At 47.6% G+C, this 57,671-nt stretch carries 27 protein-coding genes (2 of these 27 running past the window's edge); 13 read left to right on the top strand and 14 right to left on the bottom strand.

What is annotated here, in order from left to right; all coding sequences use genetic code 11:
• Positions 1-1,247 carry the 3' portion of a bifunctional serine/threonine-protein kinase/ABC transporter substrate-binding protein gene (locus tag D0A37_RS28115; protein ID WP_242719580.1) on the top strand. Its footprint begins 1,207 nt before the window's first position, so 1,247 of the gene's 2,454 nt are visible here — the last part of the coding sequence; its start codon lies off the left edge, out of view; its stop codon occupies positions 1,245-1,247.
• A 397-nt stretch (positions 1,248-1,644) separates the two neighbouring features.
• Positions 1,645-2,364 (top strand): PHP domain-containing protein, encoded by a 720-nt coding sequence (locus D0A37_RS28120; protein ID WP_242719582.1) that lies wholly within the window; start codon positions 1,645-1,647, stop codon positions 2,362-2,364.
• A 348-nt stretch (positions 2,365-2,712) separates the two neighbouring features.
• Here the strand turns inward: D0A37_RS28120 and D0A37_RS28125 are convergent, their stop codons facing one another.
• Together D0A37_RS28125 and D0A37_RS28130 are read right to left on the bottom strand one after the other, a co-directional pair.
• On the bottom strand, positions 2,713-3,879 hold the full coding sequence (locus D0A37_RS28125) for a CO2 hydration protein (protein WP_242719584.1): 1,167 nt from the start codon (positions 3,877-3,879) through the stop codon (positions 2,713-2,715).
• Positions 3,880-4,161: 282 nt separating this feature from the next.
• Positions 4,162-5,673 carry an NADH-quinone oxidoreductase subunit M gene (locus D0A37_RS28130; RefSeq protein WP_242725802.1) on the bottom strand — a complete coding sequence of 504 codons (1,512 nt, stop codon included), beginning with the start codon at positions 5,671-5,673 and terminating at the stop codon, positions 4,162-4,164.
• Positions 5,674-5,801: 128 nt separating this feature from the next.
• Between D0A37_RS28130 and D0A37_RS28135 the strand changes: the two genes are divergently transcribed.
• The gene (locus D0A37_RS28135; protein WP_242719586.1) at positions 5,802-6,413 is read left to right on the top strand and encodes a Uma2 family endonuclease; all 612 of its coding nucleotides are present in this window, start codon (positions 5,802-5,804) and stop codon (positions 6,411-6,413) included.
• 143 nt (positions 6,414-6,556) lie between these two features.
• On the opposite strand, the gene D0A37_RS28140 is transcribed toward D0A37_RS28135, so the two are convergent.
• Positions 6,557-8,431, bottom strand: coding sequence for an NAD(P)H-quinone oxidoreductase subunit F (locus D0A37_RS28140; RefSeq protein ID WP_242719588.1), 1,875 nt, complete (start codon positions 8,429-8,431; stop codon positions 6,557-6,559).
• A 622-nt stretch (positions 8,432-9,053) separates the two neighbouring features.
• On the opposite strand from D0A37_RS28140, the gene D0A37_RS28145 reads away from it, so the two are divergent.
• From D0A37_RS28145 to D0A37_RS28175, 7 genes are all read left to right on the top strand, one after another.
• A complete protein-coding gene (locus tag D0A37_RS28145) occupies positions 9,054-9,365 on the top strand; it encodes a carbon dioxide-concentrating mechanism protein CcmK (protein WP_006635059.1) in 312 nt (103 codons plus the stop codon).
• A 95-nt stretch (positions 9,366-9,460) separates the two neighbouring features.
• Positions 9,461-9,802, top strand: a complete 342-nt coding sequence (locus tag D0A37_RS28150; RefSeq protein WP_242719590.1) for a carbon dioxide-concentrating mechanism protein CcmK — start codon at positions 9,461-9,463, stop codon at positions 9,800-9,802.
• 280 nt (positions 9,803-10,082) lie between these two features.
• Complete coding sequence (ccmL, locus tag D0A37_RS28155) at positions 10,083-10,388, top strand: beta-carboxysome shell vertex protein CcmL (protein ID WP_006635057.1); 306 nt, start codon at positions 10,083-10,085, stop codon at positions 10,386-10,388.
• A 118-nt stretch (positions 10,389-10,506) separates the two neighbouring features.
• Positions 10,507-12,168, top strand: a complete 1,662-nt coding sequence (ccmM, locus tag D0A37_RS28160) for a beta-carboxysome scaffolding protein CcmM (RefSeq protein WP_242719593.1) — start codon at positions 10,507-10,509, stop codon at positions 12,166-12,168.
• A gap of 289 nt (positions 12,169-12,457) precedes the next feature.
• Positions 12,458-13,138: a beta-carboxysome scaffolding protein CcmN gene (gene ccmN / locus D0A37_RS28165; RefSeq protein WP_242719594.1), complete on the top strand. Its 681-nt coding sequence runs from the start codon at positions 12,458-12,460 to the stop codon at positions 13,136-13,138.
• Positions 13,139-13,343: 205 nt separating this feature from the next.
• A complete protein-coding gene (gene ccmO, locus D0A37_RS28170) occupies positions 13,344-14,117 on the top strand; it encodes a beta-carboxysome assembly protein CcmO (protein WP_242719596.1) in 774 nt (257 codons plus the stop codon).
• 453 nt (positions 14,118-14,570) lie between these two features.
• Positions 14,571-15,611, top strand: coding sequence for a tetratricopeptide repeat protein (locus tag D0A37_RS28175; RefSeq protein WP_242719598.1), 1,041 nt, complete (start codon positions 14,571-14,573; stop codon positions 15,609-15,611).
• Positions 15,612-15,901: 290 nt separating this feature from the next.
• Here D0A37_RS28175 and D0A37_RS28180 read toward each other — a convergent pair whose 3' ends face one another.
• The 10 genes from D0A37_RS28180 to D0A37_RS28225 form a co-directional block, all read right to left on the bottom strand.
• Positions 15,902-17,257 carry an aspartate aminotransferase family protein gene (locus D0A37_RS28180; protein WP_242719600.1) on the bottom strand — a complete coding sequence of 452 codons (1,356 nt, stop codon included), beginning with the start codon at positions 17,255-17,257 and terminating at the stop codon, positions 15,902-15,904.
• A gap of 59 nt (positions 17,258-17,316) precedes the next feature.
• A complete protein-coding gene (locus D0A37_RS28185) occupies positions 17,317-21,657 on the bottom strand; it encodes a non-ribosomal peptide synthetase family protein (protein WP_242719602.1) in 4,341 nt (1,446 codons plus the stop codon).
• A 184-nt stretch (positions 21,658-21,841) separates the two neighbouring features.
• On the bottom strand, positions 21,842-27,598 hold the full coding sequence (locus tag D0A37_RS28190) for a non-ribosomal peptide synthetase (protein ID WP_242719605.1): 5,757 nt from the start codon (positions 27,596-27,598) through the stop codon (positions 21,842-21,844).
• Positions 27,595-30,834 carry a non-ribosomal peptide synthetase gene (locus tag D0A37_RS28195; RefSeq protein ID WP_242719607.1) on the bottom strand — a complete coding sequence of 1,080 codons (3,240 nt, stop codon included), beginning with the start codon at positions 30,832-30,834 and terminating at the stop codon, positions 27,595-27,597. Before D0A37_RS28195 ends, D0A37_RS28190 begins: the two co-directional genes overlap by 4 nt.
• 22 nt (positions 30,835-30,856) lie before the next feature.
• Entirely contained in the window at positions 30,857-31,906 is a 1,050-nt protein-coding gene (locus tag D0A37_RS28200; protein WP_242719609.1) for a TauD/TfdA family dioxygenase, read from the bottom strand.
• A 70-nt stretch (positions 31,907-31,976) separates the two neighbouring features.
• Complete coding sequence (locus tag D0A37_RS28205; RefSeq protein WP_242719611.1) at positions 31,977-33,524, bottom strand: condensation domain-containing protein; 1,548 nt, start codon at positions 33,522-33,524, stop codon at positions 31,977-31,979.
• On the bottom strand, positions 33,514-35,202 hold the full coding sequence (gene panP, locus D0A37_RS28210) for a pyridoxal-dependent aspartate 1-decarboxylase PanP (protein ID WP_242719613.1): 1,689 nt from the start codon (positions 35,200-35,202) through the stop codon (positions 33,514-33,516). The genes D0A37_RS28205 and panP overlap by 11 nt, the downstream gene beginning before the upstream one ends.
• Before the next feature lie 97 nt (positions 35,203-35,299).
• Positions 35,300-38,572, bottom strand: coding sequence for a non-ribosomal peptide synthetase (locus tag D0A37_RS28215; RefSeq protein WP_242719616.1), 3,273 nt, complete (start codon positions 38,570-38,572; stop codon positions 35,300-35,302).
• Between the two features lies 1 nt (position 38,573).
• Positions 38,574-44,504 carry a non-ribosomal peptide synthetase gene (locus D0A37_RS28220; RefSeq protein WP_242719618.1) on the bottom strand — a complete coding sequence of 1,977 codons (5,931 nt, stop codon included), beginning with the start codon at positions 44,502-44,504 and terminating at the stop codon, positions 38,574-38,576.
• A 67-nt stretch (positions 44,505-44,571) separates the two neighbouring features.
• Positions 44,572-53,169, bottom strand: coding sequence for a non-ribosomal peptide synthetase (locus tag D0A37_RS28225; RefSeq protein WP_242719620.1), 8,598 nt, complete (start codon positions 53,167-53,169; stop codon positions 44,572-44,574).
• 22 nt (positions 53,170-53,191) lie between these two features.
• Here D0A37_RS28225 and D0A37_RS28230 point away from each other — a divergent pair, with 22 nt between their 5' ends.
• Positions 53,192-53,437: a hypothetical protein gene (locus D0A37_RS28230; protein ID WP_242719622.1), complete on the top strand. Its 246-nt coding sequence runs from the start codon at positions 53,192-53,194 to the stop codon at positions 53,435-53,437.
• A gap of 230 nt (positions 53,438-53,667) precedes the next feature.
• On the opposite strand, the gene D0A37_RS28235 is transcribed toward D0A37_RS28230, so the two are convergent.
• Complete coding sequence (locus tag D0A37_RS28235; protein WP_242719624.1) at positions 53,668-53,934, bottom strand: hypothetical protein; 267 nt, start codon at positions 53,932-53,934, stop codon at positions 53,668-53,670.
• 34 nt (positions 53,935-53,968) lie between these two features.
• Between D0A37_RS28235 and D0A37_RS28240 the strand changes: the two genes are divergently transcribed.
• Entirely contained in the window at positions 53,969-56,800 is a 2,832-nt protein-coding gene (locus D0A37_RS28240; RefSeq protein WP_242719626.1) for a TonB-dependent receptor domain-containing protein, read from the top strand.
• A 263-nt stretch (positions 56,801-57,063) separates the two neighbouring features.
• Positions 57,064-57,671 carry the 5' portion of a PepSY-associated TM helix domain-containing protein gene (locus tag D0A37_RS28245; RefSeq protein WP_242719628.1) on the top strand. The gene runs 574 nt beyond the window's last position, so only the first 608 of its 1,182 coding nucleotides appear in the window; it begins with the start codon at positions 57,064-57,066; its stop codon lies beyond the right edge, outside the window.

The following is a 57,671-nucleotide window of genomic DNA, read 5'->3' on the forward strand; positions in this document are numbered from 1 at the left end:
AAACTTTAATTTACATAAACAATGCCCTGCTGGAAGCGAGCGGTGCAGAGTATTATACCATCGCCATTGTTGTTCCCATCCGCAGAAATCAAGACGGTAGCATCGCCAACGCCAACTTAGCCGAAGAACTGCTGCGCGGCATTGCTCAAGCTCAAACCGAAGTTAATTTAAGTCTCATCTCCAATGAGAGCAAGCGAGATTTTCCCGGTCAAGGATTTCTCCAACCAAAAGCTATTAACGGAAAAGGTCTTAAAGTCATCATTGCTGATGACGGAAACATTAAATCCTACGCAGTTCAAAGAGCAAATTACCTAGTCGAGCAGCCAGATATTCTGGCACTCATCGGACATTATACGAGCGACATGACTGTGGAAACAGTAGATATTTACAATCGCCATAAATTAGTCGCCCTTTCTCCGGGAAGCACCACAGAAGAACTGACCCGAAAACCCCGAAAATTTTTCTTTCGGACGGCTCCGACAACTAGCGTAGAAGCTGAAGGCTTAGTAAATCAATTGCTGAGCGTAGGGCGAAAAAAAGTAGCAGTTTTTTACAATCCAGACAGTCCGTTTAGCTATTCTTTGTGGGAACAATTTACCGAGCAATTTGAAGCCAAAGGAGGTAAAACTTATAGACTCAGAAATTATGAGAACTTATCCAAAAATGATTTCAACGCAGAAGCAGCGATCAAAGAAGTTGAGAAAGCCGGAATAAAAGCCATAGCACTCTTTCCAGACGGTCAAGTAACTAATTCCGTAGAAAATGCGATCGAAATGATAAAAACTAACGGCGATCGCAATTGGATTGTCGGGCCCTGGACTCTGTACGAGCCGAGAACGCTAGAAGTAGCAAAAGAGCTAAAGTCTATTGAAAAACTGGGAATATCTCTGTTTTGGCATCCGCTAGCAAGCTTTGACAAAAAATTTCCTGTAAACGCGGAAAAATTGTGGGGAGGCCCGGTGAATACTCGATCGGCCTTAACCTACGATGCCGCCCGGACGCTGATTAAAGCCCTAGAAATGCAGCCAGAACCCAGCCGCGAAGGAATGCAAAAAACTTTAGCCGATCCCAACTTTAAAGCCGAAGGAGCCACGGGTATAATTGAGTTTGACTCGAAGACTGGCAATCGGAAAAATCCTCCCAAACGAGTAGCGCATATTGTACCCTGTTCTACAGCAATATATGGCGTTACCTTTGTGCCGATCGAATTTCCCACCGCCGCAGATGCAGGTTTAAAGTGCGATTGAATTGATATCTTGTGGCCTTGTCCACAAACCTTTCAATGGCGGGCAGGATGCCCACCCCACAAAAAAATTTACTCTTTGTGGAACAGGCCGGAAAGCGTTTTTAAGAATGATGCAATATGTGGGAGTAATTGATATCTTGTGCCATTGTCAACCAACCGTCCGGGAAGAGTTTTAGCAAATATAATTGCCTAAAATCAATAATCTCATAAACCCGCCCCCACCCGACGATAAAATTCTGGGTAAAGAATTGTGCAAGATGTGCGAGTGAATTGATATCTTGTGCCGAACCCAACAATCCGCCCGATGTTTCAATCCTACAGCCGACTATTGCCACAGGTGCAACATATCAATTTATTAGATATATTAAACAAAGCTAGTTTTTTCTATAATAACGTTTATGGCTGTCAATTTCGCTTCCCCAACAAGTTCTAGTCTCAAACCAGAAGCCCAGAATATCTCAGCACTCAAACAAGTCTTTCAGACAATTGATGCCGATAGCTGTCCGGGTTCCTATAACTTTCATATGCACACAGTCTACTCCGACGGGCGATTGCAGCCAGAGAAATTGATGGAACAAGCCATAGCCGGAGGTCTCAAAGGCTTCGCTATCACCGACCACCACAGCACCCAAGGCTACGTTAAAGCTCAACTTTGGCTGGATAATTGGAAATTAAACCATCCCGACAAAAATAGCGAAGCACCTAGTCTCTGGACAGGCGCTGAAATTAATGCCGAATTGCTCAACAATGAGGTACACATTCTCGGTTACGCCTTTGATCCGCAACATCCCAGTCTCAAACTATACCTACGAGGTAAAAGTACAGAAGGCACTTATGGTTATTCAGCAGCCAAGGTAATTGAAGCTATTCATGAAGCAGGAGGTTTAGCAGTTCTCGCACATCCTTGTCGGTATCGATCGACTGCAGATAAACTAATCCCAGAAGCAGCCCGTTTAGGCATTGACGGTGTAGAAACCTACTATGCTTACGCTAATCCCAATCCTTGGAAACCCAGTCCCATACAAACTGCTTTAGTCAAAGATTTAGCAGAAACGTATGGTTTGCTGGGAACTTGCGGCACGGACTCTCACGGCCTGAGTCTTCTAGTCCGAATATAGAGAGTTCGGAAATAAGAAGTGCTTTATCCTGTCATTACCAGTCTAAGCGTTAGCGGATATATCTCTTATGAAAGCAATCACAATGACCCGAAAACAAACAGTTTATCAGGTCATATTATGTCCGCTAAAATGACCCCTATAAAATTGTTTGGTAGTGAGGACTTCAGTCCTCATAAAAGTTTGAGGACTGAAGTTTTCACTACTTGCCTTATAACGGCTATTTGACGGGACGTGATATCCTTTCGATCGCCAGGATGAGCTTTCGCACTCCAAAAGAAAGCAATTGCCAAAGCAGGTAATATTGTTGTAACTCCGAGAGACCTTGCACCCTCAAAACCAGTCGCCCTTCTACCGTTCGGGGAACAACTGACAGGCCCGGTTAGTTGGCTGATTTGCCCAATCCAAGCGAGAAGTCCCAAATCGATCCATCCAACCTTCCAAATAAGCTCGATTAGCCTTTTTTTCCTCTGGATCGGAGGTATTCATTGGATGAGGTGCTAAACCCAAAATAGTCGCCGTCGTCACGCAAAACATCGACTTTTGAAAACTCTGACAAATTTGCACCCGCACATCGTCTTCACCGCGACAGCTAGTGCGATAAACTTCGTGCAAATACTCCGGCAAATAATGCCGCATATCTTGCATCAATTGAGTGGGCGGAATCCCTGCACCTCCAATTGGTAAAGGGTCAGCAAACAAAGCACCGTAGGTAAAATCTCTTTGTTCTTCGGGGATTTGATGGGCTTGAGCGTTGTAGGAAACTGTGCCAAAAAAAGCTGTGCCCCGAAAGAAAATAGACTCTACATAAGGCACTGCTACATCTGGTAAAAATGTCAACTTAGCCGAGGCCGGAATGATATCGTAGACTTGACCGTGAATCTTGACGCTGTAGGTAATTGGTAAACTGGCGGCGCTAACCAAACCTGCTAAGACAAAATCAACTACGTCCGCGATCGACTTAATTTTACCGGCTTCGTAAGAATCAGATAAATCAATAAACAAATCGCTCATTACCCGCCAAAACTGACCGAGACCGGTGTAATAAGCCAGCATCCGCACTTGTTCCGGCAAAAAATCAGGAAATGCTTTATGGAGTCCCTGCATGAAAAAATTGCCTTTCAGCTTAGCCGCGATCGCCTTTTCGGCCAAACTACTAAATTCCGGGGAATCCAAATAACTATCCAAACCGCCGCCGCCGTGCCAAAGCATTGTTTTCATGCAATACTCAGCATACTCAAAATTAATCCTGTCGTGCCACAAATAGCGAATTAATTTGGGCAGAGTCACATCTCCATTGAAATATTTAAAAAACGGGAAAAGCACTAAAAACTGTTCTTCGGCAATATAATTTAGATTGCGAGAATAGGCATCTAAAACAATACCATAACTTTTCAGCACGCCGACAACTTCAACTACATTTTCCGTAGATTCAGGCAGTAAAGCTTTGCCTGATTCCAAGAGGTCAATGTATGCGGCTAGGGGATGGGCAGACGGTTTTAATACGGTACTTTTCATCTGGATTTAGCCTGAATTTAAAACTATTTTTTTGCTCTTTATAACTCTGCTATTATATCATTTTTGGTAATGTTTGCTACATAAAAACACAAACATTTACTTTTTTTTGATATAAAAATATCTCCCCTCTAGGAAGCACTCTATCTCGACGAAACCGGAGTTTTTACGGTTTATGCAGGGTGCGTTTGTTTGTAGTGAGTAGGGCCGTCCTCACAATTGTAGGATCACTTGCATTCCTCACTACAAACGAATTAGATTGCGATCGCTCGACCGGACATCCTATCAGTCTAAGTTTTGAGAAACTTTAACTTGGGGTGGCACATTAGCTACCATTCCGATCGCAGTTTTTTCGCTCAAAGCAACTAACACTCCCGGCTGCACTCCCATGATTGCGATAATTATTGCTAAAACCAGCGAAGGAATGCGATCGCGCCAGCGGACTTGCGGCAAATTTACCACCACATCCGAAAGGCGGCCGAAAAAGGCGCGGTTGACCATAATTAAAAAGTAAACTGAAGTTAAACCAGTGCCGATCATGCAGAGGAAAGTTTGCACCGGAAACACTGGCAAACTGCCCCGAAATATCAAAAATTCAGCAATAAATCCCGCCAAACCCGGAATACCGGCACTTGCCATCACGCCGAGGATCATTAAACTGCCAATCATCGGCAAACCGCGATCGGGATTGAACAAACCTTTGAGCACATCGATGTTGCGAGTGCCGGATTTTTTGTAAACAATGCCGACGGTTAAGAATAGTAGCGCCGAAATTAAGCCGTGGCTAACCATTTGTAAAACAGTTCCCAGCAGACTAATCGGAGTAGCTGCGGCGCTAGCTAACAAAATGTAGCCCATGTGAGCGATCGAACTGTAAGCTACAATTTTTTTCATATCTTTTTGGGCGATCGCGCAACTAGCCCCGTAAAGCACGCTTACCACAGCCCAACTCGCCAGCCAAGGTGCCGCCACCGCCCACGCATCGGGAAACAAACCCAAACCAAAGCGCAGCATCCCATAAGTCCCCAGCTTCAAAAGCACCCCCGCCAGCAGCACCGAAACCGGCGTCGAAGCTTCTACGTGAGCATCCGGCAGCCAAGTATGAAAAGGCACCAAAGGCATCTTAATTCCAAAAGCCAGCAACACCCCTGCCAGCAAAACAATTTGCCTTACCAAAGGCAATGGCAATCCTCCTTGCAAATGCGATGCGCCCGCTGCACCAACCATATCGAAACTCGAAGCACCGCTAAGCCAAGCAGTCCCCAAGAAAGCAGCCAGCAGCACAATTCCCGAAAATGCAGTATAGATTAAAAACTTAGTAGCAGCATAACCCCGACGCTCGCCTCCCCAAATCGCAATTAACAGGTAAAGCGGAATCAATTCTACCTCAAAAAACAGGAAAAATAGCAGCAAATTTTGAGATAAAAAAGCCCCTGTTACGCCGCCAGTAATTAACAGAATCAAAGAATAATAAAGTCGAGGTCTGCGGATCGACTCATCCGTAGCGTAAATAGCTATTCCTGTCAGTAGAGTATTTAAAATTACCAAAGGCAGAGCCAAACCATCAACGCCGAGATTGTAATTCAATCCCAAAACATCTATCCAAGGAATAAATTCCGAAAACTGCAACTGACTGGTACTGGCATCAAACTGAATTGCCAAAATCACCGATAGAATAAAAGTTATACCCGCAATGGCGATCGCCACATTCCGAACTATTTTAGAACTCACTGAACCGGGCCAGAGCCCAATTAGGGCAGCAGCCAACATTGGTATCCAGATTAAAGCACTGAGCATCAATTAAAACTTTCCTTTGTTACACAGTATTTAGAGCTATATTTAACATTAACGCAAAGCAACTACATATAAAAGCGATCGGCTGATTTTCTTGTTAACATAGATTCCAATGTCTCTGGAATCCTCCTATGACCTCAAGTCTTACAGATCGAGAAGATTTGCAAATTAAATCCGGTTCTCCTTCCACCCGCCTCACCGTTGCCGACTTGGAAGAACTGCAAGCTATACTCTCGGAAGCAAATCTAGACTACCAACTCGAACTGGTAGACGGGAAGATTATCGTTATGGGCCCATCAGACATTGTATCGAGCGAAATTGGGGCAGAGTTAGTCAGACTTTTACTAAACTGGGTCAAACCGCGCAAACTCGGACGAGTGTTTGACTCCAGTGGCGGGTTTATCCTTCCCAATTCCGATCTCAGAGCACCGGATGTTTCGTTTGTGGTAGCCGATCGCCTCAAACAAAGTAAAAGGTATTTTGCCGAACTTGTTCCCGACTTAGTTGTAGAAATCAAATCTCAATCGGATCGCCTCAAACCCCTGCGAGAAAAAATTTTATCATTTATCGAACTCGGAGCAAAAGTAGGAATATTAATCGACCCGGACAAGCGCACAATAACAATTTACACTCCCCAAGCAGAGCCAGTTATATTGAGAGACGGCGACATGATTTCAATTCCCGAACTTTTGCCCGGTTGGGAAGTTGCGGTGACAGAATTGTGGCCGATCGATTTTGAATAAAACTCGATAAAAAAGCAGACAAACCCAGAATAAAATTATCTGCGTTCATCTGCCTTCATCTGCCTTCATCTGCGGTTAAAAATTAAATAACATCAGACAAAAAGCAGACAAACCCGAAAAATTTATCTGCCAACCTCTGCGGTTTAAAACTGCCAAATAACCAACGCCAGCAACACAGCAACCCCCCCCGCAATAGTCAACACATAAAACTGCGACTGGCCGGTGCCGGTGTATTTCAATCCTTCACCGCTGAAAATTGTGGCAAAACCGAACAAATTCACTGCCCCATCCACCACATACTTATCAGTCCAAGCGCTGATTTTAGAAATAAAAGCCACAGCCCAAACGACAGTCAAGCGGTAAACTCGATCGATATAAAAATCGTAAGCAAACAAATCCTGCACCGCCGGCATCGGCAGTCGTACCGGTCGAGGTAAAACCCCGTACCAATAAATCGCCACCCCAACCCCAACGCCAATCAACCCAGATAAGATTAACAGCGGAATATGCAGAGTCTTCAACAGCAAATTTAAAGTATCAAAATCCCCCGTTTCCGCCCAAGGCCCAGTCCAACTAATTAAAAGTTGCCACTCCTGCAACATCCAAGGCACCAACAGCCCCATTACGGTCAAAATTACCATCGGCAAAGCCATTGGCCAACCGACTTCTGGAGCTCTGCGAGTTTTCGGCTGCGCTTTTCCAGCAAACACTAAACCGAATATGCGAGTTAAATTTAGCGCCGTCAAACCATTAACCAAAAGCAACACAATTACCAGCCACAAAGGCAGAGTCCAAAAACCGTTGAGCCAGCGCCGCATCGCCCAAAAGTTGCCTAGAGGCAACAGCGCCACCATCCCCGCAGCGCCTACTAAATAAGCCGTAGTCGTGGCAGGCATCTTCGACCACAACCCACCCATTTCTGTTAAATCTTGAGTGTTAGTTGTGGTAATAACTGACCCTACGCTCATGAATAATAGGCCTTTGGCGATCGAGTGGGCGAACAACAACAGCAAAGCAATGTCAACTTGATTTAGCCCCACGGCGATAAACACCAAACCCAAAGAAGCGCTGGTAGAATGCGATAGTGCTCTTTTGATGTCGATTTGGGCGATCGCCACCAAGGAAGCGCCAACAGCAGTCACCGCACCCAACACCACCAGCACCGCATCAGTCACGGGCGACAGCGCCAAAACAGGCTGAAGTTTAATCAACACATAAGCCCCAGCGCCCACAACTACCGTATTCCGCATAATCGAAGCCGGGTTGGGCCCTTCCATCGCCTCGTCGAGCCACAAATGGAAGGGAAATTGAGCACACTTGGCCGTAGGTGCGGAGATTAAAGCCAAACCTAAAAGAGTCGCCACTACAGGAGACAAAGTTGCAGTTTCAGCCCATATTTCCAAATCGGAAAAATTCAAACTTCCCGCTAAAGTTGAAAGCGTCACTACTCCCATCAACAGTGGCACGTCTCCTACACGCTTTGTTAAAAACGCATCACGAGCTGCTGTTACTACCAGCGGTTGAGCGTACCAAAACCCGACTAGCAAGTAAGTTGAAAGCGTCAGCAGTTCCAACAAACCGTAAGTTAGAAGCAGCGAGTCGCTAATGGCAATGCCGCTAATTGCCCCTTCAAAAAAACCGAGCAGCCCAAAAAATCGAGCTAGCGCCCAGTCTTTTTCCATGTAGCCGAGAGCGTAAATTTGTGCTAGCAAACTCAGAACACTAACTAACTCCATTGCTCCGACGCTGACGGTGGAGATTTCTATTGCAAAAGACAAATCTAAATCTGCTGCTTGCACCCAGTGCACTAGCAATTGTTGGGGCGGTTGATCCCAAGTCGCTGTAAAAATAACTGACCCGTGTATGAAAGCCAACACAGTCATCAGCAAATTGAAGTAAGCTGCAGGTCTCGGGCCTGTTCTGCGAACGGTTCCCGTAGACCACGGCAAAGTTAAAATTGCGCCTATCAAGCCATATAAAGGTACCCACCAACAGGCTTGGAGGAGAAATTGAGTCATTTAATTTATCCCTGAAACTTGAAATTACTGGCTGCCTTTATACAAAAACAGTCGCGGGCGATCGCGCGACACCCTAAAACTTTGACTAAACCCGATCATATAGTTGTGGCAAAATAATTTGCACTCCTGATTAACTATACATTAAAGCATCAAAAATGATAATTATCTCACCACAAAATTACTGGCTGAGCACAAGAGGCACTCAAAGAAAAAATGCCTGCCGATGGGCCAAGACTGCCTTTTTTGCCGATTTCCCTGCGATCCCCCTTTTGAAATCCCCCATTTTCCAGGCACTGATCAGCTCCGGCTTCACATACCGAACTCTACTTTATGAGTATTCTTACTTACTTTAATCCCCCCTGGCTCTCTGTATCTACCCCTCTAAATATTAAGATTATTAAATAAATATTAAATTATTTTAAGTAACATAAAAAATTTTAATTTTTGTTATTAAACATTATGATGTTAGTTTATATTGTCAAGGTGGACAGATTCCCCTATTCTTATAGGATAGGAAGCTTTACACTGCATTACTAGAAAATGTGGGCCTCCCCGTCCAAATTTTTAGATTTCTCAAAGATTTGTAACGGTAATTTCGCTCATCCTCAAAGGAGATTCAAAAATGTCAATTGCCGTGGGAATGATTGAGACAAAAGGTTTTCCCGCTGTTGTGGAAGCTGCCGATGCTATGGTCAAAGCTGCCCGCGTTACCCTCGTGGGCTATGAAAAAATCGGCAGCGCCCGCGTCACCGTAATTGTGCGCGGCAACGTGTCGGAAGTCCAAGCCTCAGTCGCAGCAGGAGTGGAATCCGTTAAGCGGGTCAACGGCGGAGAAGTCGTCTCTACCCACATCATCGCTCGCCCCCACGAAAACCTAGAATACGTTCTGCCGATTCGATATACAGAAGCAGTAGAACAGTTCCGAGGCTACTAAGTTCTTAGCGCACAAAAATTTCGTTTAACGAAAATTTGTGCGATCGTCAAAAATTAACTGTTTAGTTCCCCAATATTCAATCAGGAGTAAAACCAATGGCAATTGCAGTTGGCATGATCGAAACCTTAGGCTTCCCCGCAGTTGTAGAAGCTGCTGACGCGATGGTCAAAGCAGCCCGCGTCACCTTGGTAGGCTACGAAAAAATCGGTAGCGCTCGCGTTACGGTTATTGTAAGAGGAGATGTCTCGGAAGTGCAAGCTTCCGTTTCCGCCGGAGTAGAGTCAGTGAAGCGCGTTAACGGCGGACAAGTGATGTCCACCCACATTATCGCCCGCCCTCACGAAAACTTAGAGTACGTGCTGCCGATTCGCTACACCGAAGCTGTAGAACAGTTCCGTGAAGGCGTCAGCGGCATTCGTCCCCTCAACAGATCATAAGATAGGCGATTCCCTACGGGATAGCTTCGCTTCACGGCGGTGAGGGGCGTTTGGTAATTAAAAATTAAAAATCGCGAGGTTTTTGATTTAGCATTTTTAATTTTTAATTGAGGTGGGTATGGGATATTGGTTATTAGTCATGAGTCATGAGTCATTAGTCATTAGTTACTAGACGAAGCTCTAAAAGGCGGACAGCGGACTGAGGACAGAGCTAATAAAAAAAAGACAAGTGACAGTGTAAAAATGACAATTACCAATTACCTATTACCTATTACCTAAAATGCAAATGGCCAAAGTTCTCGGCACAGTTGTCAGTACCCAAAAAGAGCCGACGCTGAGAGGATCGAAATTTCTACTGCTGCAATTCATCGATGAGGAAGGTTCGCCAGTTCCCGGCTATGAAGTAGCCGCTGACTGTGTGGGCGCTGGTATAGATGAATGGGTTTTAGTAACCCGAGGCAGCGCAGCCCGGATCGCGCCCGGCAGCGAAAACCGTCCGATCGATGCTCTGGTAGTAGGCATTATAGATACTGTCAATGTAGAAAACCGCCTCATTTACAGTAAAAAAGACGACCCATACGGCTAGTTGCAACCGTTAGCAGTTAGCAGTTAGTGGAAAAATAACTAACAACTAACAACTAACAACTAACAACTAACAACTAACAACTAACAAAAAGATTTTTCAGCTTAGGAGAACTTAATTTATGGCAGTCCGCAACGTTGCGGCTCCCCCGACGCCTTGGTCGAAAAACTTGGCTGAGCCCAAAATTCACGATACCGCCTTCGTACATTCCTTTTCTAACATTATTGGGGATGTGCATATCGGTTCTAATGTGATGATTGCCCCGGGGACATCTATCCGCGCCGATGAAGGCACTCCTTTTTATATCGGACAAGGAAGCAACATTCAAGACGGAGTAGTGATTCACGGCCTAGAACAAGGCCGAGTCACAGGAGACGACGGCAAGTCCTATTCTGTGTGGGTGGGGAAAAATACTTCCCTCACCCACATGAGTTTAATTCACGGCCCTGCCTACGTGGGCGAGGATAGCTTTATCGGCTTTCGCTCTACGGTGTTCAATGCCAGAGTGGGCAAAGGCTGCATTGTCATGATGCACGTACTAATTAAAGATGTGGAGATTCCCCCGGGTAAGTACGTGCCTTCGGGAGCCATCATCACTAATCAGAAGCAAGCCGATCGCTTGCCTGACGTTCAAGATTCTGACGTTCAATTTGCGACCCATGTCATCGGCATCAATGACGCTCTGAGAACGGGTTATCGCTGCGCTGAGAACATCGCCTGTCTAGCACCAATTCGCAACGAGAAAAGTACAAACCCAAATATGAATCAAACCAAATATTCTACCCAGGCCGGCACCCAATTGAGTTCAACTCTTGCCGATAGCATCCGCAATTTACTAGCTCAAGGATACAGCGTGGGAGCCGAACACGCCGACGCACGCCGCTTCCGTACCGGTTCTTGGCGTACTTGCGGCCCGATTTCCTCAACCCGTGACTCAGAAGTAATCGCGGCTTTGTCAGCTTGCATGGCTGAACACCAAGGAGAATACGTCCGCTTGATCGGGATTGACACCAAAGCCAAGCGCCGCGTACTAGAAGAAATCGTCCAAAGACCGGGAGAAAACGGCTCTAACGGTTCTAACGGTTCTAACGGTGCGAAAACTCACCAATCTAACGGTAAAGTTGCACAAGCTTCCAACCACAATAGCGGTTCCGTGTCAAGCGGAAAATTGAGTGCCGAAACAGTGGCTCAGGTTCGCGGCTTGCTAGCTCAAGGCTACAAGGTGGGGACGGAACACGCCGACGCGCGCCGCTTCCGCACCGGTTCTTGGCAAAGCGGGGCTTCGCTGCAAGTCAGAAACGAATCTGAGGCGATCGCCGCTTTGGAAGCTGTGATGAACGAGTACCCGGGCGAATACGTGCGCTTGATCGGGATTGACCCGAAAGCTAAGCGACGCATAGTTGAAGAAATTATTCAGCGTCCCGACGGCCCGGTTGGTCAATCGGCTCAGCCGGCCGCAACATCTAAGCCGGCAGCAACATCGGGATACAAAGCAGCTTCGACTGGTTCGGCGAGCAGCGGAAGTTTGACCGGCAAGACGATCGACCAAATCCGCAACCTGCTTTCCCAAGGCTACAAAATTGGCACGGAACACGCCGACGCGCGCCGTTTCCGCACCGGTTCTTGGAGCAGTTGCGCCCCGATCGCATCCAACCGCGAATCTGAAGTGATTTCTGCCCTCGAAAGCTGTCTCAAAGAACACAGTGGCGAGTACGTCCGTTTGCTGGGCATCGACTCCAAGGCGAAGCGCCGGGTCCTCGAAGAAATTATCCAACGACCGTAATTTGCCTAGTAATTAGCTTGTTTCTCCCGTTAAGCCCTCGCACAGGTGCCCACGGGAGAAATCCCAGCGGATTATAGTTGGATTTGAGATAGTTAAAAAGCTCGATTGAGAAGAGTGGGTCAAAATCTAGAATCTTCTGGAAGTTTCTAGAAAACGTTAAAGCATCAATCTTCTCAGTATTAGTAAATTATCGTTTCTTAGATTGACATGGTTAAATTTATTAGTCGAAAAAACCCATAATTTAAAGTTCTTTGATCTAAAAAAATAGCTCCTTTCATGGTGAAGTTGAATGTATTTATCGCCACTGCAATTAAGTAGCAACTCTCAGATTTTGATGAGTGGCGATGTAGTTGTGAATGAGGGTGCGGCGATCGCCCCTGGAGTAATCCTGCAAGCAGCTCCGGGCAGCCGGATCTTGATCGCCGCCGGTGCCTGTATCGGTATGGGAGTTATCCTTCACGCCCGTGAAGGTACTCTGGAAATCGCGGCCGGCGTTATTCTAGGTGCAGGGGTGCTGGTGGTAGGTGCGGGAACGATCGGGGAAAATGCCTGTATTGGCGCTGGAACGACCCTAATCAATCCTTGTATCGAAAAAATGCAAATTATGCCAGCAGGTTCTCTAATGGGAGATACCAGCCGCCAAGCCGCCGCAGAAGAAGCAACCGCAACAGCGCCAACAGCAGCGCCAACATCACCAGAAACCCCCGAAGCCACTACGCCACCAGCCGATCGACCGATCGAGCCGATCGAGCCGCCACAACCCGCCCAAACACCGCCTCCAACTGCGCCGGAGACTGCCCCAGACCCGCCGGAATCCACCGCCGCAGAGCCGCCCCAACCAGGGGAAACGCCGACTATTCTGTACGGCCAAGCTCACATCAATCGGCTGTTGGGGACGCTGTTTCCGCACCGGCAAGCTTTTAATCGCTCGGAGGAAAACGGCCAAACTCTATCGGGCGGTTCCGGGTAGCCGTCATTTCGGCAAAAGGCAGCTATGCTGAAGGCAGAAAGATCAAATATAAATAGGTAATCTCATATTATTGGTAGCTCAGCAATTGGTAAGGCTTGGCCGCAGCAATCTGTGTCTTGTAGCTCGTGCAGTCTGTCTTCTCATCTGAGAAACTATAAACTATCAACAAATTTTTATTTTGGGAAGTTTCTAAGGGTAATAGAAGATGGACGGACAAACGGATCGTAACAGTCACGAAGAACGATCGCAGCGCCAGGAATACTTCAAAGACACTGCTTTGGGTTTGGTATCCACCAAGAGTTTTCCGGCAATTGTGGGGACTGCTGACATGATGCTGAAGTCGGCAGGGGTGATTTTAGTAGGATACGAAAAAATTGGTTCCGGTCACTGTACCGCGATCGTCCGGGGCAGAATTTCGGATGTGCGTTTGGCTGTGGAAGCTGGAGCTCAAACTGCCGAACAGTTCGGGCAGTTTGTTTCTAAGTTGGTGATTGCTAGACCTTTGGCTAATTTGGAAGTGGTTTTGCCGATCGGCTTTCGCCTGACTCAACTTTCGGAAAGCGGCAGTTATTCTCGGCTTAGCCATCAGGCGATCGGTTTGCTCGAAACCCGGGGATTTCCGGCAATGGTCGGTGCTTGCGATGCTATGCTCAAATCCGCAGACGTACACTTGGCGGCTTACGAGAAAATTGGCGCCGGTTTGTGCACGGCAATTATTCGCGGTGCAGTTGCAGATGTAGCCGTAGCCGTAGAGGCCGGGATGTACGAAGCTGAGCGAATTGGCGAGTTGAACGCGGTGATGGTAATTCCGAGGCCTTTGGAAGATTTGGAACAAACTTTACCGCTGGCGAGTTGCTGGATCGAGCAGCGTCAACCTGTGATGATGCCCATGTCGGTTAAGGAAAAGGAACAAGAATTGATCGAACTTCCCGATTTGGAGAAATTGACTGTTTATGTGGAAGAGGAAATCAATCGGTAATTTGTAGTTAGGCAACAAAAGTTTGTAGAGACGTACTGCCGCAAATAATGAGACGAAGTTTGTCAAAAAAATATACAGTTTACTCGGTAGGACTGCTGGCAACAATTTATACTGAACAGCGGTATCACACTTAATTTGGCGATCGAGGCGATCGCCCCCGCATCAAGAGACACACAGCACCAACTAAAACTAGACTTTGGAGATCCAGTCGATCGTGGGGTAAACAATCGAACTGACGAATAAGTAAATCCAGCCGACGTGCAGAGCCTTTCAACAGGATTTAACTACTGTTAAAATAAACCAAAAATCCTGTTTAGGGTAGATTGCCGGGAATCATTTAAGAGTTAATCTGACCGCAGGTGGATGCTCTTTCAACAGATTAACGGCTGTCAAGCTCAAAACTGACTGCACAGGAATCAACCCCCAGCATCAAGCAATCCTGAAAGTTGACCTATGAACCTCAAACAATTTTACAAGCGCGGTTTGCACAGCGCCAAGAAAGGAAACTATGAAGCGGCACTTGAGGACTTCGATCAGATACTGCAAGTCAATCCCGCCGATGCCAAAGCCTATAACAATCGCGGCTTGGTTTACTATTACATGAAAGACTACCAAAAAGCGCTCGCAGACCTCAGCCAAGCCCTAGATCTCAATCCTAATTTCTTCGAGGCTTACTTGAATCGAGGCAATGCTTGGCGTCATCTCGGAGAATACGAAAAAGCCATTGAAGATCTCAACTGCGCTTTAGCAAATAAGCCTAACAGCCACGCTATCTACAACAACCGGGGGCTTGTACTTGCTAATTTAGGAAATTACGAACAAGCAATAGAAGACTACAATCGAGCTCTATCTCTCAATTCCCACAATTATAAAACTTATTACAACCGGGGGCGCGCTTACTACCTTTTGGGAGAAAAAGAGGCAGCAACAGAAAACTTTAACGAAACGCTGCGGTTGAATCCAAAATATATCAAAGCTTACATAAATCGAGGTCTTTGTTACCACCAATTAGGAGACAATACGCAGGCGCTGGCCGATTACAACACAGCACTCGCGATCGATCCACAAAACGTTTATGCCTATTATAACAGAGGTTGCGTTCGCTATAAATTAAAACAAATGCCGCTTGCAATTGAAGACTTTGACAAAGCAGTAAAACTAGACCCCAACTATGTTAAAGCTTATCTCAACCGGGGTTTAGCGCTGTATAAACTTGGAGATGTGACGGCAGCAAATAGAGATTTTTACCACGTCATGTGCATTAATGCTGAAGCTTATGTATACTACCAGGCCCAGCGGTGCACGCCTGATATTAATTCGTACTTTAAGGAAGCGCCGCAGGTAGAACTTAATAATGCTGTCGAATACTACAACACAACCTTAAATACGATGTCAACTTCCTTAAGTTCGGCAGCATTAAACGCGGTCTGGAATCAAGAAGATTTGGAGAAAAGAGACTCGATTATATGTGAAGGTGAATTTATTAATGAGTGATTTAGTCCGTAATCAGTTGCCCTTAGTCCTTAGACTTATGGCATAAATCTTTGAGCGACAGGGAAACTGCAGATGCAACGCACAGGCATTTAAACCCACCTTCCGCACCCCCCAAGGGGCAGGATACACCGATTGAGTAGATCAAAGTGAATCCTCCGACACAATGGTAAGTAGAAATATTCAATAATCTCCTTCCCTAAGCATCACCCAGTTGTCCCTTCCTAAAAATTGAGGTTCGGCGGTGAGTTAAATCTCATTCCGTTAAAAATGCGCGAGATCAAAAACCAAGTTTATTGCTGAACCGGGAAAAAGCCTCCTTCGCGCATTTCTTGAATAGTCTCTTTAACCGCCTGAATAATGCGATCGATGTCTTCATTAGTGTGAGCGGTGGAGAGAAAGCAGCTACGACCTTCGGATATGAAAATACGCTTTTCGAGTAAGTGAAAAAGTAGCGGATCTATAGGAACAGAGGCAACAGCGCGAAATTGCGATCCGAAATTTACAAGCCCGACAGAGACTTCATTTTCTTTGAAATAAGCATTCAGGGTTTCAACTACCTGCCAAGTTCGCTGATTCAACTGCTGCTGAAGGGCTGGGCCTTGACTTTTAAGATAGCGCAGCACGGAACGCGCAGCGGCCAGAGCAAGTGGGTGCTTGCAAAAAGTGCCGGCAAAAATTGTTGTTTTTACCTGGGGATAGGAATCATCGCCGTAGTTCCACAAACCGCCGTCTATTTTATCCATATAAGCAGCTTTTCCAGCGATAATTCCAATGGGCATACCGCCCCCGACAATTTTACCGTAAGTTGCAATATCTGCCTCAATGCCAAACCACGCCTGCGCCCCGCCTTGATGAATTCGGAAACCGGTGACCATTTCATCAAAAATCAGCGCAATTTCTGATTCTTTTGTTAATTGTCTCAGTTGCTGGAGAAATTCTTTAGGTTGCAAATCGAGACGGCGGCTTTGCACCGGCTCCACGAGAACCGCCGCTAATTCGTGCTGATGAGCTTTGATAATTTCCAGGGAATCAGGGCTTCCGTAATCCAAAACTAAAACATCTTCAATAAAATTAGCGGGAATTCCTGGCGCTTTTGGAATGGTGCGTAAATCGCCATTTATCTTTTTTACAACTGCGAGAGTTGGGTCAAAATGACCATGATAAGAACCCGAGAACAAAGCAATTTTATTGCGTTTAGTTGCCGCTCTAGCTAATCGTAGGGCTGCCATCACCGCTTCTGTGCCGGTATTAGAAAAAGCGACGCGCTCCATTCCCGTTAATTCGCAGATTAATTCCGCAACTTCTCCGGCAAGGTCTGCTTGAGGGCCAATTTGCACGCCGCGATCGAGTTGCTCTAATAGGGCTTCTTTAATAAAGGGCGGATTATGACCGAAAAGATTGATGCCAAATCCCATTGTGATATCGATGTATTCGTTGCCATCAACATCCCACATTTTAGAGCCAAGCGATCGCGAGGCGACAATGGGATAAAACATCTCCTTGACGGGAAAGCGAAACCCCTCAGAAGCCCGATTGTCAGCGAGAACCGGACGGTATTTTTGCGCGAAGTTTTTAGAGGTCTTGGTGCGATCGGTGTAGCGCTCTATCAGCGCTTTCATGTGTCTTTCCTGCAATTGTTCCTTCATTTTGAATTCTCCAGAGAGTGAGCTAGGTAAGGGCGCAAAGCATTGCGCCCTTACAGGTTTTAATTGCGACTACCTATCAAGCCACAATCGACGAGATAGGAAAAATAAGTCCGAAACAAACTCGCATCGGCTTGCGGGCAGATAATGTCCGTTCCAGAAAGTCCCTTCAACGCATTCTGGCAATCGAATTGCAGTGTGGCAGATTTAGGCATTTCTGCTTCCGAGACTTTTTCAGAGAAAAGACCGACAAGCGGATACAACGCATTTTCTGGAGAAGATCCAGCGCGATTGATTATTTCTGCTTGCCAAGTCTCAGAAGAAACTCGTTTGATTGGATAACCCATTGAGCCAATCCAGCCAAGCAATTCACTCATTTGAAAGGACTGAGTGTTGACTAAATGAAAAGTCTTTCCGAGCAATTCTTTTTGGCTCGAAAGATGGACGATCGCTCGGCTCACATAGTCAACAGGCGCTACGTTCATCAGCTTATCGGCATCGGGCGCACATCCAAGCTGCACGCAACCAGCGATTAACCTGTACAGTAAGTCACTGGGATTGCAAGCCCCTGTTTGGCTGTCCCCAGAAATGCGACCTGGCCTGTAAATGCTAACAGGAATGCCGCGATCGCGCGCGACCTCTACTAACTTTTCTGCCACCCATTTAGTCTGAGTGTAAGCGCCTTTTAGATTCTCTCCCGGAGTGAGTTTATCATCCTCTCGCACGACTTTAATCCCAGATTCTCCCCTTGCCGAGAAAACGGAAATCGTAGAAATTAAATGGACGGGTTTTAGCTTACTTTGACTCGCCAATCTCAGAACTTCCTGCGTCCCCAAAACGTTAGCGGGTTTGAGAACCGAGTAGGGATAAGTAAACTTGACAAACGCGCCATTGTGGTAAATGACATCAATTTTACTGGCTAAAACTCGGAACTGCTCCTCGGAAAGTCCCAAAAGTGGTTGAGACAAATCTCCAGCAATTGGGATAATGCGATCGCTGCTGCTTTCATCCCAAATTAAATAGGATTCGAGGCTGCTTTGAATCCGTTTTTTGGCTGATTCTGCATCGGCAGAACGGACTAGGCAATAAATTTCTGCTTGAGTTTGTTGCAAAAGGTCGCGGAGTAAAAAGGCTCCCAAAAAGCCCGTCGCCCCTGTTAATAGAATGCAAGCGGGCTCAGTTTTTGGCTCGCTCAATGGAGTTGGAGGGCGAATTGCCGGGTCTAAAACAACTTCAGCGTTAATATCGAAACTAGCAGTGCGATCGCCCGCTGTGTTGCCCCCTTGTTGCATTTCGATTTTTTCAGCTAAACCAGCTACAGTAGGAGCTTCAAACAAAACGCGCAAAGGCAATTCCACCTGAAAAGATTCTCGCACTTTGGCTAACAACTGAGTAATCAGTAATGAGTGTCCCCCCAAATCAAAGAAATTGTCGTGAATTCCTACCTTTTTAAGGTTGAGAAGCTGGCTCCAAATTCCGGCAAGAATCTCCTCACGCGGAGTGCGAGGGCCTACAAACGTATCTGTAAAATTGGCTGCTATGGACGGTGCCGGAAGCGCTTGACGGTCTATTTTGCCATTGGGAGTCAGTGGCAGCGCTTTCAGAACCACAAAAGCAGAAGGTATCATGTATTCGGGCAGCTTTTCTTTGAGGAATGAACGCAGGTTTTCAATTAGTTGTGAGTCCTGAACGCTGAGTTTTGAGTGAGAAACAATATAGGCGACTAAACGCTGATTTCCCGGTTCATTTTCCTGAAGTAAAACGGCTGCCTCGCGTACAGAGGGATGATGAGACAGCCCCGCCTCAATTTCCCCTAATTCAATGCGGAAACCTCGCAGCTTTACTTGGCGATCGACGCGACCGATAAATTCTATATTTCCGTCTGGCAAATAGCGAGCTAAGTCGCCAGTTTTGTAAAGTCGAGTTTCCGGTTCCTGAGTCAATGAATTGCAAATGAATTTTTCGGCCGTGAGTTCTGGTTGGTTTAGATAGCCGCGAGCCAATCCCGCACCAGCAATATATAATTCACCCGCTACCCCTACAGGAACTGGCTGCAAGTGCGAATCGAGCAAATAAATCTGCGTGTTGGGTAGCGGGCGACCTAAAGGAACTGTCTGGGAAATGCGATCGCCCTGCATTTTTACCTGATAAGTCAGCACGCCTACAGTTGTTTCTGTCGGCCCGTAATGGTTGAAGATCGAGCAGTCTGGATTGTATTTCTGAATTGTTTCAATTAAATTCCACATCAAAGGCTCACCGCCGAGAATTAATCGCTTTTTCGGTAAGATTTGCGAGGCGTTAGAAGCGCTCAACAAAGCTTTTAAGTGAGAGGGAACAATTTTCAGACAATCGATAGAATTTTGCTGAAAATAAGCGCCCATTGCTTCTGAATCGGTTGCGCGTTCTTGAGAGATGATGTGCAGGCATCCACCCGAACACAAAGCCGGAAAAATAACGGTGTTTCCCAAGTCGGCGGCGAAGGTAGAAACGGTGGCATAATTTGCACCTGATGGCAGGTTTAATTTTTCCTGAATTCCGTGCAGGTAATTGAGCAGTTGTCGGTGTTCAATGGCGACTCCTTTGGGGGTGCCGGTGGAACCGGAGGTATAGATAATGTAAGCTAAATTTTCAGGAGAAGCAGAGACGAAAGTAGTAGGAGAAAAAGAGGGAATGTCTGTATCTAAGCAGACGATATGTGCCTGAGTTTCCGGCAATTTTTTGATGAGATGCTGTTGCGTTAACAGCACTGGAGTCTGAGCATTTTGCAGCATCAATCCTAGGCGCTCTTTGGGCATGGCTGGGTCGAGCGGTAGGTACGCGCCACCTGCTTTGAGGATGCCTAGAATTCCAGCGATCGCCTCTAAAGAGCGATCGACGCAAAGGCCGACAATCACCTCTGGCTTGACACCTAATTGCTGCAAGTAATGGGCGATTTGGTTAGCGCGGGCGTTGAGTTCGCTGTAGGTAATTTGGTGATTTTCACAAACAGCAGCTATACTGTTGGGCGATCGCTCTGCTTGTTCTTCAAAGAGCTGGTGAACGCACTTATCGAGCGGGTAATCTGCTTTGGTGCTGTTGAATTCTAGTAATAATTGATCTCGGGCGCGATCGCTCAGTATTTCGAGCTTGCCGATTGCGGTTTGTGGGTTGCTGGCTACACTTTGCACCAAGGCGTAAAATTGCTCTGCCAAGCACCGGATACTGTTGTCTGCAAGGAAGATAGGATCGTAGTGAAACTCAGCGGCGAGCGAGTCATTTTGGCGGTGGCAAGAGAGTTTAACTTTGAAGCGATCGCAGCACGCATACTGCTTGTAAATAGAAAAAAATACGCCACTAGCCGAATGCTTTTCGAGCTGTTCCTCAAACTCGAAACCAAATGGAAAGCCGGAAGAGTTGCCTAGATATTCGTGGGAGAAATATTCTTGATACTTGTATGCTTCGCGTTCTTCCTGCTGAATTTGCTGCAAGGTTTCCGCGAAGGAAAAGTTTTCTGTTAGTTGGCCCCGCAGCGGTAAAAATTTGGCAAACAGCCCAAGCGCTGGCTCTAGTTCTTCGTATTTTCGACCGTCGAATGCCACGCCAACAGTGATCTCTGATTGGCCAATCAGTCGCCAGAGCAAAATTTTCCAGCAAGCGAGCAAGAATGTAGAAAGTGAGGTGTTGTACTGGCGGGCGATCGCTTCCACTTGAACCAGCAAAGCTAACTCTAATTTGACCTCAAAAGATTGGGGAGTAAATTGAGCTGGCGCGTTAATTAATCTATTTTCAAACGGCAACCTTAAACTCGCTAGCGCTGAATAATTATGCCCAGTCCAGTATTCTTTGCCCTCCGCCGCTTCTTCATCTTCGAGCAATTCATTTTGCCATTCGGAAAATTGAATGTATTGCACAACTTCATCGGTAATTTCTTGGCCGTGAAGGCAGGCGGCATAGCACTGGCTGATTTCTTGAACCAGATTTTTTAGTGTGCGACTATCGGCGCACAGTGCGGGCAAACTAACCAGTAAAATATGCCTCTCAGATGAAAGTGTAATTAAAGATAAGTGCCAAACAGGGTTGCGATCGAAGTTGAATAAAGCGCTCTTTCCTTGCTGAAAAATATCTTCAAGTTTGGCTTCTTGCTCCGGGGGAGTCGCTTCACTTAAGTTAACCCAGTTCCACGAAACAGAGCTAGGTTCGGAGATAACTTGTATAGGAATTTTTATCCCGGCCTTTCCCTGAAAGCTTGTGCGGATAATTTCGTGACGATCGCTAACTTTTTCTAAAGCTTTCTTTAGGTTATCAGTTTGAAGACTTCCCTCGATCAAAATAGCGGATTGAATGCGATAAGCAGGGCTGTCTTGCTGCAACATCCACAGATATTTTTGCTGGGGTGAAAGCCGAAATCCATTAATTGTTTGCATTGTTCCTATTTATCAAAGCACTACTTTATTCTCGTTACCTTTGCCTGGAAGAGATGATATCAAATCCGTTAGCATCGGAATAGTAAATTCGAGTTCACTGTTGACGGTTGACGGTTGACTGTTCACTGTCAACAGTCAACAGTCAACATCATTCCGGTGTAACCGGAAATGATATGAGAGGGAATTAAATTCCTGATTCAGGAATCATTTCGCCCATCGCTACAACAATTTTTCGCGAGCCGATAAATGGATTGCGACTGTGAGCGGCAAGCATATTATCTAGCATTAAGATGTCTCCTGCTTGCCAGGGAAAACTAACAGCAGCTTCCCTGTACACTGCCTGAATTTCTTCCATTACCGAGTCTTCAATAGGAGTGCCGTCACCGTAATAGACATTGCGGGGGAGGTTCTCTTCTCCAAAAACAGAGAGCAAGGAAGCGCGGGTTGCCACATCTAAGCAGGAAATGTGGTGCAAGGGAAGTTGGTTAAAAAATACCATCTCTCCAGTTTTTGGGTGCTTGGCAATTGCGGGGCGAATTTTGCGAGTTCTCAAATTATTTCCTGCTTTCCACTCAAATTCCATCCCAGCTTGCCTGCAGTATTCCTCAACCACGGATTTGTCTTCGGTTTGGAAAAAATCTTTCCAGCTTACATCTAGTCCGTCTGTGTAGTTACGGACGTACATAATTTGCTTTTGGGCAAATTTTTCTCTGAGTTTCGGGTCTAGCAACTGGTAAATTTTACGGCAGTCAACAATCGGCGTTTCTCCGCCTTGTTGCGCTGGCTGAACGCAGAAAAACCAGATTTTCATCGGCCAGCGGTGCAGGTGCGAACTCTCGCTGTGAAATAAGATAGCTTTATCTGCTGGGTAAGGAGTTGAACCGTAAACTTTTCCGCTAACTCCTTCGCGTGGCAAATCCCCGTACTCCCCAAATAATTCCGAACAAATTGAGTGAGCAAACTGCTCGAATGCGGAAACCACAGGGCCGATGAATCCTCGAAAAAGAATCCCTCCATGCTGTAGCAATTTTGCCTCTATAAATTCGCGGTTATTTTTCGCCCAGTCTGCAAGATCGACATCGGCTACTGCGGGTTTTGCCACTAAAGGAAAGAGTTCGTCGGGGTGCAGGTACTCCGTTTTTATCAATTCGCCTTGCGGCAAAGCCACTACTTTCGGCTTGACGCTTTTGAACTTACTAAAATTGCTTTTTTCACGCTTTAATTCTTGCATGGCTTGTTTCTGTTTCTGGGCTTCTGTGAGAATTTCTAAAGTGTTCAAACGACTGTCAGGCTGCGCCACAATGCTGCCGAGTATGGTTTCAAAGCGATTTGACATTTGAGCGATCGTCTCTCTGTCAAATAGGTCGGAATTATACTTCCAAGTGCCGACAATTCCTCTCTCTGTTTCCGACACAAATAGCGCCAAATCAAATTTAGCCGTACCGCTATCAATTGCCACCGGCATTAAAGTTAAACCCGCCATTTCTAAAGTCGGCATAGGCGCATTTTGCATGACGAACAAAACTTGAAATAGCGGTGTCTGACTCAGGCTGCGATCGGGCCGCAGTTCTTCTACCAGTTTGTCGAACGGCAAATCTTGGTGAGTGTAAGCTTTTAGTGTCACCTCGCGCACGCGATCGAGCAGTTGGCGAAATGTAGGATTGCCGCGCATATCGGTTCGCAAGACGAGGATATTGACAAAGAAACCAATTAAAGCTTCTGTCTCAACTTGTGTGCGGTTTGCCAGGTCAGTACCGACTACAATATCTTCTTGATTTGTGTAGCGATAAAGCAGCGTTTGAAGTGCTGCCAACAAGGTCATAAATAAGGTGACATTTTGTTGCCGACTGAGTGCGTTTAAGGCTTCTGAAACTTGCCCAGAAAGCTGGAAATTTTGAATCTCAGCTTGATTGCTAGGAACAGGAGAACGCGGTTGTTTTGCTGGCAATTGCAGGGGGGGCAAAATTTGACCCAACTGCTGCTTCCAGTCAGCGAGTTTTGCTTGCAGAACTTCGCCTTGCAGCCACTTTATTTGCCAAACAGCATAGTCTGCGTACTGTACAGAAAGTTCGGGTAGGGGAGAAGGTTTGCCACTGCAGAAAGCTTCATAAAGCGCCGCCACTTCCCGCACGAGTACCCCCATCGACCAGCCATCAGCTACGATGTGGTGTACTGTCACTAACAGCAGGTATTCTGTCTCGTCAAGATGTAACAAGGTGACGCGCAGTAACGGCCATTTTGTTAGGTCAAAAGGCTGTCGCGCTTCTTCAGCGGCGAGTCGCATTGCCTCGGCTTCTCGTTCAGCTTGCGATAACTCTCTTAAGTTTACGATCGGCAATGTGAAATTAAAAGATGAAATAATAACCTGAGCGGGTCGTCCTTCCACCGAATTAAAAGTTGTCCGCAATGCTTCGTGTCGCTTGATAATCTCCTGAAAAGTTTGCTCTAGAACCGCTACATTGAGCGCCCCCTTCAAGCGCACGGCTGCTGGGATATTATAGGCAGGATTACCCGGCTGCAATTGGTCGAGAAACCACAGTCGTTGTTGTGCAAAAGAAAGGGGCAATTCTTCCTGCCTTGACGCCCGCTTGATGGGGGGTGCTGTCAGTTTTTGCTCGGCGCGATATTGCAAGAGGCTTTCGGTGACAGTTGCGACGGTAGGCGATTCAAAAAGAGAGCGCAAGGGTACTTCAATTTGAAAAGCTTCTCGCAGGCGAGAAATCGCCTGAGTAGCCAGCAATGAATGACCTCCCAATTCAAAGAAGTTATCGTGAATTCCAACTCGCTCTAAACCGAGAACTTCAGCCCAAATTTCTGCTATTAATTGCTCGTCGGGAGTTCGAGGCTCGGTAAAATTGCTCTCGAATTCCGCTCGGTTGATGTCAGGTGCTCTTAGCGATCGCCGATCGATTTTTCCGTTAGGCGTTAAAGGCATTGCTTCCAGCAGCACAAACGCTGACGGCATCATGTACTGCGGCAGTTTTTGTTTGAGAAAGACGCGCAAGTGATTAATAAATTCTGAATGCGTAGGAGCAGTGTCCCCGTGTCCGCCCCGGAGTTCTGAGTTAGCAACGATATAAGCTACTAAACGCTTGTCGCCCGGATTGTCCTCTCGAACCAGTGCGATCGCTTCTCGCACGGCTGGGTATTGGCTGAGTACCGCTTCAATTTCGCCTAATTCGATGCGAAATCCGCGAACTTTCACCTGGTGGTCGCTGCGCCCCATAAATTCAATGTTTCCATCTGGGAGATAGCGAGCCAAGTCCCCGGTTTTATAGAGGCGTTCTGAAAGAATAAACGATGAAGGATGAAGGATGAATGAAGCATGAATTGGGTCCTCTGCAAAGGGGTTAGGAATAAACTTCTCTGCGGTCAGTTCCGGTCGGTTTAGGTAACCTCTAGATAAGCCGGCACCGCCGATGTGCAGTTCGCCAAATACGCCAACGGGAACCGGCATTAAATAGCGGTCTAATATGAAAATTTGAGTGTTAGCAATCGGGCGACCGATGGAAACTGATTCATCTTTGCAATCAACCTGATAGAGAGTAGACCAGATAGTGGTTTCTGTAGGGCCGTATAAATTCCACACAGAAGCGCAGCGCAAAAGCAACTGATTGGCGAGCTGTCGGGGTAAAGCTTCTCCCCCGCACAGTATTTTTAATTGATTGTTTCCCTGCCATCCTGCTGCTAAAAGCATTTTCCAACTGGCTGGAGTAGCTTGCATGATTGTCGCGCCAGAATTTGTTAATGTTTCTAAAAGCTTTTCCCCGTTACATGCCACTTCTCGGCTGGCTACAACAACGCGAGAACCTGTTGTAATAGGCAGGAACAGTTCCAGCGCTGCAATGTCAAAAGATAAGGATGTTACTGCTAGCCAAACATCTCGGTCGGCGATCGCGAGTTGTTGGCGCATAGAACTCAAGAAGTTAACGGCAGAGGCGTGGGAAATTTGCACTCCTTTGGGTTTACCTGTTGAGCCTGAAGTATAGATGACATAGGCTAAATTGGAGGAATTTTGTAAACCCACGACTGGCTCGTCGCAGCTCGATATGCCTTCCCAATCTGCATCCAGAAACACGATGGAGGCGCTATTTTTTGGCAGGGTTTCTAATAGCTTTTTCTGAGTGAGTAACACTGAAATTTTCGCGTCTTCCAGCATGAATGCAAGGCGCTCTGGTGGATACGCTGGATCGAGGGGAACATAAGCGCCACCGGCTTTGAGAATGCCGAGAAGCCCTACCATCATTTCTAGGGAACGCTCGACATAAATTCCCACCAAAACTTCTGGGTTGACACCGATTTTTTGCAAGTAACTTGCGAGGTTATTTGCTTTTTTGTTCAGTTCCAAGTAAGTCAGATATTCATTTTTAAATACGACTGCGATCGCATCCGGCGTCCGCTCTGTCTGCGCTTCAAATAATCCGTGTACGCACTGATTTTTCGGAAGTTCCGATTGAGTATTGTTCCACTCGAACAGCAGTTGCTGCTGTTCAGATTTCGTCAATATTGGCAAATTTGAAATGCGCTGTTCGGGATTAGCAGCTATACTTTCTAGTAAGGTTAGAAAATGCCCCGCTATCCGTCGTGCAGTGCTAGCGTCAAACAAATCTTGGCTATACTCAAGCGTTCCATTAATACCCTCTAATCCTTCCTCCAGGTCAAGCGCTAAATCAAATCTCGCCGTTTTCCGTTCTATTTCCAAACTGCTCAACGTCACTCCTGGCAATTTTATCTGCGACGTCGGAACATTTCGCAGAGAAAACAACACCTGAAATAGGGGATTATGACTTAAATCTCGTTCGGGTTGTAGGATTTCTACCAGTTTCTCGAAGGGCAAATCCTGGTGGTTATACGCGCCGAGAGCTACTTCTCGCACGATCCCCAGTAACTCTTTAAAAGTCGGGTTGCTCGACAGATTGGTGCGGAAAACTAAGGTGTTAGCAAATAAGCCAATTAATTCCTCGATTTCGCGTCTGTTGCGGTTAGCTATGGGGGAGCCGACTAAAATATCTTCTTGCCCGGTGTAGCGATAGAGCAATGTTTTAAACGCTGCCAGTAGGGTCATAAATAAAGTAGCTTTTTCCCGCTGGCTTAATTGGGCGATTTCCTCTGCGATTGCCTTGGGAATGGTGAATTTATGCACCGCACCTCGGAAGGTTTGTACTGCCGAGCGGGGGCGATCGGTTGGCAAATTTAGTACAGAGAGATTGCCTCCAAGCTGTTTTTTCCAGTAAGCAAGCTGCGTCTCTAAAACTTCTCCCTGCAACCACTGGCGCTGCCAACTTGCAAAGTCTGCGTACTGTACCGACAGTTCGGGAAGGGGAGAAGGTTTGCCAGTGCAAAAGGCTTGATAAAACGTGGCGAGTTCCTGGATGAATATTCCCACTGACCAGGCATCGGAAATGATGTGGTGCGTACTCAATAGCAGCACCCAGTTTGAATCGCTCAAGTGCAGCAATTTGGCACGCAATAAGGGTGCTTGTGACAGGTCGAAAGCAAGCTTTGCTTCTGCGGCGATTAACCGTTCAACTTCGCGAGATCGTTCAGTTTCAGGAAGCGATCGCAAATCTCTTTCTAAAATTTTCAATTCCAGATTTGAAGCGATCGCCTGAACGGGTTGCCCGTTTATTGTCTTAAAAGCCGTTCGCAAAACTTCATGACGCTTGACAAGTTCGTTGAGACTGTGATCGAGGGATCTCGCGTCGAGTGTTCCCGTCAAACGCACGCCGGCGACGATGTGATAGGTAAAGTTGCCTGGAGTTAGTTGCTCAAAAAACCACAACCGCTGTTGAGCAAACGACAGAGGAAAAGTGTTAGACTCTCGACTTTGAGGCAGAATTTTTTCTAGGGAAACGTTTTCTTTTTTATGGTTGAGCCGCTGCAACAGCAACTCGCGCTTTTGGGGAGAAAGAGCCGCGATGCGTTCGATTAAATCACTCATTTGCTGACTCCTTGTTGGGCGAGAATTTCCTGAATTTGTGCTTCTGACAGTTGATCGAGGTCTGCTAACACCCTCGCTAGCATTTCACTGTCTGTTTGTTCGGCTTGCTTTTGCGCGATCGCTACAGCAAAATCGGCGACAGTGGCCGACTCAAATAAACGGTGCAAAGGCAACTCGACCTGAAATGCTTGGCGCACTCGGGAAATAACTTGAGTGGCTAATAAGGAATGCCCTCCTAATTCAAAAAAGTTGTCGTAAATGCCGACTTTTTCAATTTTGAGAACTTCAGCCCAGATAGCGGCTAAAACTTCCTCGATATTTGTGCGAGGCGCGACAAAGTTTCCTGTCAACTCCGGTCGCATTTCGTCAGGTGCGGGCAGCGCTCGTCGGTCTACTTTTCCGTTAGAAGTTAAAGGCAAACTTTTGAGTATCACAAAAGCAGAAGGCACCATGTACTCCGGCAATTTAGACGTTAAAAAATTGCGAATTTCCTTGTGGGTAGGTGGTTGTTTCTGCTCGGAAATCAAATAAGCCACGAGGCGCTTTTGTGCCATCTCGTCTTCTGGCGCCACAACTACAGCCTGCGCGATATCTGGATGTTGCCCCAGCACCGCCTCAATTTCTCCCAATTCAATGCGGAAACCGCGAATTTTTACTTGGCCGTCAATTCGCCCGATAAATTCGATGTTTCCGTCTGGCAAATAGCGAGCCAAGTCGCCGGTTTTGTACAGTCGCGTCTTTGCTTGCGTGTCAAATGGATTGGGAATAAATTTTTCTGCGGTTAATTCAGGGCGGTTAAGATATCCGCGTCCCAAATTCTCACCGCCGATGTACAGTTCACCAGGTACGCCTATCGGCACCGGCTGCAAGTAAGAATCCAAGATATAAATCTGAGTGTTGGCAATCGGAAGACCGAGTGGAACTGTGTCTAAATCGCACCCAATTTTATCAAATTCGACTTGATAAGTCAGGACACCTACAGTTGTTTCTGTTGGTCCGTAGTGATTGAATACTGAGCAACTGGGAGCAAGATTGCGAAGTGTTTTAATTAAGCTCCAGTTGGCAGATTCACCTCCTAAAATAAGCCGTTTACCAGGCAAAATTGACTTGGGTTGAGAGGAATTTAAAAGGGCGGCTAGGTGAGAGGGAACTATTTTGAGGCAGTCGATGGGATTGCGGCAGAAATATTCACCCAGTGCCTCTGGATCGGTGGCGCGTTCTAGGGAGATAATATGCAGGCAACCGCCGAAACAAAGGGCGGGGAAAATCGCTGTGTTTCCTAAGTCGGCGGCGAAGGTGGAAACGGTAGCAAAACTGGCTTTGGCTGGTAGGTTTAATTTTTCCTGAATGCTGTGGAGGTAATTGAGCAGTTGCCGGTGTTCGATCGCGACTCCTTTGGGGATGCCAGTGGAACCGGAAGTATAGATGAGGTAAGCTAAATTGTCAGAAGAGGCGCGATCGGTGTAAGATGCAGAAACAGTGGGAATGTCTGTATCGATGCAAACAATATTTGCCTGAGTTTTCGGCAAGCTTTCGATGAGCCGCTGTTGTACGAGCAAAACCTTCACCTGAGCGTCTTCTAGCATTAGCGCTTTGCGCTCTATTGGGGCCGTTGGATCGATGGGTAAATAGGCGCCACCGGCTTTGAGTACGCCCAGCATTCCTACGATTGTTTCTAAGGAGCGATCGAGGCAAATGCCAACAACGACCTCTGGCTCAACTCCCAAGTTTTGCAGGTGATGGGCGAGTTGATTGGCGCGATCGTTAAGTTCTCGGTAGGTGACTTGTTCACTTTCAAAGACGACGGCAATGTTGTCTGGATTGCGTTCTGCTTGTTCTTCAAAAAGCTGATGAACGCATTTATTTTTCGGATAATCTTTTTGAGTTTGGTTAAAGTCAATGAGAAGTTGCAGCCGATCGCGATCGCTCAGTATGTCTACCTGACTGATAGCAACTTCGGGGTTTTTGACTATGCTTTCTAAGAGCGCCTGAAAGTGTTCTGACAAGCGCTTTATATCTGCCACACCAAATAAAGCGGAATCATAGTGAAATTCAGCGCTTAGGGAATTGCACAGGCGAAGGCAGGAGAGCTTGAGTTTGAATGGCTCTAGGCAGGCATCTTGCCGAACAAGGGAAAATGAAACGTCTGAATTATCATAGTTCTTAGGCTCTGCTTGGAACTCAAAGCAGACGGGCAAAAAGCTGCTGCTTTTTTCGTTTTCTAGGATTTCTTCCCAGCTAAAATATTCTTGCCAGTTGGACATCTCGTTGAGATTAAGCTCAACTTGCTGCCTCGCTTGTGAGAAATTTAACCCGTCTTGCACTTGCCACTGTAGGGGTAAGTATTTGCCCAGCAGCCCCAGAGAGTCTTCTAATTCTTCATATTTTCTGCCGTCAATCGCTACGCCGATTATTGGGTTTGGATCTCTGGTAAGCCGCCAAATGAGAATTTGCCAGCAAGTCAGCAGGAAGGCAGAAATATCGCTTTTGTGCTTTGGGGCGATCGCTTCCAGGCTGTTTAACAAATCACCCGGAATTTCCACCCTTTCTACTAGCGGCTCAAATTCCGCTTCTCCATTCTTCTTTTCCCAAGGAAGCGTTAATAAATCCAAAGATTCAATGTTCAGCTTTCGCCAGTATTCTTGGCCGATTGCGGTTTCTTCTGATTCGAGTAGCTCATTTTGCCACTCAGCAATATCGGCATATTGCATTGACTCATCAGAGAACTCTTCCCCGCACGCGCAGGCTGAGTAGGAAAGGCTGAGTTCGCGGGTGAAATTTTTAAGGGTGACGCTATCTGCAATTAAGGCAGAGAAGTTTGCCAGCAATAGGTGCTTGTCTTGGGCGAGAGTGGCTAAAGAGATATGCCAAAGTGGGCCGCGCTCAAAATCAAAAGCAAGCAGACTTAGTTGCTGAAAAAGCGCTTCAATTTTAGATTCTTGTTCTTCGGGAGACAAACGGCTGAGATTGTGTTCCGAGAGAGGAACTTCACCACTGCTGGCGATCGCTTGCAGGGGTAGTGTCATCCCAGACAAGCAGTGAAAGCTAGTCCGCAGGATTTCGTGCCGATTTACGACATTTTGCAGCGCCTTTTTAAGAATCTTTTTATCAAGGTTTCCTGAAATTAAAATTTCACCTCGAACGCGATAGATCTGTTTAGGATTGTTTTGCTGTAACCCCCACAGATGCCGTTGCTGTGGAGAAAGTCTAAACCCTTCGATTGTTTCGTTTTGCATTTCTAAAGTTCCTTTAATAAGCCTAAATATCTTGACAGCTAAACGCTTCTGCCATACCGACAACAACCCGACGCGAACCCAAAAATGGTGTGCGTCCGTGCGCGGCTAGCATATTATCTAACAGCAAGACATCTCCTTCTTCCCAAGGGAAAACAATCGTTTCTTGCTGATAGCAGCGACGAATTTCGTCTAATATAAAATCTTCAATGGGCGAGCCATCGCCGTAATAAGCATTGCGGGGTAAATCTTCCTGCTTAAAAGAAGTTAAAAGCTCTTTGCCAACGGCGGGTTCGAGATTGGAAATGTGGAAGAGGTGAGCTTGATTAAACCACACCATTTCCTGCGTTTTTGGGTGCTGGGCGACAGCTTGACATATTTGTCGAGTTCTCAAGCGATCGCCACTTTTCCATTCTAGCTCAATTCCCGCTTTTTTGCAATACTCTTCTACCTCAATTTTGCTATCAGTATTAAAGACATTTTGCCAGGGCAAATCTACGCCACCGCCGTAATTTCGCACATACATAACCTTTTTTTGGGCAAACTTTTCTCTAATCTTTGAATCCAGACTTTCAAACACTTTGCGGCTGTTAGCGATCGGAGTTTCTCCTCCCTCTTCTGCTTTTTTGACGCAGAAAAAAGCGATTTTCAGCGGCCAATTTCGAGAATAAGCCATTTCATTGTGCAGTGGGATGAATTGCTCGGCAGGATACTCGGTGGAAGTGTAGATATTTCCGCTCACCTGACTACGCGGAGTTGAGCGAAAAGAATATTCCAACAAGTCGCCAGCAAGAGTTTGAATAAACTGCTCGAAACCATTCACCCCGCCGACTTCAAAGCCTCGAAAAAGTATTCCTCCATGCTTCCATAACTGCGTTTCAATTGATGAGCGATTGTTCTGTGCCCAACCCGCAAGATTTAATTTTTCTACGGTTGGCTGAACAACTAGAGGTAGAAGGTTTTCGGGCAGGAGGTAGGCGGTTTTGACTAATTCCTCTGAGGACAGGCTGACGGCTTTGCGCCTAACTGATCCTAACTTTTGGGAATTGAGATTCTTTGTTTCTGTATTTGTCATAGTTTTGGTTGGGTGATAAAATTATCCCTTTTTCCCGAGTTTTTCCCTAAAGAACCTGAGAAATTGAACCTCATTTTGAACTCGTCATAACTTTGCGTTTAGCCAGTTTTAATTTTTGAATTCCCGAACTTTTAATTTGTTTTTCCTGCTCGATTTGGTGCTGCCTTTCTGCTTCGGCAAGAATTTTTGCCAAGTCGTCGAGCCGGATATCTGGCTGGATGACTACCTGGTTGAGGAGGGTTTGGAAACCTCTCACGATTCGGGCAATAGTCGCAGCCTCAAATAAGTCGGTTTTGTAGTCAAATAAGCCTTGAATGCCTTCTGAAACCTCCCAGAGGGTGAGGCTTAAGTCGTGTCTCGACATACCGACATCGAATTCCAGAATGCTCAAGGTCAAACCAGCTAACTCCAGGGGTGGCATGGGTGCATTCTGGAGAACAAACCACACTTGAAACAGCGGGTTATAGCTGAGATTTCGCTCCGGCTGCAATTCTTCCACAAGCTTTTCAAAAGGAACATCCGGGTGAGCGTAAGCTGCTAACGCTACCTCGCGTGTTCGACCGAGTAGTTCGCGGAAAGTTGGATTACCTGCGGTGTCAATTCGTAGCACTAAAGTATTGACAAAAAATCCAATTAGTTCCTCTAATTCAAGGAGGTTGCGGTTGGCAATAGGAGAGCCAATAGCGAGGTTATCCTGCTTTATTTGGCAGGAGAGCAAGGATTGAAATGCTGCCAACAACGTCATAAATAGGGTGACATCTTGTTGCTGCGCGAGCGTTTTCAGCCTTTCAGTTAAAGAAGCAGAAATAACAAAAGATTGCTGCGATCCTCGGAAAGTTTGCACGCGAGAGCGCTGCTTATCAGTTGACAGTACAGCTAAACCGCCTCCCAATTGCTGTTTCCAATAAGCGAGTTGTTTTTCTAATTTCTCTCCCTGGAAATGCTGCCGCTGCCAACTGGCGAAGTCGGCATACTGCACGGGAAGTTCAGGCAGCGGGGAGGGTTTGTTAGTCGAAAAAGCTTCATAAAGTGCGGCAACTTCTCGCACCAATACCCCCATAGACCAACCATCAGAAATAATGTGGTGTATTGTCAGCAGCAACACATATTCTGCCGAACCAAGTTGCAGCAGAGTGCTCCGCAGTAATGGCGATCGCGTTAAGTCAAAGGGGCGTTGGGCTTCTTCAAGAGTACGCTGCTCAATTTCAGCTTGCTGCTCAGTTTCTGGTAAATGTTGCAAGTTTACCACCGACAAAGCGAAATCCAAGGAAGGAGAAATCAGTTGAACAGGTTCCCCGTCCACTTCTGCAAAAGCAGTCCGTAAAACTTCGTGACGCCTGACAATTTCATTGAGTGTTTGTTGCAGTGCTGACAAATTCAATTGTCCTTGCAAACGCACAGCAGCAGGAAGGTTGTAGGCAGGGTTTTCGGGAGACAATCGATCGAGAAACCACAGCCGTTGCTGGGCAAAAGAAAGGGGAGCAGAATTTTGCTGCGATCGCCTGGGAATACGCTTAGATTGCTCAGCCTGTACTGCCTCTTTGCCCAATGCTTTGAGGAGGAGCGCTCGCTTCTGAGGCGAGAGTTTTTTTAGTCGTTCTGAACGATTAGTAGACATGATGATTCACCTCCTCGCAGTGGTCGCTGTTTGTGATAGTTAAGGAAAGCTTTGCTGCTATTTTTAGCTGGTCGTTTAAAACAATGTTGATATCTGCTTCAGTGGTAAGGGGGTTGGCAAGGACGACCCGAAAAGCAACAATGGGAATGGTTTTGCCATAACAGGTGTTTTGCAGGGTGGTTCGCGATACGAAGGTGTGACCGGCTTGCCGCTGGGCTTCCTGAAGGCGCTCGTTAAATTGATTAATGAAGTGGTTGTCTGCTTCGGCTAGTTGTTTTTTGGCTGCTTTTTCCCTGAAGGTTTCTGGAATGTAGCGGTATAAAAGAATATTAATTTCTGGTTCGAGCATCAATTCAAATGCTGGATTTTCGCGAATTAAATTGGCCAAATGCTGCGTTTTATGGATGCCTCCATCTATCAAAAATTCATAGCCCTGATGGCCGATGATATTCAACGCAGCTTGCAAGTACAAACTCGCACCTGGTCGAGAGCCTTCGAGAGAGCGCTTGCCTAGATCGATGGAGTCTTTTCGCACCGTGTAGGGTGCGTGTTTTTCAATAACTTTGGCCGTTTGGGGATTGCGGAATAAAACCAGACCGATTCCCATTGGCAAATACATTTGTTTGTGTCCATCTATGGTGACGGAATCTGCTAGTTCAATGCCTGCCAATTTGTGCCGGTGACGTTCGGAAAAAAGCACGGGGCCGCCCCAAGCGGCATCGACGTGAAAGTGAGCGTTTGCTTCTTGGGCGATCGCCGCTATTTCTGGAAGCGGATCGATACTTCCCGAATCGGTGCTGCCTCCAATACCGATAATTGCCAGAATGTGGAGATTGCGATCGCGACATTCGGCTACAGTTTGGCGCAGCGCTGCCAAATCCATGCGGTGATTGGAATCGGTGGGGACTTTTAGGAGATTGCGATCGCCAATGCCTAATAAACCGGCAGCCTTTTCAAAAGAATAGTGCATCAAATTGGAGCCGATGATCACCATTCCCTTGTAGCCGTAAAACTCTAAAGCTGCGTACAACCCTTCTTTTTCAATGCCACTAAAGTTATTTTTTGGCCCTAAAGAAGCGTTGCGAGCGCACCACAAAGCTGTGATATTAGCTAGGGTGCCACCCGTTGTCATGATACCGAGCGTGCTGTCACTTTTTTGAATGTGCTGGTTATAAAAATCCTCAGAAAAATCGTAAATTAATCGGTGCATCATTGCCAAAGTCTGGCGCTCGCAGGGGCTTAAAACTTTGGCCGTTTCCATCTTGACTAAATTTTGATTCATCGCGGTTAACAGCTTCGCGATCGGGCGCACAAAATAGGGAAGTGCGCTCGTCATGTGACCGATATATCGGGGGGAAGAGGTGTGAATAGAATGGGGTACGAGGGTTTGGGTCAAATCATCGATATAATTGCCAACATCTGTAGGAAGGGCGGGAATTTTGTTTTCCCTAAACTCCTGAATAATTAACTCTAAGTCAATATCTGTACTAGCAGTTTTTGCGTACAAAAAGTCGTGAACTAGGGCAGAAATTCGCTCCTCCATTGCTTCTTCTGCCAAAAATGACTTTTCTGAAGCACTGAATAGCTCCATTAACTTTTCTTCCAGTGGGGGAACAGAAGCTTTTAATGATTGCATTACATCTTGAGACTCTTTGGCTTTTACTGTTAGTTTATTCATCCCGCATCAATCCTGTTAAATGGGCTTTTTTGTCTCCTATTCCCACCGAAGCCTTAAGGAGAAAAGGGCTGTTTGTGCTTTTTTGCGAACCCGATATTTACTCAGTCAGCATCACAGTTTGTGCTGACTCTCCATCACTCTTTTCTAAGAGATCGAGCAATTCATCTATCTGGTTAGAATCGGCGTTGGCCAGAATTTCTTCCTCGATTACTTCAGCTAAATTCTCAATGGTGGGAGCGGCAAAAAAATCGCACAGCGCTAACTCTATCCCAAAGCACGATCGCACTCGCGATACCAATTGCATCGCCATCAAAGAGTGACCGCCGATGTCAAAAAAGTTTTGGTTAGTTCCTACTTTTTCTAGCCCTAAAAGAGCCGTCCAAATCTCCGCAATTTCTTGCTCTGTGGGCGTTTGTGGCTCAGTGAAGGCTGTTTCATCAGAAACGTAATCGCACCTTTGAGATAAGGCGAGGCGGTCAATTTTTCCGTTGGGCGTTAGTGGCAGCGCATCTAATAGCACAAAAGCTGAAGGCACCATGTAATCGGGTAGTTTGTGCTGCAAGAATGAACGCAGTTCGGAAATAAGTTCTGGGTGCTGATTTCTGAACCCTGAGTTAGGAACTAGGTAAGCGACTAGGCGTTGACTGCCTGGTTCATTTTCTTGAAGCAAAACAGCAGCGGTGGACACAGAAGAATGTTGAGAAAGTGCTGCCTCTATTTCTCCGAGTTCGATGCGGAAACCGCGAATTTTTACTTGGCAATCGCCACGACCCAGAAATTCTATATTACCATCCGGCAGGTAACAACCGAGATCCCCTGTTTTGAACAAAACTTTTTGATGAGAATTACCAAGAAAATCTAATTTTTCTTGCCCAAACGGGTTAGAAATGAATTTTTCCGAGGTTAATTCGGGGCGGTTTAAGTAGCCCTGTGCTAATCCATCGCCGCCGACGTAAATCTCGCCGGGAATTCCTATGGGAACGGGTTGCAAATTGCGATCGAGCAGATAAATTTGCGTGTTGGCGATCGGGCGACCGATTGGAACTTTCTCGACACAGTGAGTTGCATCGTACCACGTCACGTCTGCAGCTACTTCCGAAGAGCCATAAAGATTGATTAATACCCGCTGGGGCATCTGCTCTCGAAATTGCTCGCACAGTTCCATCGGCAGAGTTTCTCCGCTGCAAATCCAATATTTTAATTGAGGCAAACGCCTGTCTAAATCAGGGAAGGAATCTAAGATAGCGCGCAACAAAGAAGGAACTAGCACCAGTCGCGTTACATTTTGCTTTGATAAGGTTTGAAGGAATTGGTTAATATCTTTGACGGCGCGATCGGGAATAATCACAGTGGGCAACCCATGCAGCAAAGGAGCAAAAATTTCCCAAACTGAATCGACAAAATTTAAGGAGGTTTTTTGACAGCAAATATCTTCTTCGATAAAAGGATAGGGGTTCCAAAAACAGCGATTGACTGTGCCTCGGTGGGTGCCGAGTAAGCCTTTGGGAGTGCCTGTCGAGCCGGAAGTGTAGAGGACGTAAGCGAGGTTATCAGCTTCCACTTTAACAGCGGGGTTGCGATCGCTCTGGCGGGAAATTTCCTGCCATTCGGCGTCGATACAGACGACTTTTGCGCTGTGTTCGGGGAGGGTTTCTAGGAGGTTTTTTTGAGTCAAAAGCACCGGAACTTTTGCGTCCGCCAGCATGAAGGATCGGCGTTCTTGGGGATAAGCAGGATCGAGAGGAACGTAAGCGGCACCGACTTTTAAAATGCCCAAAATGGCCACCAGCATGGAGAGCGATCGCTCTAAGCAAATTCCCACCAAAACTTCGGGTTTTACACCTAGAGTTTGCAGGTAATGCGCGATTTGGTTGGCTTTGGCATTCAATTCGCGGTAAGTCAATTGTTCATTTTCGCAAATTGCAGCCACTGCATCTGGGGTTCGCTCTGTTTGCGCTGCAAATAATTCGTGAATTGAGGCATTTTTGGGGTAATCCGCTTGGGTGTCGTTCCACTGGACAAGTAATTGCTGGCGTTCGGGGGCGCTCAATACGGGCAATTCTGACAGTTTCCGCTCAGGATTGGCAGTCATTCCCTCTAGTAAAGTTTGCAGGTGTCCGAGCATCCGTGCGATCGCACTGTCCTCAAAGCAGCTACGATCGAAAATAATTTTCAGCGTCAATTCCGCACCCGGCATCGCCATCACCGTTAGAGGATAATTCGTTGTTTCCCAGGAGCGAATATTCTCTACTTTTAAGTTTTGAATCTTCTCCTGCAAAGAAGCATCCGAAGGATAATTTTCAAAAACGACCAAACTCTCAAATAGAGGTAAACTCCGAGGAACTTCGCTCCAGCCCTGCACCTCAACGAGGGGGCTGTACTCATACTGCCGCGCCTCAACTTGTTGCGCTTGGAGTTCTTTCAAGCAGGATAAAATAGAATCCTGTGGGTCAAATTTTACGCGCACTGGCAGAGGATTTACGAACAGCCCCACTACCGATTCAGCACCAATTAACTCTGGCGGTCGCCCGGAGACTACCGTACCAAAAACCACATCTTCCTCGCCGCTGTATCGGCTCAAAAGTAGCGCCCAAGCTGCCTGTACGAGGGTATTTAATGTTAGCTGATGCTGCCGCGCCAATGATTGCAGTGCGGCGGTGGCTGTTGCAGAAAATATCACCTGCTGTTCGCCACTATTTTCTAAACGGTTTCCCGCGACAATATTGCCCCGGGCGATCGCAGTTGGAGCTGCAAAACCTTTGAGAGTTTGCCGCCAAAATGACTCAGCCGCAGATAAATCTTGCTGGTGCAGCCACGCGATGTAATCCCGATAAGGGCGAGGGCGTTTGAGGTGCAATTCCTCGCCCTGAGAGAACGCTTGATAAAATGCAAAAACTTCCTCAAGAACGATCGCCAGCGACCACCCATCTAAAACTAAGTGATGGTGGCTCAAAATAAACTGAAAAGTATCTGTTCCTAACTGCGCGAGTGCAATGCGAATTAAGGGAGCTGAGGTCAAGTCAAAGCCCTGCTCTCGATCTGCTTTTAGGAACGTTTCTAGCTGCTGTTGTTGTTTCGACGCAGAGAGCGATCGCCAGTCCATCTGCTGCCAAGATAATGCAGCCTGCTTACGCACCGCTTGCACGGGTTCTTTCAAATTTTTCCACACGAAACAAGTCCGCAAAATGGGATGCCTGTCTACAACTTTTTGCCAACTATTTCTAAACGCAGAAACATTGAGATCGCCGCGCAATACGCACAGCAGTTGCCCGAAATATACGCCCGATTCTGGCTGGTAAAGGGAATGAAAGAGAATGCCCTGCTGCGCTGGGGAGAGGGGATAAAAATCTTCGATATTGCCTTTGGTCATATTAAAGCTCTCCCAAAATTGCGGTAATGTTGTCTAAATCGTCCTGGTTCCACTGGCTCCACTTAAACTCTGCAAAGTCAGAAGGAGTGCAGCCGCCCGCGTCGGGGGACTGACAGTATTGAATTAGCGATCGCAGCGATTCTATAAAGCCCCTTGCCAAATTTTCAATGCTTTCTCGTCGGTGAATATTTTCGCTGTACGTCCAATTTAATTGCAGCTTGCTGCTGGCAATAAATCCGTTAATTTCCAGCAGGTAACGCCGATTTCCGCGCGGGCTGCGGATGGGGCCACTAGGCTCGGAGGACAGCATTAATAAAGAAGATTTTGGTAGCACTTGGTCAAACTGTCCGAGATAATTAAAGCTTACCTCAGCTTGCGGCAATTTGTGCAATTTTTCAGCATTTTCTGGGTTTAAATATCGTTGGACACCGCAGCCAACACCGCGATTTGGCACGGCGCGTAACTGCTCTTTCACTGATTTGAGTGCAGCCCCTAGATCGGAATGTTTTTCTAAACTTAACAGAACGGGGAAAACTGCTGTAAACCAGCCGATTGTGCGCGACAAATCTACTCCTTCAAATATATCTGCGCGCCCGTGACCTTCTAAGTCAAGTAAAAGTGAGTTATTGCCAGTCCACCGTTCAAATGCTTGAGCTAAAGCAGTTAGCAATACATCATTAATTTGAGTGCGGTAAGCGGCAGGTACTTCTTGTAAGAGCAGTTTTGTTTCTTCAACACTCAAAGCAACGGATACTGTCTTTTCAGAGGCAACTAAATTAGCTGCTGTGGGAAAATCTATTGGCAAGGGAGAAGTTGGTTGGTGAGAAAGGGCGAACCAGTAATCCAACTCTCCCTGCAATTCGGGCGATCGCGCCCACTCATGCAAGCGTTCTGCCCACTGCTTAAATGAGGTTGTTTTGGGCGGGAGCGCGACTGTTTCGTCGCGGCTAATCTGCTCATAAGCTGTCTGGAAATCCTCAATAAAAATTCGCCACGAAACCCCATCAACCGCTAAGTGATGAATAACCAATAACAAGCGATTTGGCTGATGTTTGCCCAAGTCAAATAGGGCAGCGCGAAGTAATGGCCCCTCTGACAAATTCAAACTAACTTGCAACTGAGTGGCGGCGGTTTGGAAAGCGGCTTCTCGCTCCTCTGGAGGTAGCGACGACAAATCAATGCAGGTAAACGGAGCAACCTCGTCGGGATTGGCGAACTCCTGCAGCCAGCCAGATTCTCCTCGCGCAAAACGCAGGCGCAGCGCGTCGTGGTGCTTCAGCAATTCCTGCAAAACTGACTCAATTAATGCAGGTTCGAGAGGTTGCCGCAACTCTAAAAGCACCGCCTGATTCCAGTGGTGCGGATCGGAGAGATTTTGCTCGAAAAACCAGTGCTGAATCGGTGTCAGAGGAACTTCGCCAATGATTAATCCCTGTTCCGATTGTTTGGTCTGAGCTGTATCGGCGACGGTGGCTAACTGTGCAATAGTTTGGTGCTGAAACAGTTGTTTTGGTGTAAGTCGCAACCCGGCTCGATTGGCTTGAGAAACCACTTGAATGCTGAGGATAGAATCGCCGCCCAATTCAAAGAAATTGTCGTCAATTCCCACTTGTTCTAACCCCAATACTTGCGCCCAAATTTCCGCTAGGATTTTCTCAATAGCCGTGCTTGGCGCGGCGAATGCCTCTCCGAGTTCAGGCCGATCGCGATCGGGTGCAGGAAGGGCTTTGCGATCGACTTTGCCGTTGGGAGTTAGAGGCAGCGATTCCAGCATCACGAAGGCAGCAGGCACCATGTATTCCGGCAATTTTTTGTGCAGGTAGTCGCGCAGTTGCGGCACTAACTCTCGGTCCGCTTTTCCTTGCAAGGGATTGTTGGCAAAGGCGTTCAAAGCCTTTCGCGAAAAGGCAGAATTTTGGAAAAAACTGGGAGCGATCGCTTTATAAAAAATTGCGTCGTAACTGCCATCTGGGCTGCCATTTAACCAGCTAATCTCAACGGAATATTGCAATTCATGGCCCAATTCTGAAAGCGCTTCTGAATTTATCCCTGATTCCGAATCGAGGCTTTGCAGCAATTCTTTTAATTGACCGACGGTCTGTGGCGCACTGTCTAGCGAAAGCAGTTCTAAAGCTTTCATTTCTGAGTTCAATCGCGCATTCGGCACGCGCCGAAATCCGATGGCATCTGGCTGGGTTTCCTCTAGTAACTGGCGTGCGGATTTGAGCGTTAATTCCTGCTGTTGCCAATCTATCCAACCGTTCATTGTTGGCGGGTATGTTTGTCCTGTTTCCTGCCCAACGCGCAAAATTACATCGTAGCGAAACATGGTAAGTTCGTTGCAGAAATTGCCATGTTTTGGCTGTACTTGCACGCTGCTGATATTCGGGAACTGTCGCTTGAAGGCAGAAAAGAACCCTGGATTAAGAATTAATTCTTGCTCTTGAGCGATGCGCTTTTGCACGCGCTGCAACAGATGAGCGACTGGCAAATCGTCGTTGGCTTGGTGCAATTGTACCGAGAGGTGAAACGCTTTTAAAAGCGCTAGATTTCGGACATCTCCGATGAAAATAGAACCCCCATTGCGTACAACTTTAGCAGCTTGCGACAAGACGCGCAGGAGATAGTCGGCGCTGGGAAAATACTGCACCACTGAGTTGAGAATTACTAAATCGACAGATTCCGGTTCGATTCCTTCAAAGTCCTGTGCTTCTTTGTGCAAAAGCTTAACTTGCGGCAAGTTTTGCTCCCCCGATCGCAACTGTTGCTCGATAGAATCGAGCGCGATTTGGGAGAAATCTGCGCCCCAGTATTGCAAGCAGTGCGGCGCAATTCGGAATAGCAGCAAACCCGTCCCACAGCCAATTTCTAATACTCGTTGAGGTTGCAGCGCCAGAATGCGCTCAATGGTTAGGTCGAGCCATTCGCGCATTTCTGTTTCTGAAAGGGGCAAATCCGTGTAGCTGCTATTCCATCCCACAATATTGAAAATGCCATCTCGATCTGAAGGGGTCTGGCGATAGGTGTCGTTAAAGACCGATTGCCAATTAGAAATTCGCTCGGCATCCCATTCGCTGCCAGCAACTGTATCGTTTGTTGCTTGGAAGCCGGCATTTTGCACCACATAAGCGACTAAGCGCTTGTTGCCCGAAGTGTCATCGCGGGCGATCGCCGCAGCATCTTGCACGGCGGGGTGCTGTCTGAGGGTTTCCTCAATTTCTCCCAATTCGATGCGGAAGCCTCGCACCTTAACCTGAGTATCTATTCGCCCCAGATATTCAATATCGCCATTGGGCAAGTAACGCGCTAAATCTCCGGTTTTATACAGTCGCGCTTCTGGATTTTCGCTAAAGGGATTAGAAATAAATCGCTCGGCTGTTAAGTCAGGGCGATTGAGATATCCCCGCGCCACTCCCGCGCCAGAGACGTACATTTCCCCGGGAATCCCCACCGGAACTAACTGACGATTTTTATCTAAGATATAAAGCTGTAAATCGGGAATGGCACACCCAATAACGCTACCTTGTCCGTTTAAATCAGCTAAACTGAGCGGGCGATAAGTGACGTGAACGGTGGTTTCCGTGATGCCGTACATATTCACTAATTGCGGACTCTGATCGCCGTGCCGCTCGAACCAGGGTTTTAAGCTTGGCAATTCTAAGGCTTCGCCGCCGAAAATGACCCAGCGCAGGCTTAAATTGTTGCCAGTTTGTACCGACTCTTCGGCTTGCATAAGCTGGCGAAAAGCTGAGGGAGTTTGGTTGAGAACGGTGACTCGCTCTCGACACAGTAATTCATAAAATGCGATCGGCGATCGCGCTACGAAATAAGGCACAATTACGAGGCATCCGCCGTAAATTAAAGCGCCCCACAGTTCCCACACTGAGAAATCGAAAGCGTAGGAATGAAACAGAGTCCACACGTCGCCTTCGCTAAAGTTGTACCAAGATTGCGTGGCAGCGAACAGGCGAACGACGTTGGCATGGGTTACTAAAACGCCTTTGGGTTGACCCGTTGAACCGGAGGTGTAAATAACGTAAGCGAGATTTTCACCCGTAGCGTGGCTGTGAGGATTGTTAGTGCTATTTTGAGTGATCGCCGGACTATCGGCCTCTAAACAGACAACTTGGCCGCTATATTCGGGGAGAGTTTCTAATAGTGTTTCTTGAGTCAATAGCACCGATACTGAGGCATCTTGGAGGATGAAAGCCGTGCGATCGATTGGATTGGCTGGATCGAGCGGCACATAAGCGCCCCCGGCTTTGAGAATGCCTAAAATTCCGACAATTGTTAACAACGAACGCTCCACGCAAATCCCCACTAGCACTTCGGGTTTGACGCCTAGTTGCTGTAAGTAATGCGCGAGTTGGTTCGCTCGTTCATTCAGCTCGCGGTAGGTGAGTTTTTGGTCTTCAAATACTACGGCAACCGCATCGGGAGTTTGTTCTGCCTGCCGTTCAAATAATTGATGAATACAGCGATCGCGCGGATAATCGACTGGCGCGTCATTCCACTCCATCACAAGCTGGTATCGCTCATTTTCAGTCAGCAGCGGCAACTCTTCAATGCACCTGTCAGGATTCGCAGCAATTTCTTCCAGAAGCGTCTGAAAATGCCCCGCCATCCGGCAAATGGTAGCCGCATCAAACAAGTCCGTGCTGTATTCAAAATTAGCGGTAATTCCGTCTGATTTTTCTTCTAAATTGACCGTGACATCGAACTTGGATGTCTGATTGTCAACATCTAAAACTGTTAAAGTCATTCCTGGCAAATGCTGAATGGGGAGGGGTGCATTTTGCAAAACAAAACTAACTTGAAACAGCGGGTTGTAGCTCAAATCTCGCTGCGGCTGCAACTCTTCCATCAGTTGTTCGAGGGGCAACTCTTGATGAGCGTAAGCTTCTAGTGTCACCTCGCGAATGCGAGCTAACAATTCCCGAAATGTCGGCGTATCTGACAAGTCAGTTCGCAGCACCAGGGTATTGACAAAAAAACCAATTAACCCCTGAATTTCAGCCTGGTTGCGATTAGCAATGGGAGCACCGACGACAATATCTGCTTGTCCGGTATAGCGATAAAGCAGCGTTTTGAAAGCTGCTAGCAGCGTCATAAATAAGGTGACATTTTCTTTGCGGCTGAGGCTGTTGAGCGCCTCTGTTAGGGCTTTTGACAGTAAAAATGAGTGTTTCGCGCCCCGATAAGTTTGCACGGGAGGTCGCGGTCTGTCTGTTGGCAATTCTAACAAAGGTGGTGCGCCTTCAAGTTGCTGTTTCCAGTAGGCTAGATCGATACGGGCGCGATCGCCCCCCAGCCATTCCCGCTGCCAAATAGCAAAATCGGCGTACTGGATAGGAAGTTCGGGAAGTGGGGATGGTTTGCCCATCAAAAACGCTTCATAAAGCGCTGCTAATTCTTGCAGCAAAACCCCGATTGACCACCCATCAAATACAATGTGGTGCAGCGTTAGCAGCAATATATATTCCTCGGAATCGAGGTGCAATAAATTTGCTCGCAGCAGCGGTCCTTTGGCTAGATTAAAATCCTGGAGAGCTGCTTCTGCTGTCAATCTTTGAACTTCTGCTTCTCGCTTTGCCGGTGGCAGTTCTCGCAAATCTGTAACGGGTAACGCGAAATTTAATGTCGGGTGAATGACTTGCACTGGTTGGCCGTCTACAGTACCGAAAGTCGTTCGCAAAGCTTCGTGACGGCGCACAATTTCCTGAAAACTCCGCTTCAAAGTTTCCACATTTAAACTGCCTTTTAGCAGCACCGCCGCCGGGATATTGTAGAAAGGATTGCCTGGTTCAAATTGGGAGAAAAACCACAATCTCTGTTGGGAAAAAGAAGTGGGCAAGGCACAGACTTCTTCATCAAAACTATTCCCCAAATCGCGTTCTTCCGTTGAAAATTGTTCCGAAAAATGCACCGTCATGGTATTTATCCGTTGTTAACTAAAAGGCAGATGGCAGAAGAAAAAAGACTGTTAGCGATAATTATTGCTATTCGCTTAAAGAAGAAAGCTTCCTGCGGTAAGCGGCTCGTGAAACGGGCGCGATCGCCGATTCCTGAAGGGTTGCTTTTTGACTCTTAATCTCAGAAATTTTTTCCGCAATTCCCGACAAAATTTGTACCTCCAACAAATCGCGCAGGCACAGCTCAACTTGGAAATTTTGGCGAATTTTGGTGGCCAATTGCGTTACTAGCAGGGAATTTCCCCCCAATTCAAAAAAGTTGTCGCTAACACTCACTCGATCGATCCCGAGAATCTCCGACCAAATTCGCGCCAGCATTTCCTCAATAGGGGTGCGTGGTGCGACAAAAATCTTTTCTTGTTGAATTGCGGCATCCGGTTCAGGCAGTGCCTTACGGTTGACTTTGCCGTTGGCCGAAAGCGGCAGCGCGTCCAGAAGTAGAAATGCAGAAGGCACCATATAATCTGGCAGTTTTTCGCTCAGGAATTGGCGCAATTCTTCAACCGCAGGGGTAGCATTTTGTTGGGGAACGATATATGCTACTAAGCGTTTTTGACTGTGATTTTCTCCGAATGCGGTGACAATGGATGCTTTGACTGCTGGGTGCTCGTTCAAAGCAGCTTCAATTTCTCCGGCTTCGATGCGGAATCCTCGAATTTTAAGGCGGAAATCTTCTCGTCCTAAAAATTCGATATTGCCATCCGGCAAGTAGCGCCCTAAATCTCCCGTTCGGTACAAGCGATCGCCCGTGACGGGGTGCGTGAGGAAGCTGGCGCGAGTTTTTTCTTCATTCCGCCAGTATCCTTTTGTCAGTCCAACTCCGGCACAGCACATCTCGCCGGCAACCCAGACGGGACAGTCTTCTAGCCTTTCATTCAAAATGTAATAGCGTGTATTGGCGATCGGCGATCCGTAGGGAATGCTGTTCAAAGAAGAATCAACAGTTTCTACCGGATACCAAATATTCCAAAGGGTAGTTTCGGTTGGCCCGCCGACGCTGACAACGCGACATTCTTTGACGATCGCCCTTAACCTCTCAGGCAGTGTTACTGGAATCCAGTCTCCCCCGAGAAACGCCCAGCGCAAGCACTCTGGCAACACCTCAGAACGTCCGGCAGCGTAATCGAGCAGCATTTCCATCATCGGGGGAACCGAGTTCCAAATGGTGACGCGCTCTTTTACCATCAATTGAGCCCAGTGAGCGGGGTCTAGCCGTTGTGCCGCATCGGGAATGACGATCGCTCCCCCGGCTGCTAGGATGCCGAAGATATCGTAAACCGACATATCGTGGTGCAGTGCGGTGACTGCGATCGCGCGATCGCACTCGGCGACATTAAACACTTGGTTGGTCTGAGCGATCGCATTGACTGCACCGCGATGCGCGATCGCCACGCCTTTCGGCAAGCCAGTTGAGCCGGAAGTATAAATAACATAGGCTAAATCTTCCGGTTCTTGCACCGACTCCAAAGCTTCGCTGCTTTCGGCAGCCAATTCGTCGGTATCGAGACAAATTCGCCGCACATTTTCCGGCCATTCCAATCGCTGATTTAACTGAGATTGCGTCAAAACAATCTCAACTTCGCCATTTTCCAGCAAATACCACAGCCGCTCTTTTGGTAGCGCCGCATCTACGGGCAAATAAGCTGCCCCGGATGCGAGAATGCCCAGCACAGCGACGATTTGCTCCCATCCTTTTTCCATGACGACGGCAACCAAATGGTTAGGGCGAGCTCCCAGCTTCCGCAATCGGTGAGCGACTTGATTCGATCGCAGATATAGTTCCTCGTAGGTGAGGGTGCGATCGCGGGTAATGATGGCGGGCTCGTGCGATCGCGACGCGACTTTCTCAGCAAATAGTTCGTGCAGCAGTGCGTCGGGAATGGGTGCTTCGATGCCGTTAGCGACGGATTGCTGCTGCAACTGCGCCGTTCCCTGCCAAGCTTCCTCGGAGCTTGCGAGGCGCTGCAACAGGTGGCAATAGGCGTCAAACATATCGTCAATCATCCCTGGCGGGAAGAGTTCTTCCACCGCATCCCAGTTCAAGAATAGAGTGCCGCCAGCTTCGCTGTACTGATTGTCTATCCAAACTTGGGGAGTTTGACCGACGACGTAAACAACCTCTCCGATTTCTGCGATCGCGCCCAGTATGGAAGAATCGCTTTGTCCGGGGTTATTCTGCGGATTAGTCGTGAATACCACTGGCATCGGTGCCGCCGATGTTTTTCCCAGCAGTTGCGTCAATTCTCGCAAAACGCGCACGCCGCTGACGTATTGGTGCTCTAAATCGTGCCAAAGCTGCTGAGTCAGGCGTTTTGCCCGAACTTCAAAACTTTCTCGGCGCGAGTTGTCTACCTCCAGCAAAGTAAACGAGGCAAACTCGCCGATAATGTCGTTGACTTGCGGGTGCAGTACAAGGCGATTGAAGCGCGGCACGTTGAGGGTAAACCGAGGACTTTTGCTCCACAGGCTGAGAACTTCGGCATAAGCAGCCAGCAAAACGCCTGTGGGAGAAAGCGCCGATCGCGCGGCTCTGGCTTTAAGTTTTTTCCACGTTTCCGGCTCTAACTGAGCGCTCCAGCGCTTGAAGCGAGGCTGTGTCAGGGAACTCGGATGCTTGGCTAAGGGGAGTTCGGGCGCTGGTGGCAGAGTGGCAAGGCGATTTTTCCAATACTCTAAAGATTGCTGGAAAAATGAGGAATCTTGGAGCGCGATCGTCGCTAAAACGTAGTCGCGGAATGACAGTTGCAAAGGCGCGATCGCTGCGTTGGGATTGCGGTAAAACGTCACCAAATCTCCGAAGAGAATTTGATAGCTCCAGCCGTCAATGCACAAGGCGTCAATGCTGACGTGCAAGCGGATGCGGCGATCGCGTATAAGCGAGGCGCGAATCTCGAAAAGTGGCCAGCGATCGAGCGGCAACACTTGGTGAGACAGGGATTCGCGAATTGCTTCGAGTTGGGAATTCACCGCCTCTGGGCTTTGCCCGCGCAAATCTAATACTGGAATTGCATAAGCTGGCACTGTTTCTAAAATTTGCTGTTGCCCGTCTGGATGGACGATCGCGCGCAGCATATCGTGGCGTTCCACCACTCGCTGCCACGCGAGGCTAAACCGCTCTAAATCTATATCGTCGCCTTCAATTTCTACATAGCCGTGAATGGCGACATTTCCCATTTCAAAAAAGCTATTTCTCCCGATCCAGTACGCCTGCTGCATTTCATTGAGCGGAAATGGTTTGTAGCGATTTTGAGGCTCGGGGACGATTTCCGGCAGTTGTGCAATGGGGCGAGATTCGATCGCCTGCTGCGCTTTAGCTATGGCGATCGTTTCTGCCAAACTTTCCACCGTCGGAGACTGAAACAAACTGCGTAGCGGCAACTCTACCTGAAACGCTTCTCGCACTTTAGCAATCAGTTGCGTTGCTAGCAGGGAATGCCCTCCCAGCTCGAAAAAATTATCGCCAATTCCTATTTGTTTGACGCCGAGAACCTTACTCCAAATTTCAGCGAGTAACTGTTCTTCCGGAGTGCGAGGTGCAAAAGCTGCGTTTAATTCCGATCTTTCTACATCGGGCGCTCTGAGCGCTTTGCGGTCTACTTTTCCATTCGGCGTCAGCGGCAGCGCCTCTAGCAGCACAAAAGCCGAAGGCAGCATATATTCCGGCAGCTTCTCCTTCAGGAAAGAGCGCAATTCACTTGCGGCGATAGTCGGTTCTGACGGAGCCACTATATAGGCTACTAACCGCTTGTCTCCCGGCGCGTCTTCCCGCAGCACAACTGCGTTTTCCCGGACGCATGGATGTCGGTTTAGCTGCCCTTCAATTTCTCCCAATTCGATGCGGAAACCGCGAATCTTTACTTGGTGGTCGATACGACCTAAGAACTCGATATTGCCATCTGGCAAATAACGCGCCCTGTCGCCAGTTTTGTATAGACGTGCCCCTGGTTCATCGCTATAGGGGTTTTGTATGAATTTTTCTGCTGTCAACTCTGAACGGTTGAGGTAGCCTCGGGCTAGGCCAGCGCCACCTATGTGCAGTTCGCCCCCAACGCCAATGGGAACTGGTTGGAGATACCGATCTAGTATGTAAAGCTGAGTATTAGCAATAGGACGACCAATGGGAATTGGACCTGATAACGAAGTCTGAGCCGAAACTTCATAGACGCAGCATCCAACCACGGTTTCTGTCGGCCCGTATTCGTTGATCAATTTTGTGTGAGGCGCTCTCGTCTGCCAGAATGAAACGATCTTTGCCGAGAGAGCTTCGCCACCGATAATAAAGGCTTTCGTCCCAGTGGTAACCTGCTTTTGAGGTAACAAATGGCCGAGTATCTCTAGTTGAGCCGGTGCGATCTTGACGAGGCTGAAATTATTCTGGGAATGCAAGGCATTACTCAGAGATTCTAGTTCCTGATTTTCTGGCAGCAGGACGACCTTTCGCCCTACTAATAAAGGAGAAAATAAACTGGTAATGGTAGCGTCAAAACTAATTGAAGAGTTCACCGGAGCGCCGTCGGCATCGGCTACTGCATAGGCCTTCGTACACCAGCTTAGATAATTGACCACCCCAAGGTGGAGAATCATTGTCCCCTTGGGTTTTCCGGTAGAGCCGGAGGTGTAAATGATATAGGCTAAATTTCGAGCTTGCACGCCACTGACAGGCTCGTCCTCCACCTCCTGAGAAATTAGATCCCAGTCTGCATCTAGACAAATAACCTGCGCCTGATGTTTGGGAAGACTGGCGAGGATTTTGTGTTGAGTTAACAGCACTGAAACTTGAGAATCTGCCAGCATATAAGCCAAACGCTCTTGCGGATAATCCGGAGCCAGAGGTATATAGGCTCCCCCAGCTTTAAGAATTCCCAAAATTCCCACAACCATGGACAGCGATCGCTCCGTACAAATCCCCACCAAAACTTCTGGTTTTATACCGAGTTTTTGCAGGTAGTGCGCGACTTGATTCGCTCGTTTATTCAGTTCGCGGTAGGTAAGTTTTTGGTCTTCAAATACGACTGCAATGGCATCGGGAGTTCGATCGACCTGCGCTTCAAATAATTGGTGAATGGTGGAATCTTTTGGATAATCGACTTGCGTATTATTCCACTCAACTAGCAGTTGATGCCGATCGCGATCGCTCAACAATGGCAACTCTGAAATGCGCGTGTCGGCATTGGCGATAATTCCTTCCAGCAAAATCTGAAAATGCCCCTGCATCCGCGCGATCGTGCTGGGTTGGAACAGGTTCGTGCTGTACTCCCACGTCGCTATCAACCCCCGCTCAGTTTCTTCCAAAAATAGCATCAAGTCGAAATTAGCGGTTCCGGTATCAATTTCATGGGAATTTAATGTCAGCCCTGGCAATTCTAGAGTCTGCGTCAAGCCGTTTTGCAAGGCAAACCCCACTTGAAACAGCGGCGAGTAGCTCAAATCTCGCTCTGGCTGCAACTCCTCGACAAGCTTCTCAATCGGTACATCTTGATGCGCGTAAGCGCCTAATGCCACCTCTCGCACGCTCCTTAGCAACTCTCGAAAAGTCGGATTTCCATTTAAGTCAGACCGCAGCACTAAAGTATTGACAAAAAATCCAATTAATGCTTCTACCTCGCTGCGATTGCGGTTGGCGATGGGAGAGCCAACTAAAATATCTGTCTGCCCCGTGTAGCGATAAAGCAGCGTCTTGAAGGCTGCCAGCAACGTCATAAATAGGGTGGCTTTTTCTTGCTGGCCCAATTGGGCCAGCGCCAAGCTCAAATCTTTGGGCAACTCCCAAGTTTGTCTCGCACCCTGGAACGTTTGAACGGCGGGGCGAGGAAAGTCTGTTGGTAAATTTAGAATCGGCAAGCTGCCGCTTAACTGCTGCTTCCAGTAAGCCAGTTGCGTCTCTAATATTTCTCCTTGCAACTGCTGGCGCTGCCATGCGGCAAAGTCGGCGTATTGAATGGGCAGCGGGGAAAGCCAGGGTAAACGATCGCTAGAAAAAGCTTGATAAAATTCTGCCAACTCCCGGAGAAATACGCCCAGAGACCAACCATCAAAAACGATATGATGCACGGTTAGAAGTAAGACGTGCTCTGTTTCGTCGAGACGCAGCAGTTTGGCGCGCAGCAGAGAGCTTTGCCCCAAGTCAAAGGCATCTCGCGCTTCTTCCGCAGACAGCCTTTGCACCTGGGCCTGGCGATCGTCTGGGGAGCGATCGGTCAAATCTATCAGCGGCATTTGGAAATCGCCTGCAGCAGCGACAACCTGTATCGGTTGCCCTTCCACAGCGGCAAACGCAGTTCTTAAAACCTCGTGTCGCTCGATAATTTTCTCAATACTTTGCCTGAGTGCTTCTGCATTAAGTTGGCCAGTCACCCGAACCGCACCGCAGAGGTTGTAGAAGGGGTTTCCCGGTTCCAATTGGTCGAAGAACCACAAGCGTTCTTGGGCAAAAGACAGGGGAAGATGGCGTGAGCGAGAAACTGGCCCTATGACGGCTGCTTTGGTATTTCCTGTTAGTTGCTCTAGAATTTGCACTGCCAGTCGAGCAATGCTCCTATCCTCAAACAAATCAGCAACCGATACAGTAACGCCCAAGTCACTTTCAATTTGATTTTTTAACTCAAAAATTCTTAAAGAATCTAGTCCAAAGCTACTGAGTGGTCGATCGATAATATTATTATTTTGTGTTTTCCCACTGGCACTGAAGTGGATTGAAGATTCCTCTTCAGTCGCCTTTAGCAGACTTTGGCTATTAGCGGGGGAATTCATTCCCCGACGATTTACCTGCTGCCAAAGGTAAGCCTCAAGAAGCGACTGCCGTTCTTCTAACTCTGCTGTCAGCAGAATTTCTCGCGTGAGTTGATTGTCGATTTCCACCGAATCAGCTAACTCTAAAACGCTACTGGCGACCACTTCCAAATTGTCAGCTAGAAAGTCAGCATAGGCGGCGCGACGTTGAATTTTACCGCTGGTCGTTTTCGGAATGCTTCCGGGCTTAATCAGCACTACTCCATAAACTTGCACTTCATATTCTTGAGCAATGCGGGATCGGATGGCGCTGATAATTTCCTCGGCATTATCCGGCGCTTTGCGAGATTGTAATTCTTGCACGATAACGAGCTGTTCTTCGCCTGCGACTTCCACCGAGAAGGCCGCGATCGCCCAGGGCCGCAAACTGGGATGGCTGCGCTCTGCTGTTCTTTCTATATCTTGGGGGTAAAGATTGCGACCTCGGATGATAATCAAATCTTTGAGTCGCCCTGTAATAAACAGTTCTCGATCGCGTAAAAAGCCTAAATCTCCAGTTCGCAAAAATGGCCCTTCGCTGGTATCTGAAAGATATGCTTGAAAGGTTTTTTCTGTCTCTTCTGGGCGATTCCAATAGCCTCGCGCAACTGTTTCGCCAGCTACCCAAATTTCTCCGACTTCCTGCGGCTGGCATTGCGTCAGAGATTCGGGATTGACGATCGCAACTTTAGTGCCAAATTCAGGGAAACCGCAGCCGACTAAAATTCTCGCGCCCCCCTCACCTTCGACAACTTCTACAATGTGATTATTTTCCAGCGCCCCCGCGTCAACAGGTAAGAAAGTCGGTGTTGCGCCGCTGCGAACCGTGGCAATTTTTAGCGTGGTTTCTGCCATTCCGTAAGCAGGACAAAAGGCATCGGCGTGAAAACCGCAGGGCTCAAAAGCTTGGGTAAATCTCTCTAGGGTTTCTTTGTGGATGGGTTCTGCGCCGTTATAGGCCACGCGCCAACTACTCAAGTCGAGCATTTTTTGGCCATCGCCCAAAATTTTGCTGATTTTGCTAGCACACAAGTCGTAAGCAAAATTTGGCCCGCCGCTGTGGGTAGCTTTGTAGCGCGAAATCGCTTCCAACCAGCACATCGGGTTTTGAATAAACGCCGCTGGCGGCATGAAGTAAGAGGGAATTCCCAGATACAAAGGTTTGAGCAATCCGTCAATTAACCCCATGTCGTGAAAGGGGGGAAGCCACGTTACGGCAACGCTTTCGGAATCGTGCTCAAAGCCTCGGTGAATGTATTCGATGTTGTACAAAACGTTGGCGTGGCTCACCATTACGCCTTTGGGGGTGGAGGTTGAGCCGGAAGTGTACTGAAGATAAGCCACTTCGTCGGGATGGATGGGTGGCTGCTGCCACTTTTCGCCGTCATCGGCAAGCGCCTCTGCTGTCAGCCAGCGCATCGCTTTTAGTTGCGGCGCTTGCTCGCATAGCTGCTCTAAATTTTCCAAGTGTCGCGCGGGAGCGATCGCAACTTTTGCTCCTGCGTCTTTGGCGATCGCACTAATTTTCGCTAAATTCCGTTTCAGCTTCGGCGGATAGAGGGGAACTGCGATCACTTTGGCGTACAAACATCCAAAAAAGGCGGCGAGATAGTCCAATCCGGGTGGGAAAAGCAGTAAGGCTCGTTCGCCAGTGAGTCCCAATGTCTGAAGTCGCACGGCGTGCGATCGGGCGATCGCGTCTAACTCTCGATAAGTCAAACTGGCGGTTTCAGTTTTTCCGTCTAACAGAAAAGTATATTTCTGCTCTGGTTGGTGTAATGCTCTGTTTTTTAGAAGTTCTACTAAATTGGTACAACTTTCGGTGAGTTGGTTTCCCTTAATGCTTGCGTCACCCATCGATTCTTTTTACCTATAAATCTTGTTTGCAGTACGCCAACCAGTTCCGCCAAATTCTTTCCACATAGACTTTCTGTGGACAGTTTTCGGGCGTTACGAGTCTCCCATCAGCGTGTTTGAGTCTTCAATGCGGGTATTAGCGCTTGTTTTGAGTTTTTTTTGTCGATCGCGCTGTTGGGCAATGGCTCCGGGGCGATTTCAGTCCGAGCCAGCTTCGATATCAGCTTCAGGGGCTTTACGGCTATCGACTTTAAGCATAGTAGGCTAGATGATATTTATTGTCAAGAGTCGTGTAGCAAATTTGTTGACTGCTATGGTTTCCTATATGACAATCTTTTCTAACTCTTGCCATAGCATTTTAGGCGATCGTTTGTCTAGCCCTTACCGCAACCATAATAGGCAAGTGGTGCATAACTAGCTAGAGGGGTCTGACCCCCTATATTAAAATGCAATTAGTTTTCATTAGTTAAGTCTTGACAGATGTAACTGCTGTGTTATCTAATTAAGGCACTTTCTCATTAAGCGTTCAGCGACTACTTCCTTTAACCGAGGAAATTGCCCACCGTGGGCGATCGTCCAGATCGCCACCGGACTTAGGCGTTCGCCCTCACGCGCTTCCTGCCAGACAAAGGCTGCTAGCGACGGGAGAATCGGATCGAACTGCGCCCGACAACTAGGTCGGATCTTCCGCAGGTCAGTTTCACGAGGCGCAGAAGAGCAGCAACGCTGCCACAAATCATGTTGTGCAAACAACGCAAACCACATATCCGAAGTTCTATCAATTGTTGATTCAAGAGTAATGAACAGATCGCAGAAATTACTAAGTAGCCTTGGGCTGGCAGGAGTCGTGTCGGCGGTAGTCGCTCAGTCGGCGTGCGCTTCCAACATCGCGCAGGTGACGGGCGTTCGCCTCAACCCCACATCAGAAGGCATTGAAATTATCCTAGACACTGAAGATGGAAGACCCCTGCAAGTCTTCACCACCACCTTTGGCGAAACTTTACAAATTGATGCCATCACCGCTCAACTGCGACTACCGGGGGGAAATGAGTTTCGTCAAGACAAACCGGCTGCCGGAATTGCTTCTGTCACCGTTACTCCTTTAGATAACAACAGCATCCGAATCAGAGTCATTGGCGAGAGGGGCCAACCAGTGGCACGGGTGATTCCTAACGCTGCGGGTCTGATTCTCAGCTTAAAACCCACCTCGCAGATGACTGCTCGCCCCCCTGCACCGGCTCCTACAACACAGCCACCAGGGACACCCGGACAACCCTTGCCACCGACCGGGCAGCAGGTAGAGATACCCACAGAACCCTTGCCGCCGACCGCGCAGCCACCAGGGACGCCCGGAGAACCCTTACCGCCGACCGCGCAGCCTCCAGGGACGCCCGGAGAACCCTTACCGCCGACCGCGCAGCCTCCAGGAACGCCCGGAGAACCCTTACCGCCTACAGCGCAGCCACCAGGAACGCCCGGAGAACCCTTACCGCCTACAGCGCAGCCACCAGGAACGCCGACACAGCCACCCGGAACGCCACAGGTGGGGAGAGACCCAATTGAAATCGTCGTCACTGCAACACGAACCGCAGAAAGAGTGACAAACGTGCCGCGCTCTATAACGGTGGTAGACTCAGAAGAACTTCAGCAGCAAATAGGGCCATCCAGAAATATCGGGGAAGCTCTGGCAAATCAGGTTCCCGGTTTCGCGCCACCGACTCAAACTACGAGCACTTATGGACAAACTTTGCGAGGTCGCAACGTTTCCGTTCTGATTGACGGCGTGCCACAAACGACCAATCTTCAATCTTTTGTCAGGGATTTTAGAAACATCGATCCCAGTGCGATCGAACGCATTGAAGTAGTGCGGGGGTCTACCGCAATCTACGGCGCTCAGGCTACAGGTGGCGTGGTTAATATTATTACTCGTCGGCCAACTGAGGAAAGGCTAAGTGCTGTTACTGAAGTGGGCGTCAATAGCGCTTTAACAAACACACAAGATGCTCTAGGCTTTAACGCTCAGCAGACGATTTCTGGCCGAAGTGGCAATTTCGATATGACCGGCACTGTCTCGCTCGCCAGAAGTGGAGCTTTTTACGATGCCCAAGGCGATCGCATTCCCTTTTTTGAACTCGGCGGAGATAGCAGCACCCTCTTCAACGTGATGGGCAAAGTCGGGGTAGATTTGGACACCCAACAGCGGCTGCAACTAACTGTCAATCACTATCGGGAAACTCAAGATCCCAATGTAATTCCCGACTTGAGTGTTGACGAACAGGAAGGACGGCAAAAAGCCCGCGCCATCCGAACCGGAAATTTGGATATCGCCGGGGAAATACCGGGAAATAGGAATACACAGCTCAACCTAAGTTACACAAACCAAAACCTTTTTGGCAGCAGCCTTCAAAGTCAAATTTACTATCGAACGCATTCCAATGTAGGTGTTCCTTCAGATTACCGCACGTCCGATTTCTTTGGGCCGTTTGTCGGTGTTACTCGTTCGCGCACCAACACCGAACAAATAGGAGGAAGGCTTGCGATCAACACTCCTTTATCGCGTGCCGAAAATCTTCGATTAACTTGGGGATCTGACTATGTTACTGAAGATAGCAGACAGCGTTTCGACCTGTACGACCCGGAGAGATTTGACGCAAGTGGCGGCCGGGTTTACCGGAAAATCTCCGAGCGTCCTTTCGTCCCTCCTTACACTTTCAACAGCCTTGGCTTTTTCGGTCAAATGGAATGGAATATTGACGATATCGTCATTCTAAGTGGTGGGATACGTCACGAACGCCTCGGGTTAAACGTCAATGATTATACCACTTTTAATGAGCGCCAGATCGAAGGAGGCGATCGCAAATTTAACGCCACCCTATTTAATACAGGGGCTGTCTATAAAATTACTGACAACTTCAACATATTTGGCAACTTTTCTCAAGGTTTCTCAGTTCCAGATTTCGGCCGCATCCTCCGCCAACCCCCCGACGATTTTGTCGGAATTGAATCTTCGTTAGAAGTAACTCAACCGCAAAAAGTCAACAGCTACGAAATTGGCATTCGAGGAGGGTGGCAATCCGTGCAAATGTCGCTTGCCGCTTTTTACAATACCTCCGATCTAGGAGTCCGTTTTACACCAGTTGGCAACACAGGCCGCCTGGAACTACAGCGCTCCCCAGAACGCATTTATGGCTTAGAAGGAACTGTGGATTGGCAACCTGGACAAGCATGGTCGCTCGGCGGGACTGCTACTTATATTCAAGGCGAATATGAGGACGAAAACAGTTACCTCGCCCTCGATAGCAGCCGAATTCCACCACTCAAGCTAACAGCTTATGTTCAAAACGAAACTTTGCCGGGATGGAACAATCGGTTACAGTTATTATATTCTGGAAATCGCGATCAAGCTTTCAAAGACGGCTCGGATGGCGGCCCGATTAGCAGCTATCTCACACTAGATTACGTCAGCGCGGTTAAAATTGGATCGGGGTTGCTACAAGTCAAAGTCGAGAATTTATTGAATAATCAATATTTTCCCGTGATCTCGCAATACTTAGCTGGATTTGGCTCGGACAGTGGTAATTATGCAGGGAGAGGTTTAACTCTTAGTGTTAATTACCGCCTTAACTGGTAATTACAGCAGATTGCAGGTTTATGAGGTAGATTCAATATCCCCGTAGGGATACTCCAAGAACCCATTGGTGTCAATTTAAGCTGTTAGTCCGCTAGTCCTCGCGCCCACCCGCTAGTCCGCCAGGGGTTGAAACCCCTGTCTAATAGCTAAAGTTCTCTCAAGAGGACTAATGAGTTGAAAAGTGTTTTTCTCAGTCCTCATAGCGAGGACTTTAGCTTTGAGACAGGGAATTCATTCCCTGTCGGACTATCGGTTTTACCTTAATGAGAACAGTTAACGGCTTTGAGAAAAATTTAGAGATGAAGTTCCGCAAACTCGCATTCAAACTGCACTTGTATTTGGGGTTGGTGGTAGGAATATTTCTAGCAGTAATTGCTTTGACAGGCAGCTTGCTAATTTTCGGGCCTGAAATCGAGCGGTTCTTCAATCCCCAACTCCTGCAAGTAATTCCTCAAGGCGAACGGATACCGCTGGAAAATGTCCTGCAGATTGCCGAAAAAGCTTATCCCCAAAATCAAGCTCTTAGTATCTTGCTGCCACGATCAGCGAAGGATGTTTGTCAAATCTCAATGCTGTCAAAGAGTGAGGAAATAGTTAACGTTTATGTCAATCCTTACAGTGGGAAAATTACGGGTGGGCGCCTTTGGCAAGAAACTTTTACAGGTTTTATTTTTACGTTACACGTGGAATTAGCGGGAGGAGAATTCGGTCATCTTGTTGTCGGTATTTGCGGTCTAGTAATGCTAGGACTAACTTTCACTGGCTTGGTTCTGTGGACGGGTTGGCGCAATTTGGCTCGCGGATTTTCTATTAATTGGAAAGCTCACTGGCAGCGGACTGTATTTGATTTACATAACGTTTCTGGCATTGT

Origin of the sequence: Microcoleus vaginatus HSN003 (genome assembly GCF_022701255.1) — a bacterium.
Classification (GTDB): domain Bacteria; phylum Cyanobacteriota; class Cyanobacteriia; order Cyanobacteriales; family Microcoleaceae; genus Microcoleus; species Microcoleus vaginatus_B.

Coding starts and splice junctions, on each gene's coding strand:
- D0A37_RS28185 (WP_242719602.1), bottom strand. CDS start 21,657: ATGCAAACAATTAATGGATTTCGGCTTTCACCCCAGCAAAAATATCTG.
- D0A37_RS28200 (WP_242719609.1), bottom strand. CDS start 31,906: ATGACAAATACAGAAACAAAGAATCTCAATTCCCAAAAGTTAGGATCA.
- ccmN (WP_242719594.1), top strand. CDS start 12,458: ATGTATTTATCGCCACTGCAATTAAGTAGCAACTCTCAGATTTTGATG.
- D0A37_RS28150 (WP_242719590.1), top strand. CDS start 9,461: ATGGCAATTGCAGTTGGCATGATCGAAACCTTAGGCTTCCCCGCAGTT.
- D0A37_RS28195 (WP_242719607.1), bottom strand. CDS start 30,834: ATGCAAAACGAAACAATCGAAGGGTTTAGACTTTCTCCACAGCAACGG.
- ccmL (WP_006635057.1), top strand. CDS start 10,083: ATGCAAATGGCCAAAGTTCTCGGCACAGTTGTCAGTACCCAAAAAGAG.
- D0A37_RS28240 (WP_242719626.1), top strand. CDS start 53,969: ATGAACAGATCGCAGAAATTACTAAGTAGCCTTGGGCTGGCAGGAGTC.
- D0A37_RS28140 (WP_242719588.1), bottom strand. CDS start 8,431: ATGACTCAATTTCTCCTCCAAGCCTGTTGGTGGGTACCTTTATATGGC.
- D0A37_RS28215 (WP_242719616.1), bottom strand. CDS start 38,572: ATGACCAAAGGCAATATCGAAGATTTTTATCCCCTCTCCCCAGCGCAG.
- D0A37_RS28235 (WP_242719624.1), bottom strand. CDS start 53,934: ATGTGGTTTGCGTTGTTTGCACAACATGATTTGTGGCAGCGTTGCTGC.
- D0A37_RS28205 (WP_242719611.1), bottom strand. CDS start 33,524: ATGTCTACTAATCGTTCAGAACGACTAAAAAAACTCTCGCCTCAGAAG.
- D0A37_RS28220 (WP_242719618.1), bottom strand. CDS start 44,504: ATGACGGTGCATTTTTCGGAACAATTTTCAACGGAAGAACGCGATTTG.
- panP (WP_242719613.1), bottom strand. CDS start 35,202: ATGAATAAACTAACAGTAAAAGCCAAAGAGTCTCAAGATGTAATGCAA.
- D0A37_RS28145 (WP_006635059.1), top strand. CDS start 9,054: ATGTCAATTGCCGTGGGAATGATTGAGACAAAAGGTTTTCCCGCTGTT.
- D0A37_RS28135 (WP_242719586.1), top strand. CDS start 5,802: ATGACCTCAAGTCTTACAGATCGAGAAGATTTGCAAATTAAATCCGGT.
- D0A37_RS28130 (WP_242725802.1), bottom strand. CDS start 5,673: ATGCTCAGTGCTTTAATCTGGATACCAATGTTGGCTGCTGCCCTAATT.
- D0A37_RS28190 (WP_242719605.1), bottom strand. CDS start 27,598: ATGAGTGATTTAATCGAACGCATCGCGGCTCTTTCTCCCCAAAAGCGC.
- D0A37_RS28125 (WP_242719584.1), bottom strand. CDS start 3,879: ATGAAAAGTACCGTATTAAAACCGTCTGCCCATCCCCTAGCCGCATAC.
- ccmO (WP_242719596.1), top strand. CDS start 13,344: ATGGACGGACAAACGGATCGTAACAGTCACGAAGAACGATCGCAGCGC.
- D0A37_RS28225 (WP_242719620.1), bottom strand. CDS start 53,169: ATGGGTGACGCAAGCATTAAGGGAAACCAACTCACCGAAAGTTGTACC.
- ccmM (WP_242719593.1), top strand. CDS start 10,507: ATGGCAGTCCGCAACGTTGCGGCTCCCCCGACGCCTTGGTCGAAAAAC.
- D0A37_RS28180 (WP_242719600.1), bottom strand. CDS start 17,257: ATGAAGGAACAATTGCAGGAAAGACACATGAAAGCGCTGATAGAGCGC.
- D0A37_RS28175 (WP_242719598.1), top strand. CDS start 14,571: ATGAACCTCAAACAATTTTACAAGCGCGGTTTGCACAGCGCCAAGAAA.
- D0A37_RS28120 (WP_242719582.1), top strand. CDS start 1,645: ATGGCTGTCAATTTCGCTTCCCCAACAAGTTCTAGTCTCAAACCAGAA.